42 protein-coding genes (1 of these 42 cut by a window edge) are annotated in these 46968 nt (G+C 64.9%); 26 read left to right on the top strand and 16 right to left on the bottom strand.

The features are described 5' to 3' along the window. Window positions 1-412 precede the first annotated feature (412 nt). Genes AC097O_RS18200 through pncB form a run of 4 tightly spaced genes read right to left on the bottom strand, consistent with a single transcriptional unit; the run spans window position 413 to window position 5241 of the window. Window positions 413-1714 (bottom strand): DNA recombination protein RmuC, encoded by a 1302-nt coding sequence (locus AC097O_RS18200; protein ID WP_479594309.1) that lies wholly within the window; start codon window positions 1712-1714, stop codon window positions 413-415. A gap of 9 nt (window positions 1715-1723) precedes the next feature. Continuing rightward, on the bottom strand, window positions 1724-2710 hold the full coding sequence (locus AC097O_RS18195; protein WP_479594308.1) for a 2-hydroxyacid dehydrogenase: 987 nt from the start codon (window positions 2708-2710) through the stop codon (window positions 1724-1726). Further along, window positions 2711-4108: a sodium:proton antiporter gene (locus AC097O_RS18190; RefSeq protein ID WP_479594307.1), complete on the bottom strand. Its 1398-nt coding sequence runs from the start codon at window positions 4106-4108 to the stop codon at window positions 2711-2713. Then, entirely contained in the window at window positions 4045-5241 is a 1197-nt protein-coding gene (gene pncB, locus AC097O_RS18185; RefSeq protein ID WP_479594306.1) for a nicotinate phosphoribosyltransferase, read from the bottom strand. Before pncB ends, AC097O_RS18190 begins: the two co-directional genes overlap by 64 nt. Window positions 5242-5627: 386 nt before the next feature. Between pncB and AC097O_RS18180 the strand changes: the two genes are divergently transcribed. The 5 genes from AC097O_RS18180 (at window position 5628) to AC097O_RS18160 (ending at window position 10241) form a co-directional block, all read left to right on the top strand. Further along, the gene (locus tag AC097O_RS18180) at window positions 5628-6626 is read left to right on the top strand and encodes a substrate-binding domain-containing protein (protein WP_479594305.1); all 999 of its coding nucleotides are present in this window, start codon (window positions 5628-5630) and stop codon (window positions 6624-6626) included. Window positions 6627-6813: 187 nt separating this feature from the next. Further along, complete coding sequence (locus tag AC097O_RS18175; RefSeq protein ID WP_479594304.1) at window positions 6814-7773, top strand: ABC transporter permease; 960 nt, start codon at window positions 6814-6816, stop codon at window positions 7771-7773. A 2-nt stretch (window positions 7774-7775) separates the two neighbouring features. Next, on the top strand, window positions 7776-8573 hold the full coding sequence (locus tag AC097O_RS18170) for an ATP-binding cassette domain-containing protein (protein WP_479594303.1): 798 nt from the start codon (window positions 7776-7778) through the stop codon (window positions 8571-8573). A gap of 10 nt (window positions 8574-8583) precedes the next feature. After that, window positions 8584-9036 (top strand): RbsD/FucU family protein, encoded by a 453-nt coding sequence (locus AC097O_RS18165; protein WP_315187591.1) that lies wholly within the window; start codon window positions 8584-8586, stop codon window positions 9034-9036. Then, window positions 9033-10241 carry an ROK family transcriptional regulator gene (locus AC097O_RS18160; protein ID WP_479594302.1) on the top strand — a complete coding sequence of 403 codons (1209 nt, stop codon included), beginning with the start codon at window positions 9033-9035 and terminating at the stop codon, window positions 10239-10241. The genes AC097O_RS18165 and AC097O_RS18160 overlap by 4 nt, the downstream gene beginning before the upstream one ends. Here AC097O_RS18160 and AC097O_RS18155 read toward each other — a convergent pair. Continuing rightward, complete coding sequence (locus AC097O_RS18155; protein ID WP_479594301.1) at window positions 10238-11146, bottom strand: LysR family transcriptional regulator; 909 nt, start codon at window positions 11144-11146, stop codon at window positions 10238-10240. The genes AC097O_RS18160 and AC097O_RS18155 overlap by 4 nt on opposite strands. Window positions 11147-11267: 121 nt before the next feature. On the opposite strand from AC097O_RS18155, the gene AC097O_RS18150 reads away from it, so the two are divergent. Continuing rightward, the gene (locus tag AC097O_RS18150; RefSeq protein ID WP_479594300.1) at window positions 11268-11882 is read left to right on the top strand and encodes an FMN-dependent NADH-azoreductase; all 615 of its coding nucleotides are present in this window, start codon (window positions 11268-11270) and stop codon (window positions 11880-11882) included. 56 nt (window positions 11883-11938) lie between these two features. On the opposite strand, the gene AC097O_RS18145 is transcribed toward AC097O_RS18150, so the two are convergent. Further along, window positions 11939-12889, bottom strand: coding sequence for a histone deacetylase family protein (locus AC097O_RS18145; RefSeq protein WP_479594299.1), 951 nt, complete (start codon window positions 12887-12889; stop codon window positions 11939-11941). A gap of 196 nt (window positions 12890-13085) precedes the next feature. Here AC097O_RS18145 and AC097O_RS18140 point away from each other — a divergent pair, with 196 nt between their 5' ends. Beyond that, a complete protein-coding gene (locus AC097O_RS18140) occupies window positions 13086-13640 on the top strand; it encodes a phasin family protein (RefSeq protein WP_315187578.1) in 555 nt (184 codons plus the stop codon). Between the two features lie 320 nt (window positions 13641-13960). On the opposite strand, the gene AC097O_RS18135 is transcribed toward AC097O_RS18140, so the two are convergent. Next, window positions 13961-14857 (bottom strand): patatin-like phospholipase family protein, encoded by an 897-nt coding sequence (locus AC097O_RS18135; protein ID WP_479594298.1) that lies wholly within the window; start codon window positions 14855-14857, stop codon window positions 13961-13963. A 137-nt stretch (window positions 14858-14994) separates the two neighbouring features. On the opposite strand from AC097O_RS18135, the gene AC097O_RS18130 reads away from it, so the two are divergent. Together AC097O_RS18130 and AC097O_RS18125 are read left to right on the top strand one after the other, a co-directional pair. Further along, window positions 14995-16674 (top strand): alpha-glucosidase, encoded by a 1680-nt coding sequence (locus tag AC097O_RS18130; RefSeq protein WP_479594297.1) that lies wholly within the window; start codon window positions 14995-14997, stop codon window positions 16672-16674. A gap of 11 nt (window positions 16675-16685) precedes the next feature. After that, window positions 16686-17060, top strand: a complete 375-nt coding sequence (locus AC097O_RS18125) for a hypothetical protein (protein WP_479594296.1) — start codon at window positions 16686-16688, stop codon at window positions 17058-17060. An 84-nt stretch (window positions 17061-17144) separates the two neighbouring features. Here AC097O_RS18125 and AC097O_RS18120 read toward each other — a convergent pair whose 3' ends face one another. Then, window positions 17145-17747 carry a response regulator gene (locus tag AC097O_RS18120; protein WP_479594295.1) on the bottom strand — a complete coding sequence of 201 codons (603 nt, stop codon included), beginning with the start codon at window positions 17745-17747 and terminating at the stop codon, window positions 17145-17147. Window positions 17748-18007: 260 nt separating this feature from the next. On the opposite strand from AC097O_RS18120, the gene AC097O_RS18115 reads away from it, so the two are divergent. The 4 genes from AC097O_RS18115 to AC097O_RS18100 all read left to right on the top strand — a co-directional run bounded on the left by AC097O_RS18115 (window position 18008) and on the right by AC097O_RS18100 (window position 22987). Further along, on the top strand, window positions 18008-19465 hold the full coding sequence (locus AC097O_RS18115; protein WP_479594294.1) for a TldD/PmbA family protein: 1458 nt from the start codon (window positions 18008-18010) through the stop codon (window positions 19463-19465). Then, window positions 19465-20787 carry a TldD/PmbA family protein gene (locus AC097O_RS18110; protein WP_479594293.1) on the top strand — a complete coding sequence of 441 codons (1323 nt, stop codon included), beginning with the start codon at window positions 19465-19467 and terminating at the stop codon, window positions 20785-20787. Before AC097O_RS18115 ends, AC097O_RS18110 begins: the two co-directional genes overlap by 1 nt. 191 nt (window positions 20788-20978) lie before the next feature. Beyond that, window positions 20979-22178, top strand: a complete 1200-nt coding sequence (locus AC097O_RS18105; RefSeq protein WP_479594292.1) for an MFS transporter — start codon at window positions 20979-20981, stop codon at window positions 22176-22178. 146 nt (window positions 22179-22324) lie between these two features. After that, a complete protein-coding gene (locus AC097O_RS18100; protein ID WP_479594291.1) occupies window positions 22325-22987 on the top strand; it encodes a hypothetical protein in 663 nt (220 codons plus the stop codon). Between the two features lie 147 nt (window positions 22988-23134). Here the strand turns inward: AC097O_RS18100 and AC097O_RS18095 are convergent, their stop codons facing one another. Then, window positions 23135-25372 carry an NADP-dependent isocitrate dehydrogenase gene (locus AC097O_RS18095; protein ID WP_479594290.1) on the bottom strand — a complete coding sequence of 746 codons (2238 nt, stop codon included), beginning with the start codon at window positions 25370-25372 and terminating at the stop codon, window positions 23135-23137. Window positions 25373-25717: 345 nt separating this feature from the next. On the opposite strand from AC097O_RS18095, the gene AC097O_RS18090 reads away from it, so the two are divergent. From AC097O_RS18090 to AC097O_RS18055, 8 genes are all read left to right on the top strand, one after another. Continuing rightward, a complete protein-coding gene (locus AC097O_RS18090) occupies window positions 25718-28261 on the top strand; it encodes a hypothetical protein (RefSeq protein WP_479594289.1) in 2544 nt (847 codons plus the stop codon). 4 nt (window positions 28262-28265) lie between these two features. Then, window positions 28266-30116, top strand: coding sequence for a GMC family oxidoreductase (locus AC097O_RS18085; protein ID WP_479594288.1), 1851 nt, complete (start codon window positions 28266-28268; stop codon window positions 30114-30116). 20 nt (window positions 30117-30136) lie between these two features. Continuing rightward, window positions 30137-30568: a hypothetical protein gene (locus AC097O_RS18080; protein ID WP_479594287.1), complete on the top strand. Its 432-nt coding sequence runs from the start codon at window positions 30137-30139 to the stop codon at window positions 30566-30568. 227 nt (window positions 30569-30795) lie between these two features. Then, entirely contained in the window at window positions 30796-32085 is a 1290-nt protein-coding gene (locus AC097O_RS18075; RefSeq protein WP_479594286.1) for a hypothetical protein, read from the top strand. After that, window positions 32082-33464 (top strand): Dyp-type peroxidase, encoded by a 1383-nt coding sequence (locus AC097O_RS18070; RefSeq protein WP_479594285.1) that lies wholly within the window; start codon window positions 32082-32084, stop codon window positions 33462-33464. Before AC097O_RS18075 ends, AC097O_RS18070 begins: the two co-directional genes overlap by 4 nt. After that, entirely contained in the window at window positions 33461-34684 is a 1224-nt protein-coding gene (locus AC097O_RS18065) for a catalase family protein (RefSeq protein ID WP_479594284.1), read from the top strand. The genes AC097O_RS18070 and AC097O_RS18065 overlap by 4 nt, the downstream gene beginning before the upstream one ends. A gap of 24 nt (window positions 34685-34708) precedes the next feature. Then, complete coding sequence (locus AC097O_RS18060; protein WP_479594283.1) at window positions 34709-35356, top strand: hypothetical protein; 648 nt, start codon at window positions 34709-34711, stop codon at window positions 35354-35356. Window positions 35357-35557: 201 nt separating this feature from the next. Next, window positions 35558-36334 carry a ParB N-terminal domain-containing protein gene (locus tag AC097O_RS18055; RefSeq protein ID WP_479594282.1) on the top strand — a complete coding sequence of 259 codons (777 nt, stop codon included), beginning with the start codon at window positions 35558-35560 and terminating at the stop codon, window positions 36332-36334. Between the two features lie 57 nt (window positions 36335-36391). Here the strand turns inward: AC097O_RS18055 and AC097O_RS18050 are convergent, their stop codons facing one another. Further along, on the bottom strand, window positions 36392-37321 hold the full coding sequence (locus AC097O_RS18050) for a LysR substrate-binding domain-containing protein (protein WP_479594312.1): 930 nt from the start codon (window positions 37319-37321) through the stop codon (window positions 36392-36394). 85 nt (window positions 37322-37406) lie between these two features. Here AC097O_RS18050 and AC097O_RS18045 point away from each other — a divergent pair, with 85 nt between their 5' ends. Further along, a complete protein-coding gene (locus AC097O_RS18045) occupies window positions 37407-37649 on the top strand; it encodes a hypothetical protein (RefSeq protein WP_479594281.1) in 243 nt (80 codons plus the stop codon). 52 nt (window positions 37650-37701) lie between these two features. On the opposite strand, the gene AC097O_RS18040 is transcribed toward AC097O_RS18045, so the two are convergent. Then, entirely contained in the window at window positions 37702-39426 is a 1725-nt protein-coding gene (locus AC097O_RS18040; RefSeq protein ID WP_479594280.1) for a diguanylate cyclase domain-containing protein, read from the bottom strand. A 346-nt stretch (window positions 39427-39772) separates the two neighbouring features. On the opposite strand from AC097O_RS18040, the gene AC097O_RS18035 reads away from it, so the two are divergent. Together AC097O_RS18035 and AC097O_RS18030 are read left to right on the top strand one after the other, a co-directional pair. Continuing rightward, complete coding sequence (locus AC097O_RS18035; protein ID WP_479594279.1) at window positions 39773-41050, top strand: putative DNA modification/repair radical SAM protein; 1278 nt, start codon at window positions 39773-39775, stop codon at window positions 41048-41050. Continuing rightward, window positions 41043-42518, top strand: a complete 1476-nt coding sequence (locus AC097O_RS18030) for a UdgX family uracil-DNA binding protein (protein WP_479594278.1) — start codon at window positions 41043-41045, stop codon at window positions 42516-42518. Before AC097O_RS18035 ends, AC097O_RS18030 begins: the two co-directional genes overlap by 8 nt. 91 nt (window positions 42519-42609) lie before the next feature. Here AC097O_RS18030 and AC097O_RS18025 read toward each other — a convergent pair whose 3' ends face one another. Further along, on the bottom strand, window positions 42610-43185 hold the full coding sequence (locus AC097O_RS18025; protein WP_479594277.1) for a hypothetical protein: 576 nt from the start codon (window positions 43183-43185) through the stop codon (window positions 42610-42612). 120 nt (window positions 43186-43305) lie between these two features. On the opposite strand from AC097O_RS18025, the gene AC097O_RS18020 reads away from it, so the two are divergent. Continuing rightward, window positions 43306-43833 carry a D-Ala-D-Ala carboxypeptidase family metallohydrolase gene (locus tag AC097O_RS18020; protein WP_479594276.1) on the top strand — a complete coding sequence of 176 codons (528 nt, stop codon included), beginning with the start codon at window positions 43306-43308 and terminating at the stop codon, window positions 43831-43833. Window positions 43834-43893: 60 nt separating this feature from the next. Continuing rightward, window positions 43894-44124 (top strand): hypothetical protein, encoded by a 231-nt coding sequence (locus tag AC097O_RS18015; RefSeq protein WP_479594275.1) that lies wholly within the window; start codon window positions 43894-43896, stop codon window positions 44122-44124. Here AC097O_RS18015 and AC097O_RS18010 read toward each other — a convergent pair. From AC097O_RS18010 to map, 4 genes are all read right to left on the bottom strand, one after another. Further along, window positions 44121-44957: a Rossmann-like and DUF2520 domain-containing protein gene (locus AC097O_RS18010; protein ID WP_479594274.1), complete on the bottom strand. Its 837-nt coding sequence runs from the start codon at window positions 44955-44957 to the stop codon at window positions 44121-44123. The two genes, AC097O_RS18015 and AC097O_RS18010, sit on opposite strands and share 4 nt — an antisense overlap. A gap of 155 nt (window positions 44958-45112) precedes the next feature. Next, window positions 45113-46363 (bottom strand): type II toxin-antitoxin system HipA family toxin, encoded by a 1251-nt coding sequence (locus AC097O_RS18005; RefSeq protein ID WP_479594273.1) that lies wholly within the window; start codon window positions 46361-46363, stop codon window positions 45113-45115. Further along, the gene (locus AC097O_RS18000; RefSeq protein ID WP_479594272.1) at window positions 46353-46646 is read right to left on the bottom strand and encodes a helix-turn-helix domain-containing protein; all 294 of its coding nucleotides are present in this window, start codon (window positions 46644-46646) and stop codon (window positions 46353-46355) included. The genes AC097O_RS18005 and AC097O_RS18000 overlap by 11 nt, the downstream gene beginning before the upstream one ends. A gap of 154 nt (window positions 46647-46800) precedes the next feature. Then, a protein-coding gene (gene map, locus AC097O_RS17995; RefSeq protein WP_479594271.1) for a type I methionyl aminopeptidase crosses the window boundary here: on the bottom strand, window positions 46801-46968 show its 3' end. It continues 627 nt past the right edge of the window; the window shows 168 of its 795 coding nt (coding positions 628-795); its start codon lies off the right edge, out of view; it ends in the stop codon at window positions 46801-46803.

Genomic DNA, 46968 nt, shown 5'->3' with positions numbered 1-46968 from the left:
ATCTGCACGACTTGCAGCTTGAACTCCGCGTTGAATGTTCGTCTTTGCTTCTTGGTCATATTTCTCGTCCAGGTGGATTCCACCTATCGAGGTGTCCGGGGGAATTAGACCAGCACAGAGCACAGCTTTGGGCGGATCAGGGCTGGCGTTGTTTGAGCGCCAGCGAGTTTAGCCAGACCCCGCCCAAAGCGAGCACCGCAGGTTCCCGCAACGCCAGCGGAGGGCGCAGACAGTTGGGGCGCCTTTCTTTGGGTTACCTTTCTTTGGCGTTCAAAGAAAGGTGACTGCGCCGCCGGGCGCACATCCCGGCCAGCGGCGACTGTGGCAACCAGCGCTCTGCAAGACACCACAAACCCCCACAAAAATCTTCAAAAAAACACGGATCGCATTCGGCAACCACTTACCTCCCCCCCTAATCCAAATCCCCCCCCAAAGGCAACATCGCCTGCGCCTCCGCATCCGGCAGCGCCTCCACCACCTTCAACGCCCTGCGCATCTGCCGGGTACGGGTATCCGCCTTATCCAAAGTATCCGAGGCCTTCTGCACCTGTTCGCGGATGCGGGCGACCCATTCGCCGTAACGGTCGAACTCGGTTTTCACCGCGCCCAGCACCTTCCATACCTCGCTGGCCTGCTGCTCCAGCGCCAGGGTCCGGAAACCCATGTGCAGGCTGTTGAGCATGGCCAGCAAGGTAGTGGGCCCCGCCAGGGTGACGCGGTAGTCGCGCTGCAGGCTGTCCATCAGGCCGGGGCGGCGCAGCACTTCGGCGTACAGGCTCTCGATGGGCAGGAACAGGATGGCGAAGTCGGTGGTGTGGGGCGGGGCCAGGTAGCTTTCACTGATGGACTTGGCCTCGGCGCGGATGCGGGCTTCCAGGGCTTTGGCGGATGCTTCTGCGGCCACGGCATCGGCCCGTTCGTGGGCATCGAGCAAACGCTCGTAGTCGTCGCGCGGGAACTTGGCGTCGATGGGCAGCCAGACGGGCGCGCCATCGGCGCTGCGGCCGGGGAAACGCACCGCGAAGTCCACGCGCTGGTTGCTGCGCGGCTTGGTTTCGATCTGCTTGCCGTACTGCTCGGGGGTGAGCACCTGCTCCAGCAAATTCTCTAGCTGCACTTCGCCGAACATGCCACGGGTTTTGACGTTGGTCAGCACGCGCTGCAGGTCGCCCACGCCCTGCGCCAGCGACTGCATTTCGCCCAGGCCTTTGTGCACCTGCTCCAGCCGGTCGGCGACCTGCTTGAAGCTTTCGCCCAGGCGGGTCTCCAGCGTGGTTTGCAGCTTTTCGTCTACGGTTTGGCGCATCTCGTCGAGCTTGGCGGCGTTGCTTTGCTGGAGTTGCTGCAACTGCGCCTCCAGCGTGGCGCGCACCTCGCCCATGCGCCTTGCGTTGGACTCGCCCAGGGCCAGGAGCTGGGTGCTCAAGGTATCGCTGACCGAGCGCTGCAGCAGCGCCAGCTGCTGGGCCAGCGCGTCGATCTGGGTGTTTTGGGTGCGGGTGGCCTCGGCACTTTGCTGCACCAGGGTGCGCTGGAAGTTGGCGAAACTGGTGCCCAGCTCTTGGCGGTCGGCACGCGACGATTCGCGCAGCCCGCGCTCCAGGCGTTCCATGGCAGAGTTGTCCGGCTCGGGCGGTTTGCGCAGCAGCAGGAGCAGCAACAGCACAAAGTTCATTACGCCCAGCGCCAGCAGCCCCCATTCGGTCAAGGTCATCGGTACTATCTATTTGCTAGCTACTTGTGCAGCATTGATGGGCGTGAGCGGCTTATTCTTTATGAGGAACCCAATCAGATTGTCCGCCGCCAGCCGCGCCATGGCCATGCGGGTGGACACGGTAGCGCTGGCGATGTGCGGAGTGAGCACCACGTTGGGCACCGTGAGCAGGTCGGGGTGCACGCTGGGCTCGCCCTCGAACACGTCCAGCCCGGCGGCGGCGATGCGGCCCTCGCGCAGGGCCAGGGCCAGGGCCGCGTCGTCTACGATGCCGCCGCGCGCGATGTTTGTCAGGGTGGCGGTGGGTTGCATCAGCGCCAGCTCGGCTGCGCCGATGGTGTGGTGCGAAGCGGCGGAATACGGCACCACCAGCACCACGTGGTCGGCGGTTTTCAGCAGCTCTTCTTTGGAGACAAAGCGGGCCTTGCAGTCGGCCTCGGTAGCGGCATCGAGCTGGCTGCGGTTGTGGTAAATCACGTTCATGCCAAAACCAAAAGCACCGCGCTTGGCGATGCCTTGGCCGATGCGGCCCATGCCGATGATGCCCAGGGTGCTGCCGTGGATTTCGGCCCCGGCAAACATGTCAAAGCTCCATTTCTTCCACAGCCCGGCGCGCAGAAAGTGCTCGCTCTCGCTGATGCGGCGGGCGGTGGCCATCAGCAGGGCGAAGCCGAAGTCGGCGGTGGTTTCGGTGAGCACATCGGGCGCGTTGGTGGCCAGCACCCCGGCGGCGCTCATCGCATCGATGTCAAAGTTGTTGTAGCCCACGGCCATGTTGGCGCAGATGCGCAGCTTGGGGCAGGCGGCCAGCAGCTCGGCATCGATGCGCTCGCTGCCGGTGGTGAAGGCACCCACCTTGCCCTGCAGCCGGGCGATCAGCTCGGCCTTGGTCCAGGAGGCATCGTCCTGGTTGGACTCCACCGCAAAGTGCTGCTCCAGGGCAGCGATGGTGGCGGGGAAGATTTTGCGGGCAACAAGAATGGCGGGTTTGGACATTTAGGTAAACCAGATAAAGGTCATCACAAAAAACAAGGGGACCAGCACGGCACACGACCAGGCCATGTAGCCAAAGAAGCTGGGCATGGCCACGCCGCGCTCTTCGGCAATGGCTTTGACCATCATATTGGGCGCGTTGCCGATGTAGCTGTTGGCCCCCATAAAGACCGCACCCGCCGACACCGCCGCCAGCGTAGGGGCCAGCGTGGTCATCAGCGTTTGCGCATCGCCGCCTGCGGTGTGGAAGAACACCAGGTAGGTGGGCGCGTTGTCCAGAAACGAGCTGAGCAGGCCGGTGGCCCAAAAGTACATGGCCGGGTCGGGCGCGCCGTCGGGCCGGGTGACGGCGGCCACCACCGCGCCAAACGGCCCGTTCAGGCCCTCGCGCAGCAAGGCAATCACCGGGATGATGGTGAGGAAAATGCCCGCAAACAGCTTGGCCACTTCCTGCATCGGGGCCCAGCTGAATTGGTTGTCGGCATGCACTTTGGCGGGCGTGCACAGCAGCGACAGGGCGGTGACCAGCAGCAGCCCCGCATCGCGCACCAGGCCCGGCAGACCCACATCGGCCCCGGCCACATGGAACACCACCGGCGACTTCCACATGCCGCTGAGCAGCACCAGCCCCACCGCCGCGCCCAGCAGCGCGAAATTGACCATGCCGTCAAAACCGATGCGCTGCGTGTCGGGCGTGGGGTCGACCGGCAGCACGCCCTCTTTCGCGTAGTAGTAGTGGTCGATAGCGAAGCACAGCGCCAGCAGCACGCCCACCAAAAACAGCGTGGGCTGCCACAGGTGGCCTACGGTCCAAAAGAAGTCCACCCCCTGCAAAAACCCCAGGAACAGCGGCGGGTCGCCCAGCGGGGTGAGCGCGCCGCCCGCGTTGGAGACGATGAAGATGAAGAACACCACCACGTGCGCTTTGTGGACGCGATTGTCGTTGGCGCGCAGCAGCGGGCGCAGCATCAGCATGGACGCACCGGTGGTGCCCATCACACTGGCCAGGGCCGCGCCAATGGCCAGCAGCGCCACGTTCAAGCGCGGGCTGCCGTGCAGGTTGCCGCGGATGAAGATGCCACCGGCCACGGTGTACAGCGCAGTGAGCAAAATGATGAAAGGCAGGTACTCGGCCAGCAGGGCGTGCACCAGGCTGTGGGCCGCCGCATCCAGCCCGAACGAATGTGCAAACGGCAGCAAGAACGCCAGCGACCACGCGGCTGACAGCTTGCCGAAATGGTGGTGCCAGAACCTGGGTACCAGCAGCGGGCACAAGGCAATCGACAGCAGCAAACCGACAAACGGAATGCCCCAGGCCGCCGACGTGCCTGCTCCGCTCATTGCGGCGCTTCGATCTCGAACACCTGGCGCAGGTAGCCCACGTACTTCTCGTCCTCGCACATGTTCTTGCCGGGCGAGTCCGACAGCTTGGCCACCGGCTGGCCGTTGCAGCGGATCATCTTGATGACGATTTGCAGCGGCACATGCAGCGGCGGGTCGCCCATGTCGTTGGTCAGGTTGGTGCCAATGCCAAAGGCCAGCAGGCAGCGGCCCCGGAACTGCTGGTACAGCGCAATGGTGCGCGGCACGGTGAGACCGTCGCTGAAGATCAGCACCTTGGTGAGCGGATCGACACGGTTCTTTTTGTAGTGCGCCAGCAGGCGTTCGCCCCACTGGAACGGGTCGCCGCTGTCGTGGCGTGCGCCGTCAAACAGCTTGCAGAAGTACATGTCGAAGTCGCGCAGGAACGCATCCATGCCGTACACGTCGCTCAGGGCAATGCCCAGGTCGCCGCGGTATTCCTTGGCCCACATCTCGAAGCCATACACCTGGCTGTCGCGCAGGCGTGGGCCCAGCGCCTGGCAGGCCTGCAGGTATTCGTGGGCCATGGTGCCTAGCGGGGTCAGGCCCAGTTGCATGGCAAACAAGACATTGCTGGTGCCCGCAAACTGCCCCTGGGGGCCGGAGCCTAGCTGCGCCACCAGAGTGCGCAGCACCTCTTCGTGCCATGCCTTGCTGTAGCGGCGGCGGGTGCCGTAGTCGGCAATCTTGAGTTCATCCAGGCCGTCGCCGCGCAGCTGGCCAATCTTGTCCTGCAGCCGCTGGCGGGCCTGGGTGAAGTTGGGCGTGGTGGTGGCGTGGCGAAAGTACACCTCGTTGACGATGGCCAGCACCGGAATCTCGAACAGGATCACGTGCAGCCACGGGCCTTGGATGGAGATGTCGATCTCGCCATTGGGCAAGGGCGTGACCGAGATGTACTTTTCGTTGAGCCGGAACAGCCCCAGAAAGTCCACAAAGTCGCTTTTGATGAAGCGCATGGAGCGCAGATAGCCCAGCTCGGCCTCGCTAAAGCCCAGGCGGCACAGCCCGCGGATTTCGGCCTGGATCTCGCCCACCAGGGGGGCCAGCTGCACGCCCGGGTTGCGGCATTTGAAGCGGTACTGCACCTGGGAGGCAGGGAAATGGTGCAACACCACCTGCATCATCGTGAACTTGTAGAGGTCGGTATCCAGCAGGCTAGTGATGATCATAAAAAGCAAGGCGGGCAGCCAGGGCGCACAGTGAATGGAGGGGGCAGCGGGCAAAGTGTAGGGGATACGCCGGGCCACCCACCCGCACTGTGCAACGCCATGCAACACACCAGCGCCCACGGTCGGTGGATAGCTATATTTTTTCTAGCTTCTCACGCTTATTAAATATAGGTAAAACCGCTTTTTTTCTTATAAAAACTTGCGGTAGAGGCTGCATAAAAGTACCATGTTTTTGTCAAAATACTAGGGTTTTCGATAACTAAAGCAACTTGATTTAGTTAGTCTCGGCGATTTATAGTTACCTACCAGCGTGAAATCCTTCACACTCTCGCTGGAACCTGTTCCCCCAACCGAACCCTTGCGTTCACCCCTCTCTAGGAGACAACATGAAAAAATCTACCGCCACCCTGGTGCTGTCCGCTCTGGCTTTTGCCGCCACCTCGGCGTGTGCTGCAGAACCCGTGATCGGCCTGATCACCAAGACCGAAACGAACCCGTTTTTCGTGAAGATGAAGGAAGGTGCGCAAGCCGAGGCCAAGAAATCGGGTGCCAAGCTGCTCAGCGCCGCTGGCAAGGCAGACGGCGACAACGCCGGCCAGATCACCGCCATCGAGAACATGATGGCCGCCGGTGCCAAGACCATCATGATCACCCCCAACGACTCCAAGGCCATCATCCCCGCCATCAAGAAGGCCCAGGCCCAGGGCGTGATGTTCATTGCCCTAGACAGCCCCACCGACCCCACCGAAGGCACCGATGCCCTGTTTGCCACCGACAACTACAAGGCCGGCATCCTGATCGGCCAGTACGCCAAGGCCGTGATGGCTGGCAAGCCCGCCAAGATCGCCACGCTGGATCTGTTCCCCGGCCACCCCGTGGGCGCGCAACGCCACAACGGTTTCATGAACGGTTTCGGCCTGGCAGCCGCCGATGCCAAGAGCAACGAACTCTCCAAGACGGCTGAAATCGTCTGCATGGCCGACAGCTTTGGCGACCAGGCCAAGGGCCAGACCGCCATGGAAAACTGCCTGCAAAAGAACCCCGACATCAACGTGCTCTACACCATCAACGAACCCGCTGCTGCCGGTGCCTACCAGGCGCTGAAGGCTGCTGGCAAGGAAAAGCAAGTGCTGATCGTCTCGGTGGACGGCGGCTGCGCCGGTATCAAGAACGTCAAGGCCGGCATGATCGCCGCCACCTCGCAGCAGTACCCGCTGAAGATGGCCAGCATGGGCGTGGCCGCTGGTGTGGAATTTGCCAAGTCGGGCAAAAAAGCCACCGGCTACACCGACACCGGCGTGACCCTGATCACCGACAAGCCACAAAAGGGCGTGGACAGCAAAGACTCGAAAGTCGGCATGGACCTGTGCTGGGGCAACAAGTAATACCCCGAGGCACCCGTTAGCGAATGCAACGCGCGGGTGACCGCCCGCCCCCACCCCAACCCTCCCCCGAAGAGGGAGGGGGTGATACGGGGCCCGGCTTCACTCCCTCCCCTCCCGGGGGAGGGCCGGGGTGGGGGCTGGATGTCCGCCCCCTCCCTATTTCATCAACCCATTTCCAAGGCTTACCGTGAGCACACTCAAAGAAAAACTACCGCCGATTGGCACGCTCGGGCCGTTCATTGCCCTGCTGATCGCCTGCGTCTTCTTCGCGACCCAAAGCGACCGCTTTTTGTCGGCCACCAATTTCTCGCTGATCCTGCAGCAGGTCACCGTGGTCGGCGTGATCGCCATCGGCCAGACCCTGATTATTTTGACGGCGGGCATCGACCTGTCGTGCGGCATGGTGATGGCCCTGGGCGGCATTGTCATGACCAAGCTCTCGGCCGACCTGGGCTTGCCCGCACCGCTGGCCATCCTGTGCGGTATCGCCGCCACCGCGGCGTTTGGCTTGCTCAACGGGCTATTGGTCACGCGAATAAAGTTGCCGCCGTTCATCGTTACCCTGGGTACGCTGAACATTGCGTTTGCCATCACCCAGCTGTACTCCAACTCGCAGACCATCACCGATGTGCCTCCGCTGATGACGGCACTGGGCAACACCTTCTCGATTGGCGGCACAGCCTTTGCCTACAGCACGCTGCTGATGCTGGCGCTGTACGCGGGCATCTGGTTCTACCTGCGCGAAACCGCCGCCGGTCGCCACGTGTACGCCGTGGGTAACAACCCCGAAGCCACCCGCCTCACCGGCATCCCCACCGAGCGCGTTTTGCTGGGCGTGTATGTGCTGGCCGGTATCTTGTACGGCGTGGCTTCGCTGCTGTCGGTAGCCCGTACCGGTGCCGGTGACCCGAACGCCGGGCAAACCGAAAATCTGGACGCCATCACCGCGGTGGTGCTGGGCGGCACCAGCCTGTTTGGTGGCCGTGGCGTGATCCTGGGCACCCTGGTGGGTGCGGTCATCGTCGGTGTACTGCGCAACGGCTTGACGCTGATGGGCGTGCAATCCGTGTACCAGGTGCTGATCACCGGCATCTTGGTGATTTTGGCGGTCGCTATCGACCAGTTGTCCCGCAAAGGAGGCCGTTAATCATGTCTGCTCCCCAACACAAAATCGTGATGAAGGCCACCGGCCTGATCAAACGCTACGGCCAGGTCACGGCCCTGGACGGTGCCGACCTGGAGCTGCGCGAAGGCGAGATCCTGGCGGTGATTGGCGACAACGGCGCAGGCAAATCCTCGCTGATCAAATGCCTGAGCGGTGCCACCATTCCCGACGAAGGCGAAATCCTGCTGGACGGCAAGCAGATCCACTTCAAGAGCCCCATGGATGCCCGCCAGGCCGGGATTGAGACCGTGTACCAGGATCTGGCCGTGGCCGCCGCCATGAGCATTTCTGAAAACCTGTTCCTGGGCCGCGAAATCCGCCGCCAGGGCTTTGCGGGCAACGTGCTGCGCATGCTGGACAAAAAGAAGATGCTGGAAGAAAGCATTTCCCGCATGAAAGACCTGAAGGTCGGCATCCGCTCCATGACCCAGGCGGTGGAAACCTTGTCGGGCGGCCAGCGCCAGTGCGTAGCCGTATCGCGCGCTGCGGCCTTTGCGCAGCACGTGGTCATCATGGACGAACCCACGGCTGCGCTAGGTGTAAAAGAAGGCAACATGGTGCTGGACCTGATCCGCCGGGTGCGCGACAAGGGCTTGTCGGTCATCTTGATCTCGCACAACATGCCGCACGTGTTCGAGATTGCCGACCGCATCCACGTGGCCCGCCTGGGCAAGCGCGGCTGCGTGCTCAACCCGCACAAGATCAGCATGGCCGACACCGTGGCAGTGATGACCGGGGCCATCCGCCCGGACGAACTGCCTGCCGAATCGCTGGCGCACTAAGGTCAACGACATGCTCAAAGGAATCGATCCCCTGCTCACGCCAGAGCTCTTGAAAGTGCTGGCCGAAATGGGGCACGACGATGCCGTGCTGCTGGCCGATGCCAACTTCACGGCCCTGCGCCTGGCCGCGGGCAAACCGGTGCTGTACCTGCCGGGCGTGGGCATGCAGCGCGCCGTACAGGCGGTGGAGTCGGTGCTGCCGCTGGCGGCCGACGTGGAGGCCCCGGTGGCCTTCATGCAGGTGTCCGGCACCACCGCGCCCTACCGCTCGGCCCTGCAGCGCGAGGTGCTGGACATGCTCCAGCCCAGCCTGCTGCCGGGCCAGCAGGCCGAGCCGATTGAACGCTTTGCGTTTTATGAACGGGTCGCGAATGTCTACGCCATCGTGCTGACCGGCGAGTTACAACCGTTCGGCAATTTCATTCTGCGCAAAGGAGTCATCGGCGAAAATCTGCGGACATGAACGCCCAACTCGCCCCTCCCATGCTGCGCCCGCGTGGCTCCAACCACGTCGGGATGCGGCAGTTCAACGAACGGGTGGTGCTGCAGGCCATACGCCAACACGGCAGCCTGCCCAAGGCCGACCTGGCCCGGCTCACCCACCTCACCGCCCAGACCATCGGCCTGATCACCACCCGGCTGGAAGAAGACGGCCTGCTGCTGCGCCACCAGCCGGTGCGCGGGCGCATCGGCCAGCCCTCGGTGCCGCTGGCGCTGAACCCCGACGGGGCCTTCTCCATCGGCATCAAGGTGGGTCGGCGCAACACCGACTGGCTGCTGGTGGATTTCACCGGCAAAGTGCGCCAGCGCCTCACCCTGCCCTACGCCTTTCCCGACACCGCCGTGCTGCTGCCCGCGCTGTCCACCCACATGCGCACCCTGCGCGACAGCCTGGGGCCGCTGGAGTCGCGGCTGGTCGGCATCGGCGTGGCCGCGCCCTTTCAGATGGGGGGCTGGCACAAGATGCTGGGCCTGTCGGATGCGCAGTCTGGCAGCTGGAACGCGCTGGACCTGGGTGCCGCCGTGCAGGCCATGACCGACCTGCCGGTGAGCTTTGCCAAAGACACCAGCGCCGCCTGCGTGGCCGAGCTGGTGGCCGGCCGGGGCCGCGACCTGAAGACATTTCTGTATGTGTTCATCGACACCTTTGTGGGCGGGGGCCTGGTGGTCAACTCCCACCTGCACGGCGGTCTGCACGGCAATGCCGGTGCGGTGGCTTCCCTGCCCATGCAGTTGCCCAGCACGCCGGGCAGTGCGCCTGACCAGTTGGTGGCCCACGCCTCGCTGTGGGAGCTGGAACAGCGGCTGCTAGCCGTTGGCCTGGACCCAACCGCCGCCTACGACGACCGGGCACTCATGGCCCCGTTCGCCCTTGAGACCCAGGCCTGGGTGGCCCAAGCCGCCGCCGCGCTGGCGCACTGCGTGGTCAGCGGCACCGCGTTTCTGGACCTGGAAGCCGTGGTCATCGACGGCTCGCTGTGCCGCCCGCTGCTGGAGCTGCTGCTGGAACGCACCCGTCTGGCCCTGGCCGACTTCAACTGGGAAGGCCTGTGGCGCACCGAGCTGGTGGCTGGCAGCATTGGCTCCGACGCGCGGGCCCTGGGCGGCGCACTGTTGCCGCTGCACGCCAACTTTGCGCCGGACCGGGATTTGTTTTTAAAGACCTAAACCTGCAAACCATCGTTGCGGTGGTGCTCTTCCAAAAAGTCCAGAAACCGCCGCACCGCAGGCACCATGCCCCGCCGCGACGGGAATACCGCGTGGAACACGCCCGGGTGCGGGGCCCAGCCCGGCAACACCGGCACCAGTTGACCCTGGCGGATTTCGCTTTCACACATGTAGGCGGGCAGCACGCAAATGCCGGTGCCGCCCAGCACCGCCAGTTTCAAGGTCAGCAGGTCGTCGGCCACATAGCGCGGCTGGTGCGACACGGTGCGGACCCCACCGTCGGGCCCCAACAGATGCCACACCGCCCGTCCGTCATTGGCCGACATGCTGACCGAATCCAGCCCGGCCAGATCCTCCACGGTGGCTGGATGCCCTTGGCGCGCCAGCAGCTGCGGGCTGGCCACCAGCAGCGAATGCGTCATGCCAAAGCTTTTCACCACCAGGGTGCCGCTGTCGTCCAGCGTCAGCCGCACCCGCAAGGCCACGTCCACGCCCTCTTCCACCAGGTCCACCACCCGGTTGCTGACCCGCATGTCCACCTTGACCAGCGGGTAGCGGGCCAGGAACAGCGGCATCACCTCGCCCAGCGTGGTTTGCGCCAGCGTCACCGGGCAGGCGATGCGGATGGTGCCGCGCGGCTCGGTTTGCGCCTGGGCTACCGCATCGGCCGCCGCATCGGCCTGGTCGCGCATGGCCATGCAGTGGCGGTGGTAGACCTCGCCCACCTCGGTGAGCGACAGCTTGCGGGTGGTGCGCTGCAGCAGGCGCACGCCCAGCCGGGTCTCCAGCTCGGCCACCCGGCGCGACAGCCGCGATTTGGGCAGGCCCAGTGCCCGCCCGGCGGCAGCAAAGCCACCCCGCTCCACCACCTCGGCAAAGTAGGCCATGTCGTTCAAATCCTGCATTTTGAGCTCCATCGTCCTACCAGCAGGACGATGTAGTGCATTTTCACCCACTTATCAGACCATTGGCGTGGTGAGAAACTCTATCCATCGCCACTTCTGTGGCTCTACCAAGCCATACACCATGAAACTCTTGCACATCGACTCCAGCATCCTGGGCACCCACTCCGTCACCCGCACCCTCACGGCCCAGATCACCGCGCAGTGGCAAGCCAGCCACCCCGGCACCACGGTCGAGCACCTGGACCTGGCCGTGGCCACGCCCAGCCACCTGTCCGCCGAATCCCTGGGTTTCCGCATGCCGCCCACGGACGCAACCCTGAGCCCGGCACAACGTGCTGAAAACGCCATCTCCGAGCAGCTGGTGACGCAATTCCTGGCTGCGGATGTGATCGTGGTGGGCGCACCGCTGTACAACTTCACCATTCCCACCCAGCTCAAGGCCTGGATCGACCGCATCTGCCAGGCAGGCCGCACCTTCAAGTACACCGAAACCGGGCCCGTCGGCCTGTCCGGTGGCAAGACGGTGGTCGTGGCCCTGGGCCGTGGCGGCGTGTACTCGGCCTCCGAAGGTGGCCGCGCCATGGAACACCAGGAAAGCTACCTGCGCGTGGTGTTCGGCTTTTTGGGCATCACCGACGTGCGTTTTGTGCGCGCCGAGGGCGTGGCCATGGGCCCGGATGCCAAAGCGGCTGCACTGGCCTCGGCCTCCAAAGAGATTGAAGCACTGGCCGCCTAAAAGCTGTCGCTACAAAATAAAGAGCTGCTCACGCTTGTTCAATAAGCGCAGAGGGCCTAAAAGGCTTGAAGTTTTGGCGGCGCATACCGCCGGGCGTACTCCAGGGCCACGGTGTAGGTATTGATCTGCACCTGCACCGTCTCTTCGATGCGCACGCCATAGCCCCCGGCCATGGCAAAGGCCAGCGGCACGCGGCGCTGCCAGGCCCAGTCGAACACCCGACGGTCGCGAGCCTGCAGGCCATCAAACGTGAGCTTGAGGCGGCCCAGCCGGTCGCCCTCGAACGGGTCGGCCCCGGCCAGGTAAATCACCAGCCCCGGCGCAAATCGCTGCGCTAGGTGGTCCAGCGCCGTCTCCAACGCCTCCATATAGGCATCGTCACCGCAACCATCGGGCAGGGCCACGTCCAGGTCGCTGGCCTCCTTGCGGAACGGAAAGTTCTTCTCGCCGTGCAGCGAGAGGGTGAAAACGCTTGTATCTTTTTGAAAAATATGTGCGGTTCCGTTACCTTGGTGCACATCCAAATCGACCACCGCGACCTGCAAAGGCTGCAAATGCGTGCGTCCCCATTCGGCCTGCGCCACCCTTGCGGCCACCGCCGCATCGTTAAAAACACAGAAGCCGCCGCCCTTCTCCGCGGTGGCATGGTGGGTGCCGCCCGCCATGTTGGCGGCGATGCCGTGCCCGGCCAGCGCATCGCGTACCGCGGCCACCGTAGCCCCGGCGGATCGGCGCGAGCGCTCCACCATGGCATCACTCCACGGAAAGCCGATTTCCCGCATGGCTGCTGGCTGTAGCCGCTGGATGCTGCCATCCGCAATGGCCCGGATATAGGCCGGATGGTGCGCCAGCGCCAGCTCGCCGTCGCTGGCGCGCGGGGCCGGTTGCATCTGCACGCCGGGCAGCTCCAAGGCCACCCGGTCGCGCAGCATTTGGTACTTGGCCATGGGGAAACGGTGGCCCTCGGGCAGGGGCAAAACAAAGTGGTCTGAGTAATATGCGCGCATGGGAAACATGTCTCAGTGGTGAATTAGCCCGGCGATAGAGTCGAATCCCTAGAATGCTGCAGTGCAACAAACGCCTATTGCAAGCTGGAATGGACGGCCTATAATTTAATCCATGCTGCACTGCAACATAACCGGTAACGGGACGAGGTCAGCGCAGATAGCAAACTTTTCTTTTTTTTAAACTGGAGATATTGACATGATGACTACCGAACAAATCCTGGCTTCGCACAAAGCAACCGTTGAAACCCTGTTTGGTCTGACCACCAAGGCCTTCGAAGGCGTGGAAAAGCTGGTCGAACTGAACCTGACCGCTTCCAAGGCTGCCCTGTCCGAAGCTTCCAGCCACTCGCAAGCCGTTCTGAGCGTGAAAGACGCACAAGAACTGTTGGCTCTGCAAGCCAGCCTGTTGCAGCCTTTGGCTGAAAAGACCGCTGCTTACAGCCGTCACCTGTATGACATCGCCCAGGGCACCAGCTCTGAGTTCAGCAAGGCTGTCGAAGGCCAATCCGCTGAAGCCCAAAAGAAGATTGCTGGCCTGATCGAGTCCGCCACCAAGAACGCACCTGCCGGTTCCGAGTCCGCTGTGGCTGTGATGAAGAGCGCCGTGTCCGCTGCCAACAACGCTTTTGAATCCGTTCAAAAGGCTGTGAAGCAAGCTTCCGACGCTGCCGAAGCCAACTTCAAGGCTGTGGCTGCCCAGGCCGTGACCGCTGCTGGCACCACCGCCGCTGCTGCCACCAAGAAGCGTTAATTTCGACGGGTCTGTGCGCAGACCCGCAAGACAATTTCAGGGAGCCCCGGCTCCCGCCAGTTGTCTCCTCGGGTTCCTTCGACGCCATCAGGCTCAGGAATCCTTCAAGGCCCCGTCCGCAAGACGGGGCTTTTTTTCGTCTGGGTTACGGCTCACCCCCAGGCTGCAGCGCAAGCGCTTTTCGCCAACCCCCCTCGTATCTGTTTGAAAAACAGATACGACATGCAGGGGGCAACACCAGCAGCCTGGCAAAGCCAGTTCTGCGGTGTTTCTGGAAGGCGCGTTTGTCACGCTGCGTGGGAACTGCTTGAGTTCCTGGACTACTTTGATTTTGCAAGCATCGCCGCCCGCAACGCCGGTAACGCCTGCAGCATCGCGGCCCGGCCCGCCTCGATCGCCCGGCGGCGGCTGCCGAAGTCGGCGCTGGTCATGCCCAGCAGCACCGGGCGCACCACCACGTCGGCCTCGCGCAGCGCGAAGCTGTTGATGCTTTTGCCCATGATGGCAAAGGTTTGCAGCAGGATTTGCAGCGTGCCATCGGCCGGGTTGCCCTCGGGGGCGCTGGAGATGTCTACGGCGATCACCAGCTCGGCCCCCATCTGCTTGGCAAAGCCCACCGGCACCGGCGCGACCAGGCCGCCGTCCACGTACTCGCGCCCGGCAATCTTCACCGGCTGGAACACGGCAGGCACCGCGCTGGAGGCCCGCACCGCCGTGCCGGTGTCGCCGCGCTGGAACAGCACAGCCTCGCCGCTGTTCAGGTCGGTGGCCACCACGCCCAGGGGCAGCGGCATGCGCTCGATGGTGCGGTTGGCCACCTGGGCGTTGACGTAGCGGGCCAGCGCATCGCCGCGCAACACGCCGCGGCTGAAGATGGGCAGGGTCCAGTCGGTGAACGCGGCCTCTTCCATGGTCTCGGCCACCTGCTGCATCTGCGCGCCGTTTTTGCCACTGGCGTACAGCGACGCCACCAGGCTGCCCGCCGAGGTGCCCACCACCAGATCCGGGCGGATGCCCGCTTCTTCCAGCACCTGCACCACGCCTACGTGGGCAAAGCCGCGCGCCGCACCGCCGCCCAGCGCCAGGCCAACGCGCGGCAGGCGCTTGACGGCTGGCGGGTTGGTGGTGGGCGGCGGGTTTTGCTCGACAGGTGCCGTCATGCAGCCTGCGAGCAAGGCGACTAGCAGGCCCACTGCCGTCATAGGAAAAAATGTCATAAGAAAGATGCCCAGGTATTTACTACCAAAAATATAGCTAAAAGTCTTTACATGCTAAGCACAAACCCGCTATTTTATGCACATCACAAAACTCCCGTGGCCTGCGCTAAACTGCCCAAAAAGCAGGAGACAACCCCATGCCAGAACAACCCATGCCCACCACCGCCTGGTGGAAAGATGCTGTGGTCTACCAGATATACCCGCGCTCCTTCATGGACAGCAACGGCGACGGCATAGGCGACCTGGGTGGCATCAGCGCCAAGCTCGACTACCTGCAAGCGCTGGGCGTAGATGTGGTGTGGCTCAGCCCGCACTTTGACAGCCCCAACGCCGACAACGGCTACGACATCCGCGACTACCGCCAGGTGATGGCCGAGTTCGGCAGCATGGCCGACTTCGACCACCTGCTGGCCGGCCTGAAGGCGCGCGGCATCCAACTCATCATCGACCTGGTGGTCAACCACAGCAGCGACGAGCACGCCTGGTTCCAGCAAAGCCGCCAGTCACGAGACAACCCCTACCGCGACTTCTACATCTGGCGCGATGCCGTAGACGGCGGCCCGCCCAACAACTACCCCTCGTTCTTCGGCGGCTCGGCCTGGCAGTGGGACGCGCACACCGGCCAGTACTACCTGCACTACTTCGCCACCAAGCAGCCCGACCTGAACTGGGAAAACCCCGCCGTGCGCCACGAGGTGTATGAGGTGATGCGCTTCTGGCTGGACAAAGGCGTGGCCGGGTTCCGCATGGACGTGATCCCCTTCATCTCCAAGCAGGACGGCCTGCCCGACCTGCCGCCCGAGCACCTGGCCCACCCCGAGGCCGTCTATGCCAGCGGCCCGCGCGTGCACCAGTACCTGCAGGACATGCACCGCGAAGTGCTGGCCCCGTACGGCGCAGTGGCCGTGGGCGAGGCCTTTGGGGTGGACTTTGCCGCCGCCCCGCTGTTTACCGACGCGCGCCGGGGCGAGCTGAGCATGGTGTTCCACTTCGACATCGTGCGCATTGACCGCGACAACTGGCGCAAGATCTCCTGGACCCTGCCCCAGCTCAAGGCCGTCTACACCACCATCGACCAGACCGGCGGCAGCCACGGCTGGAACGCCGCCTTTCTGGGCAACCATGACAACCCGCGTGCCGTATCCCACTTTGGCGACGACCGCCCGGCCTGGCGCGCCCTGTCGGCCAAGGCCCTGGCCACCCTCACGCTGACGCAGCGGGCCACACCGTTTTTGTACCAGGGCGACGAGCTGGGCATGGCCAACTACCCGTTCGAGCGCATCGAGCAGTACGACGACGTGGAGGTCAAAGGTAACTGGCGCATACTGGTCGAAACCGGCCAGGTGCCCGCCGCCGAGTACCTGGCCCACCTGCGCGAGACCAGCCGCGACCACGCCCGCACCCCCATGCAGTGGAGCGCCGACGCCCATGCCGGCTTCACCACCGGCACGCCCTGGCTGGCCGTGCACCCCGACTACGCCGACTGGAACGCCGCCGCCCAAACCGCCGACCCGCAGTCCATCTACCACCACCACCGCCGCCTGCTGGCCCTGCGCCGCAGCACACCGGCCCTGGTGCACGGCACCTACCAGGACATAGACCCCGCCCACCCGCAGGTGTTTGCCTACACCCGCACGCTGGGAGCGGATGCCTACCTGGTGCTGCTCAACTTCAGCACCGAAGCCCTGCCCTACACCCTGCCCGGCGGCCTGCGCGTGCTGGATGCCGTGCTGGACAACGGCGCGGGCGACACGGCCGCCGCCGGGGCCAGCCAGGTGCTGCTGGCCCCCTGGCAGGCCACGGTCTACCGGCTCTGAAAGGATTGCCCATGCAAGGCCAGCTGGAATTCCACGACTCCGAAGTCCGCAGCATCGCGCTGCAGGCCGACACGCTCACCCTCGCCTTCTCCGCCGCCTTTGTGCAGGCCGAGAGCGCGGGCACGGGCTATGTGCAGTCGCTGGTCATCGCCTGCACCGGGGCCACCGTGGTCGGCCCGCTGGCCGACAGCGTGGGCCGCCTGTCCCACGGCAAGCTGTGGGTTTGCGGCCGGGTCCTGCCCGCCCTGCCGTTCCCCTACGCGGCCCCCGGCCCGGTGCGCATCGAGCTGCAATTTTCCAACGGCACCCGCCTGGCGATCAGCGCCGCCACACTGGAATGCCGCTTCCGGGGCGACCCGAAATTTGTCGAGTCGTTTGCCTGTTGAGCGGGTAGAAATTTCGCCCACAAAAAAGCCGCATCGCTGCGGCTCTTGGTGGGTGCTGGGTAATGGGGTAGTGGGGTAGCGGGCTCAGGCCGCCGATTTTTGCCGCATCTGCACCAGGGTGGCCACGCGCTTGAGCAGTTCGCGGTCGTTCCAGGGTTTCTTGAAGATGCCGTACAGGCCCTGGCAGTCGTGCACGCGGGCCTGCATTTCGTCGTGGCCGGTGATGGCGATGATGGGCATGTCTTCGGTGTCCATATTGCCCTGCACCGCGGCAATCAGTTCAAAGCCGTTCATGTTGGGCATTTCCAGGTCGGTGATCAAGACCGAGAAGCTGCCAGTGGCCAGCACCTCCAGCGCCTGGGCTCCGTCGTTGGCCAGCGATACGCTATAGCCTGCGCCTTCCAGCAGCTTGCGCAGTTTGGCCCGGGCCACGGCCGAGTCGTCCACCACCAGCAGGTCCTGGTGCGGCAGGCCTGAGGGCACGGTCAGCAGCACCGGGGGCTGCACCACGACCGGGACGGGCACCATCACCGGGCGCGGCGGGGCGGCCACGAAACTGGACATCGTACCCAGCGGCGCATCGTCCTGCTTGCCCAGGCCGCGCAGTAGCATGTACAGGCCCACCATGGCAAGACCGATGGCAAACGGTAGCAAATAGAGTTGAAAGAGTTCTACAAAAGAGTTCATCGAAATGTGTCCGGTTCATACCCGTTGTGCCACGTCTGCTGGGTACGCACACTTGTGTGCACGATGCCAGCCGCCCCGGGGGATTATGCGATTTTTGTGCCTGGCTATCGGTCACATCGCGTAACAGGGCCCGGACGGGGCAGTCCTAGTGCCGCGGCGCGATCTGGCTGTAGCATGGGCAGCCTGTTACCAAAATTTATAAAAAATTGGCTGCCCGCGCTTATTTGATAAGCGTGAGCAGCTATTTATTCCATAGCATTATGCCCTCCATCGCCGCGCTCGCGCAGTCCGCCGCCCCCACTGGATTGGACTTCTGGTCCGCCCGTTTCGTCTCCGAATCCGCCGAACGCCTGGTGGTGCGCAACGGCGTGGCCGAAGCCCCCAGTCGCGAACGCGATACCGGCGTGATGGTCTGCGTGCAGCACGGCGGTGGCCAGGGCTTTGCCGCCACCAGCGATGTGTCGGAACGCGGCCTGCGCCAAGCCTTTGCCCAGGCCCGGTCGTTGGCCGCCGCCAGCGCCGCATACAGCGTGTTCGATTTTCAAAATGCACCCCGGCCCGCCGCCAGCGGCAGCTTTGCCTCGGCCAACCAGCGCCCGGTAGAGCAAACCACGCTGGCCGAGCGCTTCGACCTGCTCAAGGAGGTGTGCGCCAGTGCGAACATTGGCCCAGAGATCGTAGACCGCAGCGCCGCACTCTGGACCACCCACACCGAGCAGACCCTGGTGACCAGCGACGGCGGCCATATGGCCCAAAGCTGGGACTTTGTGGTGCCCAACATCACCGCCGTGGCCAGTGCGGGCGGCGACACGCAAACCCGCACCTCGGCCGGCCAGTACAACGGCTTTTGCCAGCAGGGCGGTCTGGAGGTGCTGGACCGCGCAGGCTTTGCCCAGGATGGCCCGCGCGTGGCCCGCGAAGCGTTGGACTTGGTGCGTGCCGCCAACTGCCCCAGCGGCGTGATGGACGTGCTGCTGATGCCCGACCAGATGATGCTGCAGATCCACGAAAGCATCGGCCACCCGCTGGAGCTGGACCGCATCCTGGGCGACGAGCGCAACTTTGCGGGCACCAGCTTTGTCACGCTGGACATGTTTGGCCACTATGCCTACGGCAGCCCGCTGCTCAACGTCAGCTTTGCGCCCGACGAAGCGCATGAATTTGCCGGGTTTGCGTTTGACGACGACGGCACTGCGGCCCAGCAGGCCTGGATCATCCGCCACGGCATCCTGCAGCGCCCGCTGGGCGGCAGCCTGTCGCAAGCCCGGGTACAAGCCCTGGTGCCGGGCATGGGCGGCGTGGCCACCACCCGCGCCTGCAGCTGGAACCGCGCGCCGATTGACCGTATGGGCAACCTCAACATAGCCCCCGGCGACAGCAGCCTGGAGCAAATGATCGCCAGCATGGACTACGGCATCGTCATGCGCACCAACGCCTCCTGGAGCATCGACGACTCGCGCAACAAGTTCCAGTTTGGCTGCGAATGGGGCCAGATGGTGCGCCACGGCCAGCTGGCCGAAGTCGTCAAACGGCCCAACTACCGGGGCATTTCGGCGGGGTTCTGGCGATCCCTGGCCATGGTGGGCGATGCCAGCACCTTCCAGGTCATGGGCACGCCCTACTGCGGCAAGGGCGAGCCCAACCAGGTGATCCGCGTGGGCCACGCCTCGCCCGCCTGCCTGTTCAAAAACGTGTCGGTATTTGGCGGAGCCGCATGATGCACAGCTACTTCCTAGACCTTGCCGCCGCCATCTGCACACCTGTGGCCGGGGCCGACCGCGCCACCCTGTACTTCAGCGCCGAAGCCTCGGACTTCGTCCGCTTCAACCACGCCCAGGTGCGCCAGGCCACCCACGTGGAGCAGCGCTACGGCACAGTCAGCGTCATCACTGGTCGCAAGCGCGCCTCCAGCAGCATCAGCCTGGGCGGCGACCTGGCCGCCGACAGCGCCGCCCTGCTGTCCGAGCGCACCGCTTTGCTGGAGCAGTTGCCCCTGGTGCCCGACGATGCCTACCTGCTGCTGCCCGACGCGGTAGTCCCCACCGACCGCAGCGCCACCGGCACCCTGCCCACGCCCGCGCAGCTGATCAACGCCGTGGCCGCCCACGCTGCAGGCACCGACCTGGTGGGTTTTTACGCCGGAGGCAGCGTGGTGCGCGCCTTTGCCGACAGCCGGGGCCAGCGCAACTGGCACAGCGTGGAAAGTTTCCACTTCGACTGGTGCCTGTACCGCGAGAAAGACCAGGCCGTGAAATGCAGCTACGCGGGCACCGACTGGCACACGCCAGAATTCGCCCGCCGCGTGGCCGAGGCCCGCACCCGCCTGGCCCTGCTGGCGCTGCCGCCCAAAACCCTGGCCCCCGGTGCCTACCGCGCCTATTTCAGCCCCGTGGCCGTGGCCGAGCTGCTGGGCACCCTGGCCTGGGGCGGCTTTGGCCTGAAAGACCTGAAAACCGGCACCTCCACCCTGCTGCTGGCCCACCAGGGCAAAGCCGCCCTGAGCCCGCTGGTCACGCTGACGGAAGCCACCGCCGACGGCATCGCCCCGCGCTTCCAGCCCGACGGCTTCACCAAGCCCGACGCGGTGCCCCTGGTGCGCGCAGGCCAGATGGCCGCATCCCTCACCGCACCGCGCAGCGCGGTGGAATACGGCCAGCCCACCAATGGCAGCGGTGACGGCGAAAGCCCCGAATCCCTGTCCATGGCCCCCGGCTCCCTGCCCGAGGCCGACGTGCTCACGACCCTGGGCACGGGCGTCTACATCAGCAACCTGCACTACCTCAACTACAGCGACCGCCAGGCCTGCCGCATGACCGGCATGACCCGCTTCGCCTGCTTCTGGGTGGAGGATGGAAAGATCGTCGCCCCGATCGCCGTGATGCGCTTCGACGATTCGTTTTTGCGCATGTTCGGGCCCGGGCTGGTGGCGCTGACGGACCATGCGGAGCTGGTGCCTGCGGAGGGGACGTATGGGGCCCGGCAGTTGCAGAGCGTGAGTGCGCCGGGGGCGGTGGTGGAGGGGTTTGTGTTGGCGTTGTGAGGGGGGGGTGGTTGCAGCCTCGAAGCCTTTTGTGCCCCTTGCGCTTATGGAATGGGCGTGAGCAGCTACTTTTTAAATAGCAATCAAGACTTTCAAATAAAAGGAAATTCTGGTGTTGATGGGCATATTCAATCCCCGCTTGCGGGACATGGGCGGCATAGCCGGGATTCAAATATTGGGGCATTCAATTAATGGATATTAAACACCGGTCGTTCTTCTACTCCCTATTTTTATCAAGGCTAGCGGACCAGATATTGCTTTTTCTGGTGCCATTGGTGATTTTCCAGACCACCGGCAGCATCGCATTATCGGGGGCAGCATTTTTCCTGGAGACATTGCCACGGTTCTTGTCGTTTCCGATTTGCGGAATTCTGTGCGACCGGTTTTCTCTTTTTAAGTTATTACATCTGAGTCAACTCTACCGGGCCATCGTCTGTGTGGGCGGCATGGTTGGATTTGCGCTATTTGGTGGTATCGGGTGGCTGATTTTTATATCCGCTGTGGTTGGAGTACTCACCACGCAAGGTCTGATGGCACGGGAAGTGATGCTCCCGCAGGTTTTCAGTGGCCAGCGCTTTGAAAAGATTGCGTCTTATACCCAGATTGCCGACCAAATCGGCATGGTGCTGGGTCCGCTGGTTGCGGCAGGCCTTCTAAAATTTTGGCCTTGGGAATATGTTGTGGCCGCTACGGCTGGATTATTTTTAATGGCCGACGGTTTTATTATGGTCTGGCGAAAATTGGCAAAACCGGTTCTGGCCGCCCCGGAAGCAGCGTCGGGAAGTTGGTTATCACCACTGGCAACAGCATTCCGGCATCTGGTGAAACTTCCAGGGCTGTTGGAAGTGGTTTTGCTGGCCGCCGCCGTCAACCTCATTATCGGCGTGACGCTGGCAACATCGGCGGCGATGGTTATCGGTGTCCATCACCAAGACAGCACCGACTACGCACTGCTCCAGGCGGCAGGCGCCATTGCCACAGTAGCCATACTGTTAACGATTGCTCACACATCCATGTCGCTAAAGACCTTGGGGATTACCGCCTATGTAACGATTTTCGTGGGTGGGATTTTGACCGGATTAGCCACTGACCTCAATATTTATGCCGTCGGTTTTTTGCTCATTGTCGGCCTCGACAAAATGTTCAACGTTTTTATACGGAGTTTGCGGCAAAAGATTATTCCGAGACGTGATTTCGGCAAAACGACCGGACTAGTGGTCATGTTGAACAACTTATCTCAGTCGCTGTCCGGACTTATTATTACGGCGTTTGCAGGAATATACGGGGCCCACATTATCATTGTTGTTCTATCCGTATTCATGGCCATTACCGGCTTGGTCGTTGGAGCGGTTTGGCTGCGAAGGTCGCCCTCCCAGTCCCTCATCGATTGATTCTTGCGGCGACGGGGACGGCGTGCATGCCCAGTCTTGGAGGTATCCTCCGCCTGGAGATAAGTCCAATAACAATCCAAATAAGGGAGCCATTCCGTACCCTGGACAGCGCAAAATAGACCGCAAGTTCCACCTCCGCCCACCCCATGCTCGCCTTCCTCAAAAACCTCTTCCGCACCGCACCATCGTCCGGCACCACGCCAACGGCCGAAGCCAGCCGGCGTATGGACCTGGAGGAGCGCAAGGCCTACCGCAAGGAGTGTCTGTACCAGTCGATCCGGGAGACGTTTTTGTCGATGGAGGTGGTGTCTCAGATGTACCGGTTCAAGGTGATGCCTGTGGACGAGCGGCACCACCGGTTCATTGCCATGGTGGATGTGGCGAAGTCGTTTGTGGCGGGTGGCCAGGGGCGGAACAAGAGCTTTTTTGCCATGGAGCAAAGCATGCGCACGGCGGCCTACCAGCGCTATGGGGTGGTGATCGACGGCATTTACTGGCGGGTGAACGAATCCGAGGAGCCGTTTGAGCGTAGCGCCCGTGCCAGCGACCCGGTGCGCGGCGGTGGCGCGCAGACAGCAGCTTTGCGCACCACGCCGACACTGGCCAAAGACGGCGCACCGGCAGCCACCACGCTGTCGCGCCACCGCTACCCTGCCGTGTCTGCCGAGGACCGCGCCGCCTTCATGACCGCCCTGCAGCGCGGCACGGCCCCGCCGCTGGTGCACGTGGGCGAGCAGGAATACAAGTCGGACCTGATGCCGCTGGAGGGCGGGGGCAAGACGGGTGGCACGCAGTACGGGAAGCTTTAGCCCCCCGCAAGAATTGCGCGCCAGCCAAAACCACAAAGGGCTGCTTCCCTTGCAGAAAGCAGCCCTTTTTAGGCATGAAATAAGCCTCTAGCGCTTATTCCACCAGCGTGAGAAGCTACTTTTTACATAGCACCCACGCTACAAGCATCACGCGCCCAGTGTCTGCAAAGCAGCGTTCAGCGTGGCGCTGGGGCGCATCACGGCTTCGGTCTTGGCGGCGTCGGGCAGGTAGTAGCCGCCGATGTCGGCGGGTTGGCCTTGCACGGCCTTGAGTTCGGCGACGATTTGCGCTTCGCCTGCGGCCAGGGCTTTGGCCAGCGGGGCGAAGTGGGCTTGCAGCTCGGTGTCTTCGGTCTGGGCGGCCAGGGCCTGGGCCCAGTACAGGGCCAGGTAGAAGTGGCTGCCACGGTTGTCGAGCTCGCCGGTGCGGCTGGACGGGCCTTTGTTGGTGTCCAGCAGCTGGCCGGTGGCGGCATCCAGGGTTTTGGCCAGCAGCTTGGCTTTGGCGTTACCGGTTTTGATGCCCAGGTCTTCCAGGCTCACGGCCAGGGCCAGGAACTCGCCCAGCGAATCCCAGCGCAGGTGGTTTTCTTCCACCAGTTGCTGCACGTGCTTGGGCGCGGAGCCGCCTGCACCCGTTTCGTACATGCCGCCACCGGCCATCAGGGGCACGATGGACAGCATCTTGGCGCTGGTGCCCAGTTCCATGATGGGGAACAGGTCGGTCAGGTAGTCGCGCAGGATGTTGCCGGTGGCGCTGATGGTGTCCAGGCCACGGGCCACGCGTTCCAGGGTGAAGCGCATGGCGCGCACCTGGCTCATGATCTGGATGTCCAGACCGGCGGTGTTGTGCTCGTGCAGGTACATCTTGACCTTGGTGATCAGCTGCGCTTCGTGCGGGCGGTAGGCATCCAGCCAGAACACCACCGGCATGCCGGAATTGCGCGCGCGGCTCACAGCCAGCTTCACCCAGTCACGGATGGCGGCATCTTTGACCTGGCACATGCGCCAGATGTCACCGGCTTCGACGTTCTGGCTCAGCAGCACTTCGCCGGTGGCCAGATCCACGATGTTGGCCACGCCGTCTTCGGTGATCTCAAAGGTTTTGTCGTGCGAGCCGTACTCTTCAGCCTGCTGGGCCATCAGGCCGACGTTGGGCACCGTGCCCATGGTCTTGGGGTCGAACGCGCCGTGCCATTTGCAGAAGTTGATGATTTCTTGGTAGATGCGGGCGAAGGTGGACTCGGGCATCACGGCCTTCACGTCCTTCAGGCGGCCATCGGCCCCCCACATCTTGCCGCCGCTGCGGATCATGGCGGGCATGGACGCATCCACGATCACGTCGTTGGGCGAGTGGAAGTTGGTAATGCCCTTGGCCGAATCGACCATGGCCAGCTCGGGGCGGGTGGCGTGGCAGGCGTGCAGGTCTTTGAGCACCTCTTCGCGCTTGGCCGTGGGCAGTGCGGCAACCTTCTCGTACAGATTGGCCATGCCGTTGTTGACGTTGACACCCAGCTCCTCGAACAGCTTGCCATGCTTGGCAAAGGCTTCGCGATAGAAAATCTTCACGCAGTGGCCAAAGACGATGGGGTGCGACACCTTCATCATGGTGGCCTTGACGTGCAGCGAGAACATCACGCCGGTCTGGTGCGCGTCTTCGATTTCTTTCTCGTAGAACTCGACCAGCGCCTTCTTGCTCATGAACATGCTGTCGATGACTTCGCGGTCCAGCAGCGACACCTTGGGCTTGAGCACCACGGTTTTGCCGGAAGCGGTGACCAGCTCCATCTTCACGTCGCGGGCGCGGTCCAGGGTGAGGGACTTTTCGCCATGGTAGAAGTCGCCATGGTGCATGTGCGAGACGTGCGAGCGCGAAGCCTGGCTCCACGGGGCCATGCTGTGCGGGTTCTTGCGGGCGTATTCCTTGACGGCCTTGGGTGCGCGGCGGTCGGAGTTGCCTTCGCGCAGCACGGGATTCACGGCGCTGCCGGTGCACTTGCTGTAGCGGGCGCGGATGGCCTTGTCTTCGTCGGTCTTGGGATCTTCGGGGAAGTCGGGGATGGCATAGCCCTTGGCCTGCAGCTCCTTGATGCAGGCCTGCAACTGGCCCACCGAGGCGCTGATGTTGGGCAGCTTGATGATGTTGGTGTCGGGCAGCAGGGTCAGGCGGCCCAGCTCGGCCAGGGTGGCGGGCACTTTTTGTGCGTCGCTCAGGAACTCGGGAAACTCGGCCAGCACGCGCGCGGCCACCGAAATGTCGGCGCTGACCACATCGATACCGGCCTGGCTGGTAAAGGCCTTGACGATGGGCAGCAGCGAATGGGTCGCCAGCATGGGCGCTTCGTCCGTGAGCGTGTAGATGATTTTGGATTTTCCGGCAGCCATGGATGAACCTCTCAGGGATTGGATAAATGGGTGTGGCAACTGCATGCGAAAGTCAGCGCGACTGTCTGCGAGTCTACTTTATGCGTCGCGCAGATAACCCTATACGCAAGCAGTAAGTGCGCCAGCATGGGGCCAAAATATAAGGCAAATTGGCAGCCACCGCCCATTCAATAAGCACTAGCAGCTATAACTTGAATAGCACAGCGCCAAACCGCCCCGCCCGGCTTTTATCCCCCCTTTGAGGGATGCCCGCAAAACACGACAGGCCTAGACTGAACCGCCGTCACCGGCTCTTTACACAGGGCCGCAAAAGGCGCACTGTTGACCTGCAACCGGGGGATCGCCATGGAACACTCGCGCAAGCACACCACGCCACCTGCCAGCAACCACACCACGGCACGGGGCATTCTGCTGCTGCTGGGCAGCCTGCTGCTCACGGCGCTGCCCGCCAGCGCCCAGGCCCCGGTGGTCGGCAAGGTGCTGGACGAGGCCAAACTGGCCGGGCGCGACGGCAGCAGCTTCCCCCACGCGGCAGAAGACTACTTCAAGGACATGGACGGTGCCCCGGCGCTGACCCCGCAAGAGGTGGCCGGGCGCAATATGTGGCTGGTCTGGACCGGCGGCAACGACCGCCTGTGGGACCGCATGAGCAGCTACACCTTTGGCGCGTTCGACCTGCTGAAAATCGTCAGCTCCCACCCCAGCCAGGGCTATTCGCGGGCCAACCGCTGGGAGTACCTGGGCCTGGTCAACGAGCCCTGCTTTGATACCGCCAAGGGCCCCAGCCCCGCCCACAAAGGCCTGTGGCTGGACGCGCGCGCCACCGGCTGCGCCCCCGACCCGTTTGAAAACGCCGTCAAATACCCCGGCGTGGCGGTAGGTGCGCGCGGCAAGCCGCTGGGCGACGGCACCACCCTGCCCGTCGGCTCGTACTACGGCGAAGCCACCGGCATCATGGGCCTGCGCCTGTTTCCCAACCCCGCCTTCGATGTCAAAGCCGCTAAGGAATGGGATGCCGAGCGCTACTACACCGACGAAAAATACTACAACCGCCAAGACCTGGTGCGCCCCTACCGCGTGGGCATGTCGTGCGGCTTCTGCCACGTAGGCCCCAGCCCGGTGAACCCGCCGTTGAATCCCAACGCGCCTGCGTTTGCCAACCTCAGCTCATCGGTGGGCGCGCAGTACATGTGGGTAGACCGGCTGTTCATCCACAACGCCAACAAGCCCGAAGGCCAGCGCAACTACATGTACCAGCTGGCGCACAGCTTCCGCCCCGGGGCCATGGACACCTCGCTGATCTCCACCGACAGCATCAACAACCCGCGCACCATGAACGCGGTGTACGGCTTTGCCGAGCGCATGGCCCAAGGCAAGGCGCTGTGGCACGAGCCGCTGACCGGCGGCGAGCGCGACAACAAGCAGTTCAACAACTTCGTCACCAGCGGCCCGCTGACCGAATTCTATGACCCCGCCACCCACATCGCCCGCGTGCCGCATGTGCTCAAGGACGGCTCCGACTCGGTAGGCCTGCTGGGCGCGCTGAACCGGGTGTACCTGAACATCGGCCTGTTCAGCGAAGAATGGCTGCTGCACTTCAACCCGGTGGTGGGCGGCAAGAAGATCACGCCCATCCCGATTGCCACCGCTCAAAAGAACTCCGGTTATTGGCAGGCCACCGAAGCGGGTACGCCCAACACCGCCCTGTTCTTCCTGAAAGCCGCCCAGCCCGATTATTTGAAGGACGCACCCGGCGGCAATGCCCACCTGCAGGCCGACACCGCCACGCTGGAGCAGGGCAAGCAGGTGTTTGCCGACACCTGCGCCCGCTGCCACTCCAGCAAAGCCCCTACGCCCCCGCCCGACCTGGGCCTGGAGCCGCAAAAGTGCGCGGGCGGCGGCTACATGGGCTGCTTCAAGGCCTACTGGGGCTGGACCCAGACCGATGGCTACAAAAAGCTGATGCGCCAGATCGTGCAGGCGCCCGACTTTTTGCAGGGCAACTATTTGTCCACCGAGGCGCGCATCCCCGCCACCCTGCTGCGCACCAACGTCTGCAGCCCGCTGGCCACCAATGCGCTGGGCGGCAATATCTGGGACAACTTCTCGTCCACCGCCTACAAGCAGTTGCCCAGTGTGGGCACCGTCACGCTGAGCGACCCGTTTACCGGGGCCAATGTGCCCTACGCCATGCCCGGTGGCGGGCGCGGCTACACCCGGGTGCCGTCCCTGGTCAGCCTGTGGTCCACCGCGCCGTATTTGCTCAACAACACCCTGGGCCCGTTCAACGGCGACCCCTCAGTGGCCGGGCGCATGGCCGTGTTTGACACATCCATCAACCAGCTGCTGTGGCCCGCGCAGCGCGAGCGCGACAGCGTGCTGGGCAACAAAGTACCCGGCACCATCGACCGCACCGACCAGCGCAGCGAAATCATCGTGCCCGCCGGTTTTGTGCCCGAAGTGCTGCAACCCCTGCGCCGGGTGCTGCACCGCCTGGTGCCGTCGCTGGGCGGCGACATCACGCTGGGGCCCATCCCCAAGGGCATGCCGGTCAGCCTGCTGTCCAACCTCAAGCTGCAAGCCGAAGACGGCGGTGCACTGGCCCACAAGCGCGACCTGGCCGAAGTGCTGGTCAAGCTGCCGGTAGACCTGTTCAAAGCCCGCAACGCGCCTGACGAGGAGCTGCGCGAAAAGTTTGCCAACCTGCGCGCCCCGCTGATGCGCCTGAGCAAGTGCCCCGACTTCGTGGTCAACCGCGGCCACTACTTCGGCACGGCCGAGTTCAACCAGCAAGAGGCCTTAAGCGCCGACGAAAAGGCCTTCGGCACCGAGCCCGTGCTCAGCGATGCCGACAAGCGCGCGCTGATCGCCTTTTTAAAGACCTTCTAGCCGCATGCCCATCGACAAAGGCCAGCCATGGGACACCATCATCGTGGGAACCGGCGCAGGCGGTGGCACCCTGGCGGCGCGGCTGGTGGAGGCGGGCCAGCGTGTGTGTGTGCTAGAGGCCGGTGGCGACCCGCGCCTGGAACGCGAATCCATAGCCATACCGCGCCTGCCCGACGACTACGACGTGCCCGGCTTCCACGCCTTTGCCTGTGAGAACGAAGCCATGGCCTGGAACTTCCAAGTCCGCCACTACGCCGACGAGGCGCGGCAACTGCGCGACCCCAAATACAGCGCCGCCCGCCAGGGCGTGCTGTACCCGCGCGCCGCCGGGCTGGGCGGCTGCACCGCGCACAACGCCATGATCTTCATGCGCCCGCACGACTCCGACTGGAACCACATCGCCGAGCTCACCGGCGACGCCAGCTGGCGCGCCCCCCACATGCAACGCTACTTTGCCCGGCTGGAATCCTGCCACCACCGCCCCGTCTGGCGCGCCCTGCAGCGCCTGGGCCTGGACCCCAGCGGCCACGGCTGGCACGGCTGGCTGCACACCGAGCGCTCGGTGCCGCCCGAGGCCCTGGGCGATGCGCAACTGGTAGACCTGCTGGCCCGCACCGCGCGCAACTTCACCCACGGCCTGCCCACGCCGCTGCGCAGCCTGTTGCGCTGGCTGCGTGTGCGCGGCGACCCCAACGCCCGGCCCTGGGGCGGCGGCAGCTTTGAGGGCCTGTGCTACACGCCCATGAGCACCGCCCGCCACAGCCGCATGGGCGCGCGCGAACGTCTGTTGCAGGTGCGCGACAAGCACCCCGACCGCCTGCACATCGAGCTGCACGCCCTGGCCACCCGGGTGCTGTTCAACGCCGAAGGCGCGGCCTGCGGGGTCGAGTACCTGAAAGGCCAGCGCCTGTACCACGCCCACCCCGCGCCCAACGCGGCGGCGGGCCAACTGCGCCAGGTGCATGCCAGCGGCGAAGTCATTCTGTGCGGCGGGGCCTTCAACACCCCGCAGTTGCTGATGCTCTCCGGCATCGGCCCCGCGGCCACGCTGCACGCACACAACATCCCGGTGCGGGTCGACCTGCCCGGCGTGGGCCGCAACCTGCAAGACCGCTACGAAGTGGCCATCACCCACCGCATGCGCCAGCCCTGGCAGGGGCTGAAAGAGGCCCGCTTTACCCGTGGCGACCCGGTGTGGGAGCGCTGGAAGAACGACCGATCCGGCATGTACGCCAGCAGCGGGGCCATGCTGGGTTTAATTGAAAAATCGAGCCCGAACCAGCCCGAGCCCGACATCTTCTGCATGGCCCTGCCCGCCCGGTTTGAGGGCTACGAACCCGGCTTCTCGGAACGCATCCGCCAGCACAGCGACCGCCTGACCTGGGCCATCTTGAAAGCCCACACGCAGAACCGCGCAGGCACGGTCACGCTGCGCTCGGCCAACCCGCTGGAGCCGCCACTGGTCAACTTCCGCTACTTTGAAGAAGGCAGCGACGCAGCCGGGGCCGACCTGCAGGCGGTCGTGCAGGCCATCCGCGCCGTGCGCCGCCTCACCGCCCCATTTCTGGCCAACGGCCTGATCGCTGAAGAGTGCACACCTGGCCCGGAGGTGCAGACCGATGCGGAGCTGGCCGACTTCGTGCGCAGCACCGCCTGGGGCCACCACGCCTCCTGCTCCTGCCCCATCGGCCCGGTGGCGGGCGGCGGCGTGCTGGGCCCTGACTTCAAGGTCCACGGCACGCGCGGCCTGCGGGTGGTGGACGCATCGGTGTTCCCGCGCATCCCCGGCTTCTTCATCGCCGCCGCCGTGTACATGGTGGGCGAAAAAGCCGCCGACGCCATCCTCAACCCCTAGTCTTTTCACAGGAGAAAACCATGGCCTATGACGTAACCCAACTGCTGGCAATGAGCCAGGACGAGCTGGACGACCTGTTCCGCGCCAGCCCGGCGGGCGACATCCCCAACGGCAGCGCAGAGGGCACGGCCATCATCGCGCCCGGCACCAAGTACACCCAAAGCATTGCCCACCTGATCAACATGTTCGGCTGGCAGGGCAAGGTGTTTGACGCGCAAAAAGGCGTGCTCAAAAACAAGGTGCTGGTGTTCGGCTTCGAGGCCGTGCTGGCCAAGGTCTACAAAGATGCCAGCTGGCTGGACGGCAAGGAATGCGTGGTGCTGGACTACTCCGACACCTCGGTGCTGGCCCACTACATCCGCGACGAAATCCGCCTGATCGGCCCCGGTTTCTACCTGGGCAAGGTGTACTGGGGCAAAGAGCGGCTGATCGACTTCTGTTTGCAGTTTTAAGACCGCTACAGATTTTGATGCAAATTTTGATAGCTGCTACCGCTTATTGAATAAGCGCTAGCAGCTCATTTGATTGGTAACAATGCACCTATTTAGCCAAGAGCCAACGCTAGAGGGTACGCCTTCCAGAAACACCGCAGAACTGGCTTTGCCAGGCTGCTGGTGTTGCCCCCTGCAAGGGGGTTGGCGAAAGACGCGAAGCGCTGCAGCCTGGGGGTGAGCCAAATATGACTCCGCAGTCGCATTTCATGGTGGTTGCGCCTTTGGTCGCCGGGCGCGAGGCGGACCTGCGCGCGCTGCTGGACAGCATGACCACCCAGCCCGGCCTGGCCGATCCGCAGCACCCGCTGCTGCCGTTTGCCCAGTTCACACAGTTGCACTTTGCGCGTTTCGTGCTGCTGGACGATGCCCTGCAGGCCGACCTCACCACCCTGGGCCTGCCGCGCGTGCGCCTACCCACGCACCTGGCCTTCATGGGCGACTGCGACGGCTCGGCGCACGCGTGTTTGAACCTGATGGCCTTGCAGGCCGGGGACGGGCTGTGCCGCATCTTTGCCCACTGCGAGGGCTTCGCCCAGGGCAAAGACCTCACCACCTGGCTGCTGGCGCACGACCGCCCCCTGGCCGCCGCCTACGTCAACTGGCGGGGCCGCAGCGTGCAGCAGATCCGCGAAGAATCCGCCCTGCAGCAGCTCTTGTCCGACCGCGTGCCGCGCAGCGCAGATGCCGACGCACGCCGCACCCACCAGCACCTGCGCAGCGTAGTCCAGGCCGAGGTGGCCGCCGGTCGCCTGCACCTCAGCCCGCCCGCGCCCACGCCGCTGGGCTGGCGCATCGCCAACCTGGTCCACCTGCTGGGCGTGCCGCTGGTGGGCCTGGTGCTGCTGCCGGTGTTCATCGTGCTGCTGCCCTGGCTCATCTACGCCCTGCGCCAGCGCGAAACCACCGACCCCGTGCTCTGCCCGCGCCCCGACCCGGTGGCCTTGCAGGAGCTGCAGGACATGGAAGACTTTGACGTGAGCAACCAGTACACCGCGCTGGGCCCCGTCAAGCCCGGGCGGTTTCGGCGCGGGCTGGTCACGGTGCTGCTGGTGCTGATCGACTATGCCTGCCGCCATGTGTTCACCCGCGGCCACCTGGCGCGGGTGCAGACCATCCACTTCGCCCGCTGGGCCTTTCTGGACGACAAAAGCCGCGTGGTCTTCACCAGCAACTACGACGGCAGCCACCAGGGCTATATGGACGACTTCATCAACAAGGTGGCCTGGGGCCTGAACCTGGTGTTTGGCAACGGCATAGGCTGGCCGCGCACCAACTGGCTGATTTTGGGCGGCGCGCGGCACGAGCAGCCGTTCAAATACTTCCAGCGCCGCCACCAGATCCCCACCCAGGTTTGGTACAAGGCCTACCCCGGCCTGACCCTGGCCAACCTGCAGCGCAACCAGCGCATCCGCACCGGCCTGGAAAACTCCGCGCCCACCGACGCAGAGCTGCAAGACTGGCTGAGGTTGCTATGAACGCAGAATTCGACGACATCCAGGGCATCGTCCGCTTTGGCTACAAGCACCACGTGGAGGCCGCCTTTCTGCTGCTGCGCGTGCAAGACCCTGCCGCTGCCCGCGCCTGGCTGGCCACCGCCCCCGTCACCAGCGCAGCCACCGCCCAGCCACCACCCGCCACCGTGCTGCAACTGGCCCTGACCAGCGAAGGCCTGCGCGCCCTGGGTGTGGATGAGGCCACCGTGGCGGGCTTCTCCAGCGAATTCCTGGGCGGCATGGGCACCGATGCCAGCCGTGCCCGCCGCCTGGGCGACGTGGGGGCCAACGCGCCCAGCCAGTGGCAGTGGGGCACCGGCGCGCGCGTGCCGCATGTGCTGCTGATGCTGTACGCACTGCCCGGCCACCTGGCGGCGTGGCAGGCGCAGATCGAAGCGGATACGGCACCGGGCTTCACCCTGCTGGCCCGCCTGCCCTGCGCCGACCTGGGCGAGGTGGAGCCCTTTGGCTTCAAAGACGGCATCTCGCAGCCCGCCCTGGACTGGGACCGCACCCGCCCCGCCGTGGATGCCGAGCAACTCAGTTACAGCAACCTCAGTTGCCTGGGCGAAACCCTGCTGGGCTACCCCAACGAGTACGGCGGCTACACCGACCGCCCGCTGCTGCCGCCGCACCCGGCTTTGCCCCGCGCCGAAGATGCCCCAGACCGTGCCGACCTGGGCCGCAACGGCAGCTACCTGGTGCTGCGCCAGTTGCAGCAGGACGTGCAAGGCTTCTGGCATTGGCTGGACGGCGTGACTGAGAACCTCACGGCCACCCGCGAAACTTTGGCCGCCACCCTGGTGGGCCGCCACCGCGACGGCAGGCCGCTGGCCGATGCCCCGCCCGGCGACCCCAACGGCTTTACCTATGATGCCGACCCACGCGGTACCCGCTGCCCGCTCGGTGCCCACGTGCGCCGCGCCAACCCGCGCACCGCCGACCTGCCGCCGGGCGAGCCGGGGTTTATTGGCTGGCTGACCCGCACCCTGGGCTTCGATGCCCCGGCCCTGGCCCAGGACCGCGTGGCGTCCACCCGCTTCCACCGCCTGCTGCGCCGGGGGCGCGAGTACCGGGGGACAGAGGCGGGCCTGTACTTTGTGTGCCTGGGTGCCAACATCGCCCGCCAGTTTGAATTTGTGCAGGCCGCCTGGCTCAATGCGCCGCAGTTTGCCGGGCTGCACGGCGAAACCGACCCGCTGCTGGGCACACGCGAGCCCGCGCAGAGCGACTTTTCCATGCCCCAGCCCACCGGCCCCGACCAGCGCCTCACCGACCTGCCGCAGTTCGTCACCGTGCGCGGCGGGGCCTATTTCTTCCTGCCCGGCATCCGCGCATTGCGCTACCTAGGATCGTTATGACTTCCAACACCAGCCGCCCGGTACCCCGCGCCAACACCGGCTCTGCCGTGCGCAACTGGTTTTCCGACACCTCGCTGGCGTTGATCCAGCTACAGCGCCGCTTCGACCCATTTTTGCGCCCGGCTTTCGAAGCCACGCTGCTGGAGCCGCTGACCCGCCTGACCACCGCCCTCATCAACGCCCAGCGCCCGAACGAGGGCCTGCAACTGGCCGAAGAGCGCATCCTGCCGGGCGAGGAAGCCTGTGTGGACTCCATCATCCAAAGTTTCCAGGAACAAATGCGCGCGCTGTGGAAACCCGGTGGCTTCGAGCGCGGCGGCAACACCAAGACCCAGGGCATCGTGCGCGCCGAATTTATCGTCCACCCCGACCTGCCCGCCCACCTGCGCCACGGCATTTACGCCACGCCGCGCAGCTACCCGGCCTGGGTGCGCTTCTCCGGCCCCGGCCCTTACGTCACGCCCGACATCGACGACGTGGGCTTCATGAGCATCAGCGTCAAACTCATGGACGTGCCCGGCCCCAAGCTGATGGACGAGGAACGCTTCACGCAAGACATGTTTGGCGTGTCGCCGCCCACCTTCGTCACCCCCGACGTGATCGCCAACGCCCAGCTGCAAAAAGAAAGCCTCAAGAACGCGCAGATCTTCTACTTCCTCAACCTGCACCGCCCGCATGTGCTGGATGCCATCATGCAAGGCCTGTGGACCAAAACCCAGAGCAGCCCGCTGGAAGCCCCCTACTTCAGCTGCGTGCCCTACCTTCTGGGCGAAGGCCAGGCCATGCAGTATTCGTTCTGGCCCAAATCCAAACACCGCACCCCCATCCCCCGCCTGCCCCTGCGCCCGCCCGACGACTACCTGCGCAACGCCATGGTGGCATCGCTGGCCGCAGGCGATGTGGAGCTGGACGTGCGCCTGCAAGTGCAAACCGACCCGCATTTGATGCCCATCGAGAACGCCGGTGTGCTCTGGCCCGAGCGCCTGTCGCCCCGCATCTCCGCCGCCACCCTGCGCATCCCGCAGCAAAAGTTCGACTCCCCGGCGCAAATGGAATTTGCCAAGCGCCTGTCGTACAACCCCTGGCACAGCATTGCCGAGCACCGCCCCCTGGGCAACCAAAGCCGCGCCCGCAAACGCATGTACTACGAGCTGTCGAAGCTACGGCACCAAATGAACGCGGTGCCGCACTTCGAGCCGGTGGGGGATGAGGTATTTTGAGAACGTGCCCAAGGAGCGATTGCCATGACGGAACTCCATGTATTTGTCAGTGTGGGAGGAACGGCGACAGAGCAGCAGGAAGCTTTTGTCCGCTCGGTCGAAGAGCGCCTTCGCAGCGAAGGCCTGGTTCCGCACACGGTGGGTCGCAATACCTTCAGCGCAGACGCGCCGCTGAAGGCGGTGACACAGCTCCTTGACCGCTGCTGCGGCACGGTGGTCATCGCGCTGGAGCGCACCTTTGTGGCCAGCGGTGCCGACAAACGCGGCGGCCCAAAAGAGTCGCCGCTGCAGGACATCAAACTGGCCACGCCCTGGAACCAGATCGAAGCCGCCATGGCCTACAGCCGAGGCCACCCCCTGATGGTGATCCTGGAGCGGGGCGTCAAGGAAGAAGGCCTGCTGGAGCGCGGCTACGACTGGTACGTCCAGTCGCTGGAGCCGAATCCGGCGGCCCTGGCCAGCTCCGAGTTCAATGGCGTGCTCGCCAGCTGGAAAGCCAAGCTGGCGCAGCCAGCACCCAAGCCACCTGCCGGGGCGAAGAATCCCACAGAACTCACGATTGGCGAGCTGGTCGCCAGCATGAAGCCGGGCCAGCTGTGGAGCCTGCTGGGCACCATCGCCGCCCTGGTGGCCGGTGCTTTTGCCGTGGGCGGCAAGCTCTTTGGCGCTTAAACGTCTCTGCCAGGCTTCTACAATCGCGCCCCCTAACAGCCCAACCCAAGCCTCAGCCGCAACGCACGACCCAAGAACACCGCAGAACTGGCTTTGCCAGGCTGCTGGTGTTGCCCCCTGCAAGGGGGTTGGAGAAAAGTGCGCAGCACTGGAGCCTGGGGGTGAGCATTTCCTCCCCTTTGATTGCAGACTCCCCTAAAAATGAACATCACGGTTAACGACGACTTGCTGGCCTACATCGACCCGCTCACCCCTGACGAGCACGCTGCGCTGGAGCGCAGCATCCTGGCCGAGGGCTGCCGCGATGCGCTGGTGCTGTGGGGCGATGTGCTGGTGGACGGGCACAACCGCTACGGCATTTGCAGCACGCACAACATTCCGTTCAACACCGTGCAGAACACCGCTTTCCAGACGCTGGACGATGTGCACCTGTGGATGATCGACCAGCACCTGGGGCGGCGCAGCGTGTCGGACTTCCAGCGCGGCGTGCTGGCGCTGCGCAAGAAAGACATCCTGGCCGGACGCGAGCAGCCTGCCAAGGCCGAAGCCCCGGTCAGCACCACCGCACCGTGGGAAGAGTCCGCCACGCCTGCCGCCGCAGCCCCCACTGCCGAGCCCGCGCTGACCCGCGAGGCGCTGGCCAAGTCGGCGCGCATCAGCAACAGCACCTTCACCCAGATCGAGAAGATCCAGAAGTCGGCCGCGCCCGAGCTGGTGGCCGCCGTGAAAGCCGGCACCATCTCCATCAGCACAGCGGCCACCGTGGCGACCCTGCCCGCCGAGGCGCAAATGGCCGCGGCCGCAGGCGGCAAGAAAGAGCTGCAACAGGCCGCCCGCCAGGTGCGCGCCGCCAAGGCCGTGGAGCGCACCGAACCCGATTCGCCCGAAGGCATCATCGCCCGCCTGAAGCAAACCGTGGCCGAGCTGACGGCAGAGAACGCCGCGCTGCGGGCGCAACTGGCCGAGATGATGGCCTGATAACTTCAAGCCAAACAGGCCGCCAGCGCTTATTCCATCAGCACAAGAAGCTATTGATTAAGTAGCAAGCTGTCGGTCCTGCTGCAATAGCCGGGCGGCGATCTGCAGCTCCGACTCCAGCCACTCCCTGAACGCCCGCAGCGGCGGCCAGTCCCGGTGCTCCGGGGGGTGCACCAGCCAGTAGGCGTCGTAGGCCTCGGTAGCCAGAGCCAGGGGCGAGAGCTGGACCAGCCGCCCGGCGCGCAGTGCGTCGGCGGCCACCAGCTCGCGGCCCAGCGCAATCCCCAGGCCCTGCTCGGCGGCCTGCAGCATCAGCCCCATGTCGTTGAACACCGCCACCGGCTGGATACGGCAGGGGTGGCCTGCCAGCGCAAACCAGGCCTCCCAGCACTCGACGGTGCCCAGCAAGGGCTCGTGCAGCCAGGTAGTCGGGTCGCTGCCCGCCAGGCGCGCGGCCATGGCCGGGCTGGCCACCACCACCTGCTGCGAGTCGATCAAACGGCTGCCTTCCAGGCCGCGCCACGGGCCTTTGCCCTGGCGCACCGCTGCGTGGAAACCTTCGCGGAGCAAATCCATGGGCTGCTGCGAGGTGTGCAGCTCCACCGCAATACCGGGGTGCAAGGCCCGCCAATGCGCCATGCGCGGCATCAGCCAGTGCTGGGCAAACGAGGGCGATACGGTGATACGCAAACGCTGGTCGGTGCCGGTGGAGGCCACAGCGGCGGCGCGCATGCCCTCGTCGATCTGGGCCAGCGCGGGCTCCACCGCCTGCAGCAGCGCGGCCCCGGCGGCATTCAGCACCACCCGGCGGCCCCGCCGGTCGAACAGCAAAAAGCCCAGTTGCTCCTCCAGCAAACGTATCTGCTGGCTCACCGCGCTGTGCGTCAAATGCAGTTGCTCGCCCGCCGCCCGCAGGTTGGACAGCGTGGCCACGGCACGGAAGGTGGGCAGGGTTTGCAACGGAATGCGGGACATGCTGGTAAGTATACGCAACCAGTCTTGGCAGAAATGAGCGCTTTTCTCGCAGGCATTGGATGCATATGCTTACCAGACATTCTTGTAACGGCCTGCCATGACCTCCTCCACCCTTGCATTCAAACGGCCTCTGGCCTGGCGCACCGCCACCGCTCTGCTGGCCCGGCTGTGGCAGCGCTGCACCCGCCGCCGCACTATCGCTCCCGCACCCTTGGGCGAACTGGGCAGCCACCTGCTGCGCGACATCCAGGCCCCAGGCCGCGTGCACGGGCAGGCGCTGGAGCACAGCGAGCTGGCCCGGTATGACCGGCAACAAAAAACAAAGAAAATCAGCCTCTAGCGCCCTATCCATCAGCGCAAGCAGCTATCAAAACAGGAGTTTTTCCAGGACGCTAGTACACCGATGCCGGGTTGTCGTGCGCACCAAACACCCGCACGCAGTCGCGGCCATGGGACTTGGCGGCGTACATGGCGACATCGGCGTTGCGCAGCAGGGTGTCGGCATCCAGGCCCGCGCTGGGGTACAGGGCCACGCCGATAGACGCGCCCACCTGCAGGCGGTGCGACTCGATTTCCATGTCGCGGGCAATGTCGTCCAGCAAGCGGTAGGCCAGGCCCAGCGCCTGCTCGGTCTGGTCCACCCGGCATTGCAGCACGGCAAATTCGTCGCCGCCCATGCGGGCCACCACGTCGCCGTCGCGGGCCACGGTGCGCATGCGGTCGGCGATCAGCGCCAGCACCTTGTCGCCAATGGCGTGGCCGTACTGGTCGTTGATGGGTTTGAAGCGGTCGATGTCGATGAAATGCACCGCAAACCCGGTCGTGCCGGGCTCGGCGGCGCAGGCCAGGGCCAGGCTTTCCAGAAACACCTCGCGGTTGACCAGCGCGGTCAGGCCGTCGTGGCGGGCCACGTGGCGGATGCGGGCCTCGGCGTGGCGGCGCTCGGTGACATCGGTGTAGGTGCGCAGCACGCCGCCGCCCGCCATGGGGATGCTGTGGATTTCCACCACCCGGCCATCGCGCCGCGTGCGGTCGTAAAAATAGGGCCGGTCGAAGATGTCGCCGCTGCGCGCGGTGGCCAGCACCTCGTCGGGCACATGGACCAGCTCGCCAGCGGCCTGCTGGTAGTCGGCCAGCGCGTCCAGCGTGGGGCGGCTGTCGAGCAGGCTCTGCGGCAGGTTGAGCAGCTCGCGGGCGCGGCGGTTGCACACCACCACCACGCGCTCGGCGTTGACCATCATCACGCCCTGCTCCATGGTGGCCAGCGTGGCCTCTAGCAGGGCCGACTTTTCTTGCAGGATGGCCTCGCTCTCGCGGGCGCGGCGCTCGGCCTCCCGCAGTTGCTGCTGCTGGCCCTTGAGCACGGTGATGTCCACATGCGCCCAGAAGCCTTTGCCGTCGGGGCTGCGTTGGCCGATCACCCGGCTCCAGCGGGCACCAGGCAGCGGCAGCTCAAACGGCGAGCCGGTAAAGCGGGTGTGCTCCGACAGGGTCAACAGCCCCGCGTCGAACAGCCCCTGGTGCTGCGCCTCCTGGCCCTGCCAGGCGGTGCGGTAGACCCATTCCAGGTGCGCGCCCACGGCTGCGTCGCGGCTGGGCAGGCTGTACTGCTGCACAAAAGGGGCGTTGGCCCAGAGGATGCGGTCGTCGGCCCCGGTGACCACCACACCGTCGGCCACATGGTCGAACAGGGCCGCGCCGTCGATAGCGCTGGTGGCCAGAATGGTCGGGCCCTGGGGGTCGGTGGCCGAGGTGTGGGCCTGCCAGATGCGGATGCGGCCTACGCCGGGCACCGGCAGCGAGGCCACCCACAGCCGCACGCCCAGGTGCTCAAACGCATACGGGCGCTGCTGGGTGCGGTGGCGGGCGATGCCGCTGGCTATGTATTGGTTGATCTTGGGCAGTTCGTCCGCCGCCAGCCGCCCCTGGTAGAAGCGGCGCAGGTTGTCGCGGTAGGGTTCCCCGGCGTGGACGTGACCTGCGTGCTCAGGGAAAAACTTGAGGAAGCTGCGGTTCCACAGCAGGGTGTGGTCGGCATCGTCGAACACGCACAGGGCAATGCCCAGACTGTCCAGGGTGTCGGCCACCACGCGCAGCAACGGCAGGCCCTCACCCATGGTGGCTGCCGGGCTGGAATGGGGTCGCTAACTGCTGCATTACACGGATTTTCGGTAGCTTGAACGAAGAGTAACGGACTGGTTAGAACGGGTCGGTGCGCAGAGCCAAACCGCCCCCAAAATGTAGCCGAATCTGGCACCCGCGCGGCCCTGCACCACCCGGTAGAGGCACCAAATTTGTATGTATGTTTATACACAAAAAGTGTCTGCAGCGGCGGTAGCAAAAGCACTAGCAGCTATTCATTCAATAGCATCTGGGCGGCGTATTGGCACCACGCCAAGCTAGGGTTTACGGGTGGCGCGATGGGTTTTACTGTATATTAATACAGTTAATTCAGCACATCCCATGGACCTCAACCGCAAACTCGCCATCCTGGCCGATGCCGCCAAATACGATGCATCCTGCGCGTCCAGCGGCACGCAAAAACGCGACTCGGTGGGCGGGCGCGGCATCGGCTCCACCGAAGGCGCGGGCATTTGCCACAGCTACGCGCCCGATGGCCGCTGCATCTCGCTGCTGAAAATTTTGCTCACCAACTACTGCGTCTACGACTGCCTGTACTGCATCAACCGCGTCAGCAGCAATGTGGACCGGGCGCGCTTTCGCATCGACGAAGTGGTGCAGCTCACACTCGACTTTTACCGCCGCAACTGCATCGAGGGCCTGTTCCTCAGCTCCGGCATCATCCGCAGCCCCGACTACACCATGGAGCGCGTGGTCGAAGTGGCCCGCGTGCTGCGCGAGGAGCACGACTTCCGCGGCTACATCCACCTCAAAACCATCCCCGAAGCCAGCGAAGAGCTGCTGGCCCGCGCGGGCCGCTACGCCGACCGGCTGAGCATCAACGTCGAGCTGCCCACCAGTGAAAGCCTGTTGGTGCTGGCCCCCGAAAAAGACGGCCAGGCGATCCGCCGCTCGATGGCGCGCCTGCGCATCCACATCGACGATGCCAAGGCCGCCGCCACGCCGACAGTGGCCACCTCGCAGCCGCGCGTGGCCCCCAAGCGAGCCCGTGCACCGCGCTTTGCACCGGCAGGCCAAAGCACGCAGATGATCGTGGGCGCCGATGCCTCGGACGACCGCAGCATCCTGACCACCAGCGCCACGCTGTACGGCGCGTACCGGCTCAAGCGCGTGTACTACTCGGCCTTCAGCCCCATCCCGGATGCCGCGCGCGGCCTGCCGCTGAGTGCGCCGCCGCTGGTGCGCGAGCACCGGCTCTACCAGGCCGACTGGCTCATGCGCTTTTACGGCTTTGCGCACGACGAGATCGTGGGTGCCAGCGACGGCATGCTGGCACTCGACATCGACCCCAAGCTGGCCTGGGCCCTGGCCCACCGCGAGAGCTTTCCGGTCGACCTGAACCGCGCCCCGCGCGAAATGCTGCTGCGCGTGCCCGGCCTGGGTGTCACCTCGGTGAAGCGCCTGCTCGACACCCGCCGCATCCGCACGCTGCGCGTGGACGACTTGTCGCGCCTGAAGGTGCCGCTGAAGAACGTGCTGCCTTTCATCACCGTGCCGGGAGCCGCCCGCAACGGGCTGGACGATGCCAACCTGGCGGCGCGGCTGCGGCCCCAGCCCCGGCAGCTGTCGCTATTTGACCTGCCGGTGGGCCATGGCTGAAACGGCCCCGCAAGTGGTGCATCTGGCGGGCGAAGACGATGTGCCGGGCTTTCGGGCAGCGGCGCGGCGTCTGCTGGCCCAAGGCATCGCACCGGGCCGCATCAGCTGGCATGTGGCGGGCGCGGCCGAGGGGGATTTGTTTGCGACAGAAGAGACTGCAACCGATGTGGACGCAACAACGGGCACCGTACTAAAGCTGCCCGCGTTCTTCGTGTCACTGTGCAACCGCACCGCCCTGCATGCCGACCCGTCCCGCTTTGGCCTGCTGTACCGGCTGGCCTGGCGGCTGCTGCGCGAGCCCGGCTTGCGCCACGACCTGCTGGACCCCGACAGGATGCTGGCAGAGCAGATGGCCCGCGTGGTGCGGCGCGACATGCACAAGATGACCGCGTTTGTGCGTTTTCGGCCCCTGGCCGCGCCCACCGGCGACGGCTGGGGTGTCACCCACGTGGCCTGGTTCGAGCCCGGCCACCACATCGTGGAGGCCACTGCGCCCTTCTTTGCGCGGCGCTTTGCGCAAATGCCCTGGGCCATCCTCACACCCGAGCGCAGTGCGCGCTGGAACGGCCAGCAACTGGCCTTTGGCCCCGGTGCGCAGAAATCCGACGCGCCCCCGGCCGATGCCAACGAACGGCTGTGGCTCACCTACTACGAGAACATCTTCAACCCGGCGCGGCTCAAGCTGGCCATGATGCACAAGGAGATGCCGCGCCGCTACTGGAAGAACCTGCCCGAGGCGGTGCTGATCCAGCCGCTCACCGCCCTGTCGGCCCAGCGCAGCGGCCAGATGCTGGAGCAGGCGGCCACCGAACCCGCGCACCGCCGACCCGCTGCGTCCATCGCCCTGCGGCTGGACCAGCGCCCCGAGGTGGTGGAAGCCCCCGGCACGTTGGCCGCGCTGCGCCAGGCCACCGAACGCTGCCGCGCCTGCCCCATCGGCCAGCACGCCACCCAGGCCGTGCATGGCGAAGGCCCGCTGGGCGCACCGCTGATGCTGGTGGGCGAGCAACCCGGTGACCAGGAAGACCTGCGTGGCCGCCCCTTCGTCGGCCCTGCCGGCCAGCTGCTGGACCGGGCGCTGGCGCAGCTGGGCCTGCCACGGGAGGCGCTGTACCTGACCAACGCGGTAAAGCATTTCAAGTTCGAGCCGCGTGGTCAACGGCGCATCCACAAGACTGCCGCGCAGCAAGAGGCCGCCGCCTGCCTGGACTGGCTGGAGCACGAGATTGCCTTGGTGCGCCCTGGGGCCACCGTGGCGCTGGGCAGCACCGCCGCCCGCGCCCTGCTGGGCCGCCCGGTGGCCGTGGCCAGCGAACGCGGCCAGTGGCACCAGCGCGCCGACGGCCTGCGCGTACTGGTCACCCTGCACCCCGCCGCCCTGCTGCGCATGGACAGCCGCGACTTCGATGCCGCGTTTGCCCACTGGCTGGACGATCTGCGCCTGGCGGCAGACCCGCAATATTTATAAGGAATAGGCCGCCAGCGCTTATTCAATAAGCACGAGAAGCTATTAAATCAGTAGCATACAGCCCCACAGCCCGCGCGCTGCAGCCCCGCCCTCACGGCGCCAGCACGCGGATCTGCACCAGCTGCCGGGTGTCGGCCGCGGCTTCGCTGCTGTAGCTGCCGGGCGGGGTCTGCCCGCCCCCGGTGGCCGCCACCGTGACCCACTGGCCCAGGGGTGCGCTGACGCTGGTGGCCAGCTGGCTGCGGGCCTGGCTGGGGAGCTCAGCGGCTCCGCTGGGGGCCTGCACGCTGGAGGATTGCACGTCGATGTCGATCTTCACCGGCTGGCCACCGCCGGGCCAGCGCGGCTGCACGGCCATGCTCTGGCCCGCCTGCATCCACACCATGCCGTAACTGACACCGCTGCCGTCGCGGCCCGTGGCCACCGACTGCACAAAGCGGATCGGCACATTCTGGCCCATGGTGAGCACCGCCTTTTCGCCATTGCGCACCTGGATGCGCTGGGCGGCCAGCGGTGCGGCGCTGGGCTGGGTGCTGACGGTGTTGCCGTCCGGCTCGCGGACCTGGCGCAGCTCCACCACCAGGTTGCGCTGCGGCAGTTGGGCCAGGGCAGAAATTGACAGAGCCAGGGCGGCTCCGGCGAGAAGCGTGCGTGCGGTGGTAGGCATGCCGCCATTGTTCCACGCATGGCTTCATCCCCCAAACGAGGGATGCCAAATGCGCCACCTTGCGCTAACTTGGAGGCAGCAGACATCCGCGATGTGCGCGGCCACCCCAAGGAGCCCACCATGCCCACATTCTTAAGCGAACATTTCAGCCTGGAAGAGCTGGTTGCCAGCCAGGAAGCCACCCGCCGCCAGATCGACAACACGCCCTCGGCGGGCATTGTGGTCAACCTGCGTCGGCTCTGTACCGTGCTGGAAGAGGTGCGCGCCTTGCTGGGCGGTGTGCCACTGGTGATCAGCAGCGGCTACCGCAGCCCGGCGCTGAACCAGTCGATTGGCGGTGCAGGCAAAAGCATGCACATGCTGGGTTTGGCGGTGGACTTCACGGTGCCCAAATTTGGCACGGTACTGCAAACCGCCAAGGCCATTGCCGCATCGGGCATTGCCTACGACCAGACCATCTACGAGTACGGTACCTGGGTCCACCTGGGCCTGGCCGCCACCGGCACCGCGCCGCGCCGCCAGAACCTGTCGATCTTCAGTGGCACCGGCTATCTGGACGGCATCAAAGCCCGGCCCCGCAGCCAACAAGCTGCGCAAAGGGCACAGAGGCGGGGTGTTTCCAGCCCACTTCCCGACCTTATCCCCTGAACCGCTGCCTATATTGATTCCAAGGGCGGCGTACCCATCTACAGAGTACAAGGGGCACATATGCACACGCACACTGTCAACTTTACGAACGACCCAGGCAGCGATCTGCTGCTGGAGGTGGACTTCAAGTGGCTGATGGCCGGCCAGGGCTATGCCGTGGACCCCGACCGCCTGCTGCACGACCCCGCCTATGCCGACACCTGCCTGCAGTGCGCCCAGCACTCCAACTGCATTGCGCTGCAAGCCTGCGCTTTGAGCCTGCAGGCGGTGCTGGCACACACCGTCCACTAACCGGGGGTCTGCGCCGCCAAACGCAGGGCCAGCACACTCAGCGCATCGTAGGCCGCACCAGCGTCTGGATTCCAGGCCTTCACCGCCAGCGCCTGGCGGGCGATGGCCGCCGTGTCACCCCGGGCGGCCGGGCCGGTCAGGGCGGCAGCCGGGCCCAGGGTGGTGATGTTGTGCACCGCGTGGGCCAGCAGGCTGGCGCGCAAATCGGGAATCAGCTCGGCAGGCACACCGGCACTGCGCCACGCGTCTTCGGCCACGCTTTGCAGCACCGGCATGAAGTTGGTGGCAAACACGGCTGCCGCGTGGTAGAGCAATTTTTGCCCGGTGGCCACATCGAAACAGCGCGCGCCAATGGCGGTAAAAGCCGCCCGCAGCAGGCCGCAGGCGCGGCTGTGGCCCTCCAGCGCGCAGGCCGTGCCGGGGAACTGGGCCACGGCCGTCTCTACCGAGGCAAAGCTCAAGATGCAATGTGCGCTGGCCGTCTGCCAACCCAGGGTGACCAGCGGTGCCAGTTGCGTGCTGCCCAGCGCCCCGCTGCAATGGAAGGCCACGGTTTGCGCGCTCAACGCCGACGATGCCGCAAATGCGACCGCCAGCGCCTGCGCCACTGCGGGCAGCGCGGTATCGGGCACGGCCAGCATCCACACGTCTGCCGGGCGCATGGCCTGCAGGCTCTCCACCGGGTAGCCCGCGCCGATAGCGGCACAGGCGGCCTGGGCACTGGCCGGGCTGCTGGTCAGCACATCCTGCACCGCGAATGTGCCCTGCCGTTGCCACAGCCGCGCCAGTGTCTGCCCCACACGGCCAGCGCCTACCAGGTTGAGTGTTTTCAAAGGAGTGGCTTTCTGTAGTTGAACGGGCGCAAGCCATTTTGCCAAAGATACTGCCACAGGCTACACACTCTACTTTTGATAGCTACTCACGCTTAGCGCATAAGCACGAGTGCCTCGAAAGGCATAAAACGCAAAGCGGCGCGGGCGTGGGCCACTTACGGACGCGGATGGGCAGCGCTACGGGTAATTTCCTGGGCCAGCACCAAGCCTGGCTCCCATGCGGCGGCCATTTGTGCGTGCAGCGACTTGGGAATACGGGGATCGGTGCGGCTCTGGAACAGCACCTGCGCCATGCCCTGGGCGATGCGCTCGATCACTGCGCGGGGGTTCGCGACCCCGCAGACCCGACGACCAAAGTCCAGCAAGGCCGCAGGCGATGGATAGACCTTCGACGCCTTGGCACCTGCAAAAAGCCGCAGCGCCATGGTGTAGTCCTCCAGAGCCGGGCCACCGTCGTAGCGCTGGTACTTGTAGATGGAGGTGCTCACCACATCGAACATGGGAGCCAGGCGGACATCGTCGATGCCGCTGTACAGCACCCCGAAATTCTTGAGGTGGCCGTCGCCGTTGCGCACCATCACCATGAAGGCCACCTGCTCAAAAAAGCGCGCCAACTCCGTGTCGGGGAGGTTGATCAGCTTCAAGGCGGTCACGATCCGCTCGTAGCTGCCGTGGTACTTGCGGTCAGACAGCGTGTCGCGCACCCGTTGGCCCATCAGCGAAGCCGCATCTTCAAAACCCAGGCGCGTGCCATCGTGCGCAATATCGAACCGTTCGATCACCAGCAGCGAACCGTCTTTGGACAGGTCGAACGGGGCCACCGGGATACCGGCCTCGCGGGCCGCGCTCAAGCACATGAACTCGTTGGCCGACAGCCCCGGGTAGCGCTCCGCCGCCAGCTTGACGATCAGGGTCGGCACCGGCACCGTGGCCCGGTCTGGCACCATGATCTTGGGCTGGATACCGGAGATACCCGAACCGGTGGACAGGTAGGCATGCATCAGCTCCTGAAAGAGCGCAGGGCCGTTGCCGCTGGCCAACAGATCGGCCTTGTGGACCACCGCAGAGCTGGTGGGCGGCGGCACATCCGGCAGCCGGTAGCCCAGCCGCCCAATGCCGTTGTTGCCCATGAGTGCCAGCAGGTGCATGGGCGTGATGGTCTGCTTGGGAAAGAACTCGCGGATCTGCAGAAACAAATAGCCCTCGGGCAGGTTCATGTCCATGGCCGGGAACAGGGCACCGCCACCGTCGAAATGCAGCGTGCTCGGCGGCATGAGCAGCGACACGCCGGGCTGGTCGGGCTGGTCGCGGCGGTAGTCGAAGGTGAAGGTGGATGCGTGCGCCAGACGCCCGCTGTGCGCGCCGTTCACATCCACGTCGAGCAGGCGGATGCGTTCAGGCAGCATGGCCACCGTCCTCATCTTCCCCATCTTCGTCATCGTCTGCAAACCGTTGCTGCATTTCCTCCAGGGTCGGCATGCCCGCCTTTTGCAGGCCCAGGCACAGGCCCATGGCGCGCAGGATGCTGAAGAGCGAGGCGACAGTCACGTCCTCGCCGCGCTCCAGCTTGTGGAGCACGGTGCGGCTGCGCCCGGCCTTGCTGGCGACGGCCACCGCCGAAAGTTTGTGCTCTTCTCGGTACTGGGCGATGGCCTTGCCCAGGTCTGCAGGGAGTCGCAATTTGTCCATGATCATGGACATTATGGCGATACACACCAATTATGTCCATGATCATGAACACTTTAGATTCCTGCTGTAAGTACCCCAGCCTGCGCCCGGTTGTAGCGGTCCGCATTGCGCATGCGGGGACGATAGCCAACCCCGCAGGCCCGCCCCTGCGTACTTAGGCGATGGCGCTGTAAGCCCCCACGCCTTCCGGCCAGGGTGTCAGCACCTCGAAGCCGGTGTCGGTCACCGCCACCATGTGCTCCCACTGGGCCGAGAGCGAATGGTCCTTGGTCACCACGGTCCAGCCGTCGGGCAGCTCCTTGGTGTCGCGCTTGCCAGCGTT

Source organism: Rhodoferax sp. LS1P39 (assembly GCF_056521425.1).
The sequence above is the reverse complement of the archived record's forward strand: the minus strand, read 5'-3'. Positions and strand labels throughout refer to the sequence as shown.

Coding starts and splice junctions, on each gene's coding strand:
- AC097O_RS18200 (WP_479594309.1), bottom strand. CDS start 1,714: ATGACCTTGACCGAATGGGGGCTGCTGGCGCTGGGCGTAATGAACTTT.
- AC097O_RS18195 (WP_479594308.1), bottom strand. CDS start 2,710: ATGTCCAAACCCGCCATTCTTGTTGCCCGCAAAATCTTCCCCGCCACC.
- pncB (WP_479594306.1), bottom strand. CDS start 5,241: ATGATCATCACTAGCCTGCTGGATACCGACCTCTACAAGTTCACGATG.
- AC097O_RS18180 (WP_479594305.1), top strand. CDS start 5,628: ATGAAAAAATCTACCGCCACCCTGGTGCTGTCCGCTCTGGCTTTTGCC.
- AC097O_RS18170 (WP_479594303.1), top strand. CDS start 7,776: ATGTCTGCTCCCCAACACAAAATCGTGATGAAGGCCACCGGCCTGATC.
- AC097O_RS18165 (WP_315187591.1), top strand. CDS start 8,584: ATGCTCAAAGGAATCGATCCCCTGCTCACGCCAGAGCTCTTGAAAGTG.
- AC097O_RS18160 (WP_479594302.1), top strand. CDS start 9,033: ATGAACGCCCAACTCGCCCCTCCCATGCTGCGCCCGCGTGGCTCCAAC.
- AC097O_RS18155 (WP_479594301.1), bottom strand. CDS start 11,146: ATGCAGGATTTGAACGACATGGCCTACTTTGCCGAGGTGGTGGAGCGG.
- AC097O_RS18150 (WP_479594300.1), top strand. CDS start 11,268: ATGAAACTCTTGCACATCGACTCCAGCATCCTGGGCACCCACTCCGTC.
- AC097O_RS18145 (WP_479594299.1), bottom strand. CDS start 12,889: ATGCGCGCATATTACTCAGACCACTTTGTTTTGCCCCTGCCCGAGGGC.
- AC097O_RS18140 (WP_315187578.1), top strand. CDS start 13,086: ATGATGACTACCGAACAAATCCTGGCTTCGCACAAAGCAACCGTTGAA.
- AC097O_RS18135 (WP_479594298.1), bottom strand. CDS start 14,857: ATGACATTTTTTCCTATGACGGCAGTGGGCCTGCTAGTCGCCTTGCTC.
- AC097O_RS18130 (WP_479594297.1), top strand. CDS start 14,995: ATGCCAGAACAACCCATGCCCACCACCGCCTGGTGGAAAGATGCTGTG.
- AC097O_RS18125 (WP_479594296.1), top strand. CDS start 16,686: ATGCAAGGCCAGCTGGAATTCCACGACTCCGAAGTCCGCAGCATCGCG.
- AC097O_RS18120 (WP_479594295.1), bottom strand. CDS start 17,747: ATGAACTCTTTTGTAGAACTCTTTCAACTCTATTTGCTACCGTTTGCC.
- AC097O_RS18115 (WP_479594294.1), top strand. CDS start 18,008: ATGCCCTCCATCGCCGCGCTCGCGCAGTCCGCCGCCCCCACTGGATTG.
- AC097O_RS18110 (WP_479594293.1), top strand. CDS start 19,465: ATGCACAGCTACTTCCTAGACCTTGCCGCCGCCATCTGCACACCTGTG.
- AC097O_RS18105 (WP_479594292.1), top strand. CDS start 20,979: ATGGATATTAAACACCGGTCGTTCTTCTACTCCCTATTTTTATCAAGG.
- AC097O_RS18100 (WP_479594291.1), top strand. CDS start 22,325: ATGCTCGCCTTCCTCAAAAACCTCTTCCGCACCGCACCATCGTCCGGC.
- AC097O_RS18095 (WP_479594290.1), bottom strand. CDS start 25,372: ATGGCTGCCGGAAAATCCAAAATCATCTACACGCTCACGGACGAAGCG.
- AC097O_RS18090 (WP_479594289.1), top strand. CDS start 25,718: ATGGAACACTCGCGCAAGCACACCACGCCACCTGCCAGCAACCACACC.
- AC097O_RS18085 (WP_479594288.1), top strand. CDS start 28,266: ATGCCCATCGACAAAGGCCAGCCATGGGACACCATCATCGTGGGAACC.
- AC097O_RS18080 (WP_479594287.1), top strand. CDS start 30,137: ATGGCCTATGACGTAACCCAACTGCTGGCAATGAGCCAGGACGAGCTG.
- AC097O_RS18075 (WP_479594286.1), top strand. CDS start 30,796: ATGACTCCGCAGTCGCATTTCATGGTGGTTGCGCCTTTGGTCGCCGGG.
- AC097O_RS18070 (WP_479594285.1), top strand. CDS start 32,082: ATGAACGCAGAATTCGACGACATCCAGGGCATCGTCCGCTTTGGCTAC.
- AC097O_RS18065 (WP_479594284.1), top strand. CDS start 33,461: ATGACTTCCAACACCAGCCGCCCGGTACCCCGCGCCAACACCGGCTCT.
- AC097O_RS18060 (WP_479594283.1), top strand. CDS start 34,709: ATGACGGAACTCCATGTATTTGTCAGTGTGGGAGGAACGGCGACAGAG.
- AC097O_RS18055 (WP_479594282.1), top strand. CDS start 35,558: ATGAACATCACGGTTAACGACGACTTGCTGGCCTACATCGACCCGCTC.
- AC097O_RS18045 (WP_479594281.1), top strand. CDS start 37,407: ATGACCTCCTCCACCCTTGCATTCAAACGGCCTCTGGCCTGGCGCACC.
- AC097O_RS18040 (WP_479594280.1), bottom strand. CDS start 39,426: ATGGGTGAGGGCCTGCCGTTGCTGCGCGTGGTGGCCGACACCCTGGAC.
- AC097O_RS18035 (WP_479594279.1), top strand. CDS start 39,773: ATGGACCTCAACCGCAAACTCGCCATCCTGGCCGATGCCGCCAAATAC.
- AC097O_RS18030 (WP_479594278.1), top strand. CDS start 41,043: ATGGCTGAAACGGCCCCGCAAGTGGTGCATCTGGCGGGCGAAGACGAT.
- AC097O_RS18025 (WP_479594277.1), bottom strand. CDS start 43,185: ATGCCTACCACCGCACGCACGCTTCTCGCCGGAGCCGCCCTGGCTCTG.
- AC097O_RS18020 (WP_479594276.1), top strand. CDS start 43,306: ATGCCCACATTCTTAAGCGAACATTTCAGCCTGGAAGAGCTGGTTGCC.
- AC097O_RS18015 (WP_479594275.1), top strand. CDS start 43,894: ATGCACACGCACACTGTCAACTTTACGAACGACCCAGGCAGCGATCTG.
- AC097O_RS18005 (WP_479594273.1), bottom strand. CDS start 46,363: ATGCTGCCTGAACGCATCCGCCTGCTCGACGTGGATGTGAACGGCGCG.
- AC097O_RS18000 (WP_479594272.1), bottom strand. CDS start 46,646: ATGGACAAATTGCGACTCCCTGCAGACCTGGGCAAGGCCATCGCCCAG.